Origin of the sequence: Kordiimonas sp. SCSIO 12603, from assembly GCF_024398035.1 — a bacterium.
Classification (GTDB): domain Bacteria; phylum Pseudomonadota; class Alphaproteobacteria; order Sphingomonadales; family Kordiimonadaceae; genus Kordiimonas.
The window spans coordinates 115,344-173,014 of record NZ_CP073748.1; the positions used below are offsets into that span (position 1 = coordinate 115,344).

Below are 57,671 nucleotides of genomic sequence, written 5' to 3' on the forward strand. Positions count from 1 at the left end.
GCAACTATTATTCACTATTTTGAATATGCTCTGGAGATGCCTCAATATGCTGGGTACGCACAAGCAGGATTTATTGGCATTGCGCTGATCGCTATCCCGCTTTGGTCCTGGGCCAACAACTACTTGGGTAAGAAATATACCTGGGTACTTGGTACATTTATCACTTGCTTGGGATTGTTCACACTAGCTTCTATGCCATCCTCACCCGTGCTTGCTGTCACGGCCTATACAGTTACCGGATTTGGTAGCAGTCTCTACGGCATTTCAATCTGGACTATGATTCCAGATACGGTGGAATTCGGAGAGCACCGAACAGGTGTACGACTCGAATCGAGTATTATCGGCATTGTCTCAGCATTCCAAAAACTCACGATAGCTGCTGCATCCTTTGCTTTGGGTATCTTGATGGAATGGGCGTCACCTTCTGTAGAATCCGCTCTAAACCTTGAGAAAATCGCGCTTATCGTAGCAATCATTCCAGCAGCCACAATCATTCTATCAGCTATTATGGCGCAATTTTACCCTGCTTACGAAACTGAGCATCAAAAAATAGCGCAACAACTCACAACCTAATTTTCACACTCAAAACTGATGCATTTTTGCACATTATTTTCTGAAAATATTTTCAGAAACACTTATGTATAATATTTTATCTATAAATTTCAATTACTTAATATTTATGAAATCGCTTTCAGATAATATTTGACAAGTCTATCCCCACTACCTACCGTTTAGACACTTCGCCACCGTATGCCTGAAACAGATATGCGGATGCGAGGAACGGGAGGAAATTATGAAAACAACAAACCTACTGGCTGCAGCAGCGATTGCTACAGCTGGCATCGCGACCCCGTCCCACGGGGTGCAACAGGCTTCAACTGACGCCCCAGAGGAACTCGAAGAGATCATCATTACCGTTGATCGTAGAGCGCAGTCCCTTCAGGATGTGGCCAGCTTGGCACAAGCGTTCAGCCAGGAAGACCTGAAGAAACTAGGGATCGGATCAGAACTAAGAAACCTGACCGTTGCCATTCCGGGAGTTAACATCTCCAACCAGGAAGGTAACATTGAAATCTTTATCCGTGGTGTTGGTACATCCAACAACACTGAGCTTGGTGATCCATCTGCCGCAACACATATCAACGGTGTATATATCCCTCGACCACGCGGGCTTGGCGCTATGTTCTATGATCTGGAACGCGTTGAAGTAAACAAAGGCCCGCAGGGTACAACACGCGGCCGTAACGCCGTAGCAGGCTCGATCAACCTTATCACAAAACGCCCGGTTCTGGGTGAAGTGGAAGGCTATATCGAAGGTGCACTCGGCAATTTCGATTCTCGCGAATTCCAGGGTGCTATCAACCTACCAGTTGGTGATACTTTCGCGGTAAGAGCATCTGCATTCACCGAGTATCACGATTCATACTTCAACAATGCTGGCCTTGATCAGAACCTGACACCAGCCGGTGTTGAAGATGAGGTTGCTTTCCGTCTCTCTGGCCTTTGGGAACCAAATGATCGCCTATCCGTATTCCTGATGGCTGATTATGGTAAAGAAGGTGGTACAGGTTATCCTGGCGCAAACCTATTCACCGCTTTCCAAGCCGGGTTTGATTTCGATGATCTGGATGCTCGCGACACAGTTAACCGCGGCTGGCAAGGTGAACTTGATAGCCAAAACTACGGTTTTCAGGCACAGATCTCATACGAATTTGATGGTGTAACTGTTACTTATTCTGGCAGCCGCCGCATCGTTGATTTTGAACAAATCAACGCACAAACAGATGGTATCGCCTTCCCTGGCCGCGATCTGGCAGCTGTTGATTACGATAACTTCGGTAACGTTTTCTGGGATACAAATTCCAAATCAAGCGTACATGAACTGTTCTTCTCATCTAACGATGAAGATTCTCGCTTACAATTCTCTGGTGGCCTTTTCTACTTCAACGAAGATCAGGATACAGGCTTCTTCTCAACAGCGGACAACGGCTTCTGTTGTTTCTCTGGCGTAGAGTTTACAACAGTAACAGACAGTAATTCTAAAGCTGCTTTTGCAGATATTACATACGCCCTCACTGATAACTTCCGCATCAAGGGTGGCCTGCGCTACACTGATGAAGAGAAATCACGTGTTGGTGTTGGCGGTAACTATGCTCTTATCGCTGGTGGTGATGGCTTCGCTTGTTGCTTTAGTGCACGTTTCTCAACACCTGGTTTTGTACCAGCATTCCTTGATCGCCCGTCGCTTACACCACCGACCAACGGTAACCCTGTTGATCAGGCGCAGTTCCTTCTGGATGGTGTAACAAGCTTTGGCTTCCGCGATACTCTTGATGATCAGCTTCAGGCAATCATCAACGCTGGCGGCAACAATGCAGGTGCATGTCTAGACAGCCCAGTGAACGATGAACGTATCGATAACGGGTTCGTTGTGTGTGGGCCAGATAATACATTCAGCTTCCTTACTGTAACCACTCCTGGCCGCCAGGAAGGTACATTTGAGGCTGATTTCCTCGATTGGCGTGTTGGCTTCGAATATGACTATGGTGAAGATGGCCTTCTATATGGTTCCGTAACTACAGCTCATAAATCTGGTGGCTTTAACGATAGCCTTCCGGGCCCTGATGGCGGTGTTCTAAACGGTATTACTTTCGATAATGAAAAAGTAACATCGTTCGAACTTGGTACGAAGAATGTGTTTGATCTGAACGGTCACCGCGCAATCTTGAATGCTTCCGCTTTCTACTATCTCTATGATGATCTAGTGCTTCCTACGCAGGTATCACTCGGCGGTGAAGGTTCAAACGTTGGCCTTTCACAGCAGAATGTGAACATCTCTGACAGTACAGTTCTTGGTATCGAAGTAGAATCAGCGATTGAACTGGGTAATGGCTTCAACTTTGGTGCAAATCTTCTGTATCTGGATACAGAGATTAAAGACGGTGTTGTTTCTGATTTCCGTGCTCAGGATTTCGGCAACTTCGCTAATACACCAGAAGCTGACCTGTCTGGTAACCGTCTTGCGCTTGCATCGAAGTTCACAGCAATTCTTCGCCTCGGACAAACAATTGATCTTGGCGCTGACAGCTTCGACTGGCTCGTTCTGGCAAACTACCGCTCTAGCTATCACCTAACTCCGTTTAACCAGCAGGACATTCAGTTCCGCGACGGTACAGTAGGTGATGCAGCGAGCCTTGGTTTTGCTGACGAACAAGATGGCTATGTTCAGGTTAACGTAAACGCTGGTTACAGCTTTGAAAACGGCGTTCGTGTTGAAGGTTATATCACTAACCTCTTCAATATTGATGCTTCAACAAAGTCTATCCAGGGTCCGAACCTGAACCTTAGGTTCCTTAACCTTCCAAGAACTGCGGGCGTACGCATCCGCACTTCTTTCTAAAAACTCAGAGACGTGGGCCACTGTATCGAGCGGGGCCGGCCCACCCCCTTAACATCCTCCTCTCACGGATTTAAGGGTTTCCTAGGGAGAGATTTTTATCTCTCCCTTTTTTTATCCGCTTAACAACGACTATCTCAGTGATAGAGTTAAATTTTCAGGGATTAAAAGCATGTTGCAAACACACACACTCTTTAAAGCAGCATCCATCTTGGCACTCAGCGTAGCAGCTTCGGCACACTTGAGTAAAGCAGATGCCACAGTTGATCAAATGCAAGAAATACACCCTGAAGTCTGGCCTAAACTCACTTCGCCAATCAAACATGATCAAGCACTTGAAGACCGTATCAGTGTAATCATGGCGAAAATGTCTATTGAAGATAAAGTAGGCCAAACCATTCAGGGTGAACTTAGGCACCTAACCCCTGAAGACGTAAGAAAATACAGGCTCGGTTCAGTACTAAATGGCGGCGGCTCTCAACCATATGGAAAGAAGATTGCCACACCAGAAGACTGGCTACGCCTTGCAGATGAATTCTACGATGCGTCCATGGACACATCAGAAGGCGGCATTGCCATTCCTATTTTGTGGGGAACAGATGCAGTGCACGGCCATAATAATGTTAAAGGCGCTACTATTTTCCCGCACAATATTGGGTTGGGAGCAGCGCGGAACCCAAATCTTATTCGCCAGATTGGCCATGCTACAGCACGTGAAGTGCGTGTAACAGGGCAGGAATGGTCCTTCGCGCCCACCCTTGCGGTCGTGCGGGATGATCGGTGGGGTCGCACCTATGAAAGCTACTCCGAGCACCCCCAAATTGTTGCAGACTATGCGAAAGCCATGGTGGAAGGCATTCAGGGTGCGGCCAACACTGATACATTCCTTACCGGCGATCATGTGATTGCATCTGCTAAGCATTTCCTTGGAGATGGCGGCACTGATGGCGGCAAAGACCAGGGCGATAATATTGACAATGAAGAAACCCTCCGGGATATCCATGCTGCCGGCTATGTGACAGCACTTGATGCTGGGGTTCAGACTGTAATGGCATCCTTCAGCGGCTGGAACGGCAGGAAAATGCATGGCAGGAAAATGCTGCTTACTGATGTACTGAAGGGCCAAATGGATTTTGACGGTTTCATTGTTGGGGATTGGAACGGCCACGGACAAGTACAGGGCTGCACTAACGAAAACTGCCCTGAGACCTATAACGCTGGCCTTGATATGGTGATGGTGCCGGAAGACTGGAAAGCGCTTTATCATAACACCGTTGCACAAGTGAAAGATGGTACTATTCCGCTGGAACGCCTTGATGATGCAGTGCGCCGTATCCTCAGAGTAAAAATTCGCGCAGGCCTTTTTGATGGTGGCAAACCTTCAAGTCGGGCACTCGCCGCAAAAACCGAAGTTCTTGGGCATGCAGACCACCGCGCCTTAGCACGACAAGCAGTAAGAGAAAGCCTTGTTCTTCTGAAAAATAACGATGGTCTTCTACCTATCAAGCCAAACAGTACAATTCTTGTAACTGGCGACGGAGCAGATAACATCGGTAAGCAATCCGGCGGCTGGACCCTTTCCTGGCAGGGTAACGATAACCAGAACAGCGATTTCCCGGGCGGCACATCCATCTGGGACGGCATTAAAGAAGCAGCTGACAATAACGGTAGTAAAGCTACCTTGAGTGCCGACGGTTCTTATGCCGAAAAGCCTGACGTCGCTATCATAATATTTGGCGAAAACCCTTATGCCGAATTTCAGGGCGACCGGGATTATCTGGCATATGGTTCCAGTAAAAACAACGAGGTTGAGCTGCTCAGGAAATATCAGGCAGCGGGTATTAAAACTGTTGCCGTGTTCCTGAGCGGTCGACCTCTTTATACAACGCCTGAGCTGAATGCTTCAGATGCCTTCGTAGCGGCATGGCTGCCGGGCTCACAAGGCGCAGGCGTTGGTGACGTTATTCTTTCAGGCCAAGACGGAAATCCTTCCCATGATTTCAAGGGAAAACTAAGCTTCTCCTGGCCTGAAAGAGCTGATCAAGGCCCTCTGAACGTGGGTGATGAACACTATGCGCCGCTCTTTGTTTATGGATACGGTCTCTCATATACAGACAGCAAAAACCTCCCTATCCTGGAAGAATTTGCAGTGCCGGAAACGGCTAACAGCGATTACTTCTTCAATGATGGCGTCGTGTCACCGTACAAGCTTTTTGTAACAGCAGAACCAGCTTGGAGCCTGGAGATTGCGAACAATGGTGGTGAGCTTAAAGCTGCGGAACAGATCGCGGTAGAATTGGTAGACCGCAATGTGCAGGAAGATGCACGCCGTATCAGCTTCTCAGGCCAAGCCCAAGCCGCAGCAATGCTCAAAATCTTTGATACACTTGACTTAAGTCGCGAAACCAATGGCGATATGCAGCTTGGCATGACTATTCGGGTAGACAGCAAACCAGAGGGCCCCGTTTATCTGGGCATGGGCTGCGGCAACGAATGTTTTGGCGGCGTTGATATCGCGGAGCGCCTATCAAACTTCACTACTGGAGAATGGGTCAACATCAACGTACCTCTCAAATGTTTCCGCGCTGCAGGTGCTAATATGGAAAAGCTGGAAACACTATGGCGTGTTGGTACCGATAAACCCTTTGCTTTCACTATCAACAAAATAGGGCTTGTACCGCCGCAAGCAGACTTAAGTTGCCCACCTATAATCAAAAAAATAGACGGGATAAAACAAGACTAAAGCACCATAACGGTCAATCGGTCGGGCTGGTTTGCCGGAATTCTCATAGTGTGCGATACTCTATCGGTGTCGCACACAGGGATTAAAGGCCATCAGATGAAACACCGTTCAGCTGCTCAACGTATTTTCGTGATAACGATGATATTGCTTTCCGTGCCACTTGTAGCCATGCAGTTCACAACTGAAGTAAACTGGAATGCGGGTGATTTTATGGTAGCCGCTATTCTCATTGCTGGTGCTCTCTGCACCTATGAATTTATGATCTTGAAATCCAGACAATATTACTACCGTATTGCCGCAGGTTTATCAGCCCTCAGTTTTTTGCTCTTGGTTTGGGTAAACCTTGCTGTTGGGATTATTGGCAATGAAGGTAATCCGGCCAATCTGGTATATTTTGGTATACCTATCGCTGCAGTGGTTGGTGCCTTGATTAGCCGTTTCAAACCTACGGGGATGAGCTACACACTTATTGCCACCGCTCTCTTACAAGCAGCGATAGCTCTTACAGTATATCTGGCAGGCTTGGGGCAGATATTCATTTTATCAGCCGGGTTCATAGCTATTTGGCTGGTAGCCGCATGGTTCTTCAGAAAAGCGGCCACACCAACACCGTCACTCCCCTAATACTCACGCCCCCGAAGAGATGGCAAAACGTGCCCGGTAATCTCTCGGCGTTAATCCCATTACCTTATGGAATATCCGGCGAAATGCGCCCGGGTCCTGGTAACCCACCTGCCACGCGATCTGATCTACACTTTGGCTCGTAAGTTCCATCAATTCTCTCGCTTTCCCGATTCTAAGGTGCTGCAAATACTCAGATGGACTAAAGCCTGTGGCCTGCTGAAAACGGCGTATGAAGGTGCGACCAGACAAGCCGGAAAACTCTGTCATTTCCTTCACTGTAACTGCCTCCGCAAACCCAGACTGGAGCCACTGCTGTACTTTTAGAACTGCACTATCGCCGTGAGACAGAGAAGGCGAAAAAACACTATAAAAACGTTGTTCTCTTTCACCGGGATCAACCAATAAAAATTTCGCCGTTTTGAGCATAATGGCTGGTCCTAAAAACCTATCTACCAGCTTAAGCCCCAAATCAATCCATGCCATAACGCCGCCAGCGGTGATAAGGTCGCCGTCATCCACCAGCATGCGCTCAACATTCAGTTCAACATCAGGGTAGCTGCTTTCAAATTGGTTTGCCAAATCCCAATGGGTGGTAGCTGTACGCCCATCAAGCAAACCTGCTTCAGCAAGCAGGAAAGCACCAGCACATACCGAACACATTAAAACACCGTCGCCATATAACTTCTGAAGATCAGCTTTGAATATACCAGCGGTACTGAGAATATCTCCATGCAAACTTGGCGGCAGGATAAGGGCAGACAAAGGGGCACACTTTTGGGCACACAGTTCGGTCAAAACCTCTATTTTCAGGGGTCTGTGCCCATTAGTGTGCCCAGCCTCGCTATGAAGTCTCTCAGCCGTTTCAAACAGATCCAAAAGCCCATAAACCGCCGCATTTTGTGCCCCGGGATATTTAAAAATACCAATATGAATGTCAGATGATGCCACCATATGGCACATTTAGCATGAAATATGTCACATATGCCAATCCTCAAATCATCTCAGGCTTCTTATTTTAGCTTTCAAGCAATAAGGAGACCCTGAAATGAGCAATCAAGCCCTCATCATTATCGATCTGCAAAATGATTATTATCCCGGCGGAAAATGGGAACTACACGGTATCGAACAAGCTTCTGAAAACGCTGTAAAAATTCTTTCTAATGCTCGGGAAAAGAACCTCCCTGTTTTCCATGTGCATCATGAATTTCTGATGGAAAACCCACCTTTCTTTGCTCCTGGAAGCGAAGGTGCCAACATTCATGAAACGCTGAAGCCAATGGACGGAGAGACAACAGTTCTCAAGCATCAGGTAAATGCTTTCCGCGACACCAATCTTAAAGAACTCCTTGATGAAAAAGGTATTGAAGAAATAACCATTATCGGTGCCATGAGCCACATGTGCATTGATGCCGCCACACGTGCAGCCGCAGATTACGGCTATCAGGTAACAGTGGTTGAAGATGCCTGCGCCTCCCGCGATTTGGAGTTTGAAAACAAGACCGTGAAAGCGGAAGATGTTCACGCAGCCTATATGTCAGCTCTCGGTTTTGCATACGCGAATGTGATCTCCACCAAAACTTATTTAGGTTAATGAGTTAGAGGAAAGGAAACCCCATGCCTGCAACACTTTACCATGCGCCTCTCGCCTGCTCACTAGCTGCTCGTTTCGCAGCCGCTGAAGGTGGCGTACCGCTTGATATTGAATACCTGAACTTGCGCACCAAAGAGCTGGAAACAGGTGGTTCATTTCTTGATATAAACCCGCTTGGGCAAGTTTCTGTGCTCAAGCCAGAAAACAGTGCAATCATCACTGAAACTGCAGCTACGATTTTGTGGATTCAGTCTCAATCAGAAAACACTTCTTTTCGTATAGACCCGTCCCATCCAGACTATTTCCAGATGATACGCTGGCTTGGTTTCTGCGCCACAGAGCTGCACAAACAAATCTTCCGTATCGTTTTTTATGGCGAAGCAACGGATGACGTGAAAGACCGAATCCGAGGTCTGGCCCCGCAGCGATTTGAATTTCTCGACAGGCATCTGGCAGACAAGCCATATTTGCTCGGCGACCATTTCACGGCAGCAGATGCTTATCTTACATGGTTTTTCGTTTTATCGGACCGTGCTCAACTTGACGCTTCAGGCTATAAAAACCTAAGCGCATACAGTGAACGTACATTAAGCCGTCCGCTTATTGCAGAGCTTATCATGAGCGATACTGCAAAAGACGAAGCAATGAATCAGCAAATTCTACCCAAATAGCCAAAAGCAATAACATCTACTTTATGGTGTTATTGCTTATCTCATTGATATTTTAGTTAAAACAAATTTAAATCAATTGCTTCAACAACTTATATAAGTTGTTCCAAAAACTTCCCACATTTTTGCCACAATCTAGGCAAGCACTAAATAATCAATTAGTTGTGATCACATCCTTGTTGACAACTTATTGTTTTATTCGACTAAATCTATCCAAAGTTTAGTCAGTAATAAGTCAAATTCAATCGTGGGGGTTGAGTGTGTTTCGTAGTGAAGCTCTAAATGCACAAAAACAGAAGGTACACGGAGATGTGTTTCTAACGCAGCCCATACCTATCACCACAATTACACTTTTGATTGCTGCTATCGTTACAGTGTTAATGATTTTGTTGTTTACAGGCTCATATGCACGAAGCGAAAGAGTTGCTGGTTATCTCGTCCCTTCAAAAGGCCTTGTTAAAATACAGGCAAGCCAATTTGGTGTTCTCCAAAATCTCTATGTGAAAGAAGGCAATCTAGTTGAAGAAGGGCAAGCCCTTGTAGATATTTTAATTGCCCCTAATGCTGCGGATGGAAGTAGTTTTATTGATCGAGGTCTCGCGGCTGTTCAGCATCAATACACCTTGATTGATACCCAAATCACACTTGAAGAAAACCAGCTGGAATCTGAACTGGCAAAACTGTCATCAGATCAAAAAGAGCTTACGCTCCGCATTCAATCTTTAAACCAGCAATTAGGTATCCAAAGAAAAATCACAGCGTCCGCTGAAGCAGCCTACAAGGATGTTCAGGAAATTCTCGGCAAAGGATACATCAGCAAGGTTGAATCTGAGCGCCGCCATCAAACATGGTTGGCACAACAAGCACAGGAACAGTTACGGGAGCAAGAACTTGTTGAAGCAAATGCCCGCAATGAGCAGCTACAAATCCGTTTAAATCAGGTTTCCACAGAAAGCCAACAACGTATTACCCGTCTGGCAAATCAAAAATCTGAACTCGATAGCCGTAAAGCGGAACTGGAAGGCAGACAAGCCTATACCATCACATCCCCTGTAAAGGGGAAAGTTGTAAGCCTCTCTATTAGGAACGCAGGCAGATCTGTACAGGGTGGCCAACCTCTTCTAGCGATATTACCGGAAGGCAGCACCCTTGAAGCTGAATTGTTCGTGCCCAGCCGCGCAGCAGGCTTTGTAAAAGAAGGGCAGGAAGTTCAGTTACTCTATGATGCCTTCCCCTACCAACGCTTTGGCAGCCATGCTGCAACATTAAAAAGTGTCACGGAAACAATTCTTTCCCCAACGGAAACACTCGCTCCCTTTGAGATTCAAGAACCTGTGTACCGGGTGGTTGCCAATCTGAAATCTGATCAAATTGTAACAGGTGAACAGTCAATCAATTTGCAGGGCGGCATGACCTTACAAGCGAACATCATTCTTGAACGACGAAGTTTCCTTGAATGGCTTCTGGAACCTTTGAAATCAATAGGAACTTCAAACAAGTAAGGAATTTGGTTTCTCTGAAACCAGATAGAGGCGTCAGCCTCATATAACAAAGGCAAAACTGCCTAGTATCAATATTAAGGAGCATAAAAATGAAAATAGAAGAAATGAAAATTGATGAAATGAGCAAAGTAGTTGGTGGTTGCCCTCACGGATTAGTAGATGGCTCTTCATACGCAAATGTTGGCTGTATCACCCCGGAGCAGTTAGCTGACCTTATTGCCGGTTTAGGTAATGCTGATAGCAACCCACCACATGCACCAGACTTTAATACTGATAACATTGGTAGCGGTGGCCCGGGTATCGATAACGTGCTCCCGTAAACTGAGGCTTCCGCTCAACTTGTCAAACAAGTCACGACTACCAATCATTCGTCAGAATGAAGCGGCGGAATGTGGTCTGGTCTCATTTGCTATGGTGGTGGGATATTATGGTTTTGCAACCGATCTCACATCTCGCCATACAACGCCGCAAATATGCGGTAATTACTGAGGCATCAGCCTCACATAACAAAGGCAGTAAATGCCAATTATCAACTTGTGGAGTAATAAACATGAATAAATTTACAGAGTTAAATCAAACAGAACTTGATCTTGTAAATGGTGCAGGCAATGGCTTTTTTGCTACAGAAGAAGACGCCATCAACTGCGAAAATGAAATCCGTAGAATTGCGACCCGCGACCCAAATGATGGCGTGATTATTCCTTTCTTAGGCATCGTCTTTCGCACTCTATAGAAGTCATAAAAACACTTTTCTCATCAGAAAATCAGATAGAGGCATCAGCCTCACATAACAAAGGCAATAATGCCAATTATCAACTTGTGGAGTAATAAACATGACAAAATTTGAAGAACTAAACCTGATTGAACTTGATCTTGTAAATGGTGCAGGCAATGGCCTTTTTGCCTCTGAAGAAGATGCTATTGCATGTGAAGGCGATGAAATTACAAGTGTGGCTGATTTCGGTCCACAAGATAATGTAATTTTGTTCGGCTCTTCTGGCGGTACAGGCTCCAGAATTCCTCGCTAATATCTCAAATACTTCAGGCTAAAATATGCAGTCCACACTCAATCTTTCCGGCAAATCACGCCTTCCGCTTATTCGACAGAATGAAGCGGCTGAGTGTGGGCTTGCATCTTTAGCTATGGTGGCGGGGTATTATGGTTTCAAAACCGACCTCGCCACCTTACGCCGCAGATATGCGGCCGGGCTGCAAGGTATGACCCTGAGGCATATTATTGAAGTGGCAACCAAAATGGAATTTGCCACGCGCCCAATTAAAGTACCGCTGGAGATGATTGATCAGGTAAAATTACCTGCTGTTCTTCATTGGGATATGAACCATTTTGTGGTGCTTAAATCTGTTGGCAAAAACAAAATGGTGGTTCATGACCCTGCTCTGGGTGAACGAACCTATACCACTGAAGAATTTTCTGATCACTTTACAGGGGTTGCGCTTGAACTCACACCGTCAGAAACATTCGAAAAACGGGAAGAAAAAACCACACTTCGCCTGACAGATTTATGGGGCCGTATGTTTGGCCTCAAACGAAACCTCGTTCAGGTTTTCATTCTGTCTGTTGTATTGCAGCTTTTTGTGCTCGCAAGCCCTTTTTATCTGCAAATTGCTGTGGACGAAGTGCTTACCAAATTTGATACAGACCTTCTTTTTGTAATCGCATTAGGGTTCGCTGGCTTCACTCTTATTAATGTACTTACACAAACTCTGCGAGGGTATGTGCTGCTCTATTTCGGCAGCATGATGAGTTACCAGATGGTTGGAAATCTTTTCCGACATCTCCTGAAATTGCCCATTGATTTCTTCGAGAAGCGCCACATTGGCGATATTGTCTCACGTTTTGGTTCCATGGAACCAATTAAGGTCATGCTCACAGAAGGGCTAATTGCCAGCCTGATTGACGGTATGATGGCTCTTACCACACTTGTGCTGATGTTTATCTACAGCCCTATACTGGCTGCAATCGCACTTACTGCATGGGCGCTTTATCTGGTCCTTCGAATGATGTTTTACCGCCCTTTCCGGCAAGCGCAGGAAGATGCCATCATCGCACGAGCAAAAGAACAAACAACCTTTATGGAAACTGTTCGCGGCATGACCAGTTTAAAACTGTTTGGCGGTGAAAGCGAACGTACAGGCATGTGGCAGAACCGTTATGCCGAAGTGATCAATACCAATGCCAAAAGTTCAAAGCTCGGCATCTGGTTTCAGAGCGCAAATTCAGGCATCTTCGGCATTGAACATATCATTCTTATTTATGTGGCCGTGCAGATGGTATTGAGCGCTGATTTTAGCGTAGGAATGATTTTTGCCTTTATGGCGTACAAACGGAACTTCACCGATAAAGCAACAGCGCTTGTTGAAAAAGCCATAGAATACCGCATGCTCAGCCTGCATCTTGAGCGTATCGCAGATATCGCCCATGCGGAACAGGAAGAACAGCCTCTGGACATACCGCAAACCATTGAACAACCACCGCTTACGGGTGAAATCATCCTCCAGAATATTCGTTACCGATACGCTGACAACACACCGGACGTTCTGAAAAACGTGGACCTGCACATTAAAGCTGGAGAATCTGTTGCGATCGCAGGCCCAAGTGGATGCGGAAAAACAACGCTGCTCAAGATTATGACCGGGCTTTTTAAACCAAATGAAGGCCAGGTGCTGCTCGGGGATACATCTCTTTCAGATTATGGGCTTACCAAATACCGCAAACATATTGGTGTGGTTATGCAGGAAGATGATCTTTTTGCAGGGTCTATCTCCGAGAACATCGCTTTTTTCGACCCAGAAACCGATATGGAACGCGTGATAGCAGCTGCGAAAGCCGCCCAGATTCATAATGAAATCATGGCAATGCCTATGAACTATGAAAGCCTTGTAGGGGATATGGGTTCGGCCCTCAGTGGCGGCCAAAAACAGCGTATCATGCTGGCCCGCGCGCTCTACAGACAACCCAAGATCCTGTTTATGGATGAAGGCACCGCACATCTGGATGTAGAAACCGAGCGCATGGTGAACCAATCAATCGCGAACCTCGGTATCACCCGTATCATTATCGCCCACAGGCCTGAGACAATTAAATCTGCCGAGCGGGTGATGGAGATGCGTGATGGACAACTATGTGAGATAGGCCTGCCACCAAAGTTCAGAGAAAACAACACTAATGAAACTGAAAAAAACCACAAAACTGAAGGCATTCACGCACCAGCGTTTTAAAAATAGGATACATTCATGAACGACCAAACACCTATTACAGCTACCGCTTCAGCTGACTTTGATCAAAAAATTCAAACCCTCTTCGGGTACACCAAAATGGATCTGATTATTAAAGGCATGGAACAAGCGTTTATGCAGCAAGCGGTGCAATCTATTAAAAATCAATCCCAGCAAGCTGACCCTGCTGCTCTGGAAGAAACTCTCACAGCCTTTCAACAAGAGTATCAGCTTGAGTTGCCACAACTTACCGAAACAATTGTTGAAGCCTATAAAACAGCCTTCACGGAAGCAGAGGTAGAAGCCGTGAATGTTTTTTACGCCTCTGATGCAGGGCAAAAGTTTCTCGAGGGGGGCCATAAAATTGAGCAACAGCTTCAACCACTTACCCAAGCATGGGCACAACAAGCCGGTAAAAACGCCTTCGAGCGTGCTTTAAACAAAGTGAACTCTGCTTAAGGGATTAAAGAGTTTTGTGAGTATTTCTCACAAAAACCTCTGAATTATCAGGGGATTAAAACAGGGGTTGGCCTAGCCTGAAAAACGAAACCAACCCCAATCCACAACATTAAAATGAAATGGAGTACCTATAATGAATGCAATTACTTTCGATTACAACAATAGCCAAATTCAAGAACTCGACATCAACGAGATTGATTTTGTGATGGGTGCTGGTTGGCTTGGCGACGCAGGCGCCGCAATTGCTACTATTGGTGGTGGAATTGGCTTAGTTAGCGCTTTCCATGGCAATGCTGTAGGTGTAGGTGTTGGAGGCGCAATGATGATTGCTGGCGGTATTTTAATGCTAGCCGACGCAGCCGCTACCCATTTATCAGCTAGTTAATGCTATCAATGGCCAAGCTATAGGTGTGTAAAAACTGGAATTACACCGATGATAGTTGATAGCTAACTTAATGTTAGCTGACACAATAACTACTCGTATCTAAGAGATTAGAGCCTTAACTTACTGCCTTACTCTATTGGTGAGGCAGTATTTATATCAATGATTTTACGGATCAATAAAATGAAACAATATCAGGTCAGATCATCAATTATATTCTCTACAACTGCGATAGTTGGGGCTTTATTGTATAAATATTATGAAGGACTCCAAACTTTGTCGGGTATCGTTTTCATTTTTGGGGCCATTTGGGGCCTGCTAACTTACTATTCAGGTCGGCATCAAAAGGAATAACCATCTATTCGGGTTAAAGCACTCACGACAGGCAACTATTAAGTGCCTAGAAAAACATTTTGAAATAAATCACAGTTTTAACCCACAACTCTATCTATGTACCTGTTTTCATGTTCCTAATAAACATCGAAACGCAATGAACTATATGCAGACCAATGCAATATCTACATATAAGGAAACAGTATGCTTAAACATATCCTAGCACTAGCCTTACTTACTATACCCTCATTTGCTAATGGCCCGGCTGTTTGGAAAACAGCTGATGAAGACACAAACATTCATATTCTTGGTTCTGTTCATGTGCTGAAGCCAGGTACAGTGTGGATGAATGATAACCTGCAAAGTCTTGTATCAGGGGCTGATAAAATCTATCTGGAACTTTCAGCAAAAGACCAATCACCGCAAGTAATGCAGCCGCTTGTTGTTAAATATGGCCTGTTGCCCGAAGGAGATGCCCTGAAAAACCACCTGCCCGAAGATGTTTATTCAAAACTGAAAACGGCCCTTACAGGCCTTGGTATGCAAGAACCACAGTTTGCACGTTTCAAGCCCTGGATGGCAGGCACAATTTACACAGCCTTCAAATTTGCGAAACTTGGTTTTAATCCTGCTGCAGGTGTGGAAGCCAGCATTGTAAGCCTTGCACAAGCTAAAGGCCTAGAGATTGATGGCCTTGAAACAGCTGAATTCCAGCTTTCCATGTTTGATAACATGACAGATGAGCAGGAAGTGAACTTCCTGAAACAAATGTTTGCTGATGAAGATGATCTACAACAAACCATGGAAACAATCACATCTGCCTGGACAACAGGTGACCTTAAAGCCATGGAAACAGTTTTTGATAAATCATTTGATGAATACCCCGAGCTTGAGCAATCTATCCTTTTAGACCGCAATAAAAACTGGGTACCACAGATTGAAGCCATTCTCGAACAGCCTGGCGATTATATGATCATTGTTGGTACTGGTCACCTTGTTGGTGAAGGGTCGGTCATTGATTTGTTAAAGCAAAAAGGCATGCAGGTAGAACGGGTTCAGTAACAAAGCCAAACTCTATAAACACGGTTTGTTTTACCCTTTAGCAATTCAACCAACGCTCCCTGTTCTCTGAAAACAGGGAAGATGGACGAGCTTATGCAATCATCTAATATGAAAGAACATTTCAAAACCGGGTTACACTTAGGTTTCAAGGAAGGGATCTCCTTCGGATTCTATATCGGGTTGGCTATCGTTGGACTCTTTTTGATTAAGAAATATTTCCTGTAATTCATCTATGTGAAGATATTACGAGTATTTCTTTGATAAAACGGACACATCTTTCAAATTAATCAGCTCATATCTATCGATATGCGACATTACAAAGGATCAAGAAAGTGGCATTAAAAAATGATTTGGTTTCCGGTTTTAAAGAAGGTTTTCTGACAACAACTGTGAAATCTTGGCAGGTAACTGTTTTTATAGTCCTCGGGCTGACCTTAACCTCTGCTTATATCTTACTTACCACTCAATAAGTTTTTTCCGCCGGGCAATGTAATGGAAAACTCTGAAATTAAACCGCATCATCTTATCATTGCCCGTGCACTGGGGTTCATACTTTTACTTGGTTTTTCAGTAGGGTATGAATATGGCCACCATATAGGCCAAAGCCTGTTCCAATAACTGTACCGCCATAAATAAAACATCTATTCTGCTTGCATTCCTTTCGCCCCTGTTTTCATATTCCTTTTGGGAACAGGGAAGCTGGAGGGCTATATGCAACCACCTGAGGTGAAAGAAGAAACCACATCAAAAGATATCAGTGGACGATCAAACGATTACTGGAAAGCCAATATCGCCTTACTACTCAAACTATTAGCGATTTGGTTTGTTGTATCCTTCGGTGCTGGCATTCTATTCGTTGATGAACTTAACACCATTGAATTCTTTGGAGTGAAGCTCGGGTTCTGGTTCGCACAGCAAGGTTCCATCTATGTCTTTGTAGCCCTGATTTTCGTCTACACCTCCGCCATGCGCAGGCTTGACCGCAAATACGGTGTTGATGATGAGGGAGATGCCTGATGGATGCTTCAACTCTCACTTATATTTTCGTTGGCATCAGTTTTGCGCTTTATATCGGCATTGCCATCTGGTCCCGCGTAGGTTCCACAAAGGAATTTTATGTGGCGGGCGGCGGTGTGCACCCTGTTGTTAACGGTATGGCCACCGCGGCTGACTGGATGAGCGCTGCCTCTTTCATCTCCATGGCGGGGCTTATTGCCTTCCTTGGATATGATGGCTCCGTTTACCTGATGGGCTGGACGGGTGGTTATGTGCTGCTCGCCCTCCTTCTTGCGCCATACCTGAGGAAGTTTGGCAAATTCACCGTGCCTGATTTCATTGGCGACCGCTACTATAGTGATGCCGCCCGCCTTGTGGCTGTTATCTGCCTTATCTTTATCAGCTTCACCTATGTGGCAGGGCAGATGCGCGGCGTGGGCATTGTGTTCTCTCGCTTCCTTGAAGTGGATATTGATCTCGGCGTGATCATCGGCATGGCTATTGTTTTCATGTATGCTGTGCTCGGCGGCATGAAAGGTATTACCTACACACAAGTGGCCCAATACTGTGTGCTTATTTTCGCCTATACGGTTCCTGCCATCTTCATTTCCATGCTGATCACAGGCAATCCTGTGCCTCAGTTCGGGCTCGGTTCTGAAGTAACAGATGGTTCAGGCTTAACAGTACTCGGCAAACTTGATAGCGTGCTTACAGATTTAGGATTTACCGCCTACACGGCAGGCACCAAATCCACCACCGATATCTTCGCAATTACCGCAGCCTTGATGGTAGGTACTGCGGGCCTACCACATGTAATCGTGCGTTTCTTCACGGTTCCTAAAGTGTCTGATGCCCGAAAATCAGCAGGATGGGCACTGGTATTTATTGCTATTCTCTATACCACTGCACCTGCCGTTGGTGCTTTCGCCCGCATCAATTTCATTAACGAAGTGAATGAAACATCTTACGCGGAAACACCTCAGTGGTTCAAAAACTGGGAAGACTTAGGCCTTGTTGGTTGGACCGATAAAAACGGTGACGGCAATATTCAATACCGCGCAGGCGCACCATTTGACGGCAAACCCACTTTTGATGGCGAAAAACGAGGCCCGAACGGTGAACGTGTTGTAACCAATTCTGCCACCGCAAGCGCTAACGAAGTATATGTTGACCGCGATATCATGGTGCTCGCAAACCCTGAAATTGCCAAACTACCAGACTGGGTGATCGCACTTGTAGCAGCTGGCAGTTTAGCTGCTGCCCTTTCCACCGCGGCAGGCCTTCTTCTAGTGATTTCTTCTGCTGTCAGCCATGATCTGATGAAGAAAACCTTCAAGCCTGAAATTACTGACAAGGAAGAGCTTCTTTATGCTCGCATTGCCGCAGCCTGTGCCATCGGAGTGGCAGGGTATCTGGGCATCAACCCGCCAGGGTTTGTCGCGCAAGTGGTGGCCTTCGCTTTTGGCTTGGCGGCTGCAAGCCTGTTTCCAGCAATCCTCATGGGTATTTTCTCACGCCGGATGAACAAAGAAGGCGCGATTGCTGGCATGTTGGTGGGGCTTCTTTTCACCTTTGCTTATATCGTTTATTTCAAGTTCATCGCGCCAGAGGCAAACACAGCAGCAAACTGGTGGTTTGGTATATCACCTGAAGGTATTGGTTCTCTAGGTATGGTACTGAACTTCCTGGTAGCAACCGCCGTTTCAAAAGCCAGCAGTGCACCACCCGCTGAGGTACAAGAGCTTGTGGATACTATTCGTATTCCTTCAGGCGCTGGTGCTGGGCACAAGCACTAAAAAAACAGAAAGGCGCATGGATAAACAGTCATGCGCCTTTTTCCTATGAACGTTGCTGTCCTTTTTTAGCTTTCACATGACGCCGCACCATTTTACTGAATTGGCGGTCTCTGTGTCGCTGCTCTGATAAGGATGAAGTATTTCTCGCTTCTTCAAGAATAAGCTTTTGGTAATTTTTCAAGCGTCGAGGATCAAGCTCTCCTGCTTCAAGGGCAGCTCTTACAGCACAGCCGGGCTCTTCCACATGTGCACAGTTCCTGAATTTACAGTGCTGGGCGATAGCTTCAATATCATCAAAAACTTCCGCAAGGGATGTGCTTAGGTGTGCAACTTTCACTTCCCGCATACCCGGCACATCAAGGAGTACACCACCAGATGATAAGGGATAGAGCGCGCGGTAACTGGTCGTATGATGCCCTTTTGCATCCTTTTCCCGAATACCACTGGTTTCAGTAAGCTTTTGGCCGGAAAGCGAATTTACAAGTGTTGATTTTCCAACCCCTGATGACCCCACAAGCGCCACCGTGGACCCCTTTGAAACCCAGCTTGCCAGTTTTTGCACATCTTCCACATCAAGGGCATTAACAAGCTCAACCACCAGATCAGGCTTCATCGCCTGTACTCGCCTGCGGTAGCTTTCTGCATCCTCTGCCATATCGGTTTTGGTCATCACCACTACGGGATACACGTCTACCTCATAAGCCAGTGCCAGATACCTTTCGAGGCGAGATTCGTTAAATTCTTCATTGCAGGAAGTAACAATAAACAGCGTATCTACATTTGCGGCAATCAATTGCAGATCAACCTTCGGGCCTGCAGCTACGCGCCTGAAAACACTTTTCCGCTCAAGTAATCTAAGGACCTTTTCACGCTTTGCATCCAGCAACACCCAATCACCAATGGTGGGGCGTTGTTCCGCAGGCAATTGGTACCAATTGCCGCCAAGTGGGATGATCCATTCATTTATTCCATCATTTGCTGTGACCTGCGACCGCTGCACCTCAACAACACGCGCGAGCTTGCCTTGCTCTCTTTCTTCCGCACTCAACTGCTGAAGAAAAAAGGAAGACAGCCCCAAACTGAAAAGGGCACTAAAATCTGCTGGTCCAGAATGTGTCATACTGATTTCATATCTCACCTACTTCCTTTGTTATTACAACATTTTATCACTGACTGGTGAAACAAAGAATAACATCAGGCCAATTAATTTTACCCTACTGAAAAATTACGCCCAGACCTGAAGATTAACCTTCACTTTCGCGAGTGAATTGACTCTTTTTCAATGAGAACATATAGTGAACAAAAGAATCGAACATGAAGGAAAGAACGGTGTTTATCGCCCATAATGATAATACATATGAGGAACACCAAACTGGCAGAACAAGCCCCAATAACAAAATAGAGGCTTTGAAAAAACTACGCCATATGGTGGCGAAAATTGAAGAAGAAGGCAAAACTCCCACATGGGATATGGAAACAGAAAATACCTCTGTCCACGCTACTTCAAAAATTGATTTCAGCGAATTAAGACAAAGCGGTGTTCATGAAATATGGGCACAGAAGCCTGTTGATACAGCAGCAGCAATGGCACTTTTGCTCTCTATTGAGAAAGAAAGTACAGCACCTGTTCTCTGGGTTACCACGCGCCGGTTCTCCTATGATTATGGTGTACCTTATGGCCCTGGTCTGCATGCGCAAGGCATAGCACCGGAACGGTTATTATTTGTGATGTGCCGCGATGAAAAAGAAGCTTTATGGGCAATTGAAGAAGGCCTCAAGGTGAATGCTATCAGTGCTGTTGTTGGTGAAGTAACACAAATGGACCTCACATCCAGCCGGCGTCTTACTATTACAGCGCAAGACCATAACACCCGGTGCCTTCTTTTAATGCGATCAGAACATGCTCCCTCATCAGCGGCTTACACGCGCTGGCAAACTGAAGCGGGAGAAAGCCACCACTCTTTCTTTAATGAGCAAGCGCCAGGGCATGCAGTCCTCGAAGCGTCTCTTACAAAACATCGCGGGGGGAAACGCCCAATCACTCAGACAATGGAATGGTTCCATGCGCCGGATTATCTCTATATGGCTTCCCCTGTGGCCGATCGACCAGTGGCGTCGATCACACCGATTGCACAAGCAGCCGTTTGACAAGCCTTTTGCTCTCACTGCCAGCGAACGACAAACACAAACCTTATATGCTGTTTGCCCTGCCGCCCATAAAATAGGATTACGGATTGGTATGACCTTGGCTGAAGCACGTGCCATTCATCCTGTGCTTCAGGTTGCTCCCTCAACACCGAAAGCTGACCAGCAAAAGCTGGAAGACCTCACCCGTTGGTTCATTCGTTATACCCCTTTGGTAGCGGTGGACGGTGACGATGGCATACTGCTTGATGTTACTGGATGCACCCACCTGTTCGGGGGGGAAGAGGCTATGCTCGACAGTATCAAAACCCGCCTAAGAAACAGTGGTATAAACAGCCAAATTTCTATGGCGGAAAATCGCCGTATGGCTTGGGCCTTTTCTCATTACAAACCCGGAACAATATCTGAAAACCCTATAGAAAGCCGAGCTATACTGAGTAATTTAACCATGGCTGCCCTACAGCTTGATGATGGTATGCAGCAAATGCTTTTTAAGCTGGGGTTGAAAAAAACAGGGCAGCTTTTTGACTTACCTCGAGCATCCTTAATGCAGCGTTTTCGAGGCAAAAACAGCAAGAAGATAGAAGCCTTAATTACAAGAATGGATCAGGCTGAAGGCCGCCGCAATGAGCCCATCATTCCTTTTACATTATTACCTGAATGGCAAGTGCGTATGGCCTTCAGCGAACCACTCCAGCTACAGGAAATGGTTGGTACCGCTATCAAGGAGCTACTACTCGAACTTACTGGTCTTCTCGCTGAAGCGGATAAAGGTGTTATGCGATTAGCTCTCTACGGTTTTCGTGTAGACGGCAGTGTACAGAAACTAATGATTGGCACTAATAAACCAAGCCGAGACCAAAAACACCTGATGCGACTTCTTGAGGAAAAGCTACCTGACCTGGAAGCAGAATTTGGCTTTGATCTTCTGTTGTTAAGCGCAGAGGAAACCGCCCATTTACCGCCTGAACAAACCAGCAGCGCAAAAGCACATGCCGAGCATTCAGTCACTGAATTTCTTGACCGTATTGGTGCCCGCCTTGGCCCTTCTTCTGTCAGGAAAATTAAACACCGCCACAGTTATATTCCTGAACAGGCACAAATCTTTACGTCACTTCAAACCAACGAACTTCATTGGGAAGAATATCTTTCCACCTTACCTATACGCCCTATCAGGCTGCTCTTGCGCCCGGAAGCTATTCACGTGCTCGCTGAAGTACCAGAAGGGGCACCAAAACGGTTCCGTTGGCGCCGGGTTGAACATTTAGTCACAAAAGCCGAGGGGCCAGAGCGCATTGCTCCAGAATGGTGGATAAACTCCGAAGACCCAACACGTGATTATTATCAGGTAGAAGTAAAAAGTGGCGCTCGATTATGGCTTTTCCGTTCAGGCCTTTATGCAATCAAAGGCGTTCGACCTTCTGAAAATCGGAAACAAAGCACCCAGCCCCAGTGGTTTATGCACGGTTTTTTTGCGTGAGTGTGCCATGGCCGAGTATGCAGAATTACAAATTAGCAGCAATTTCAGCTTTCTGCGAGGAGCTTCATTCCCTGAAGAATTGATAATAAGCGCAAAAGCGATAGGCTTATCCGCTGCAGCGATTACCGACCGTAATACAGTGGCAGGTATCGTACGCGCTCATAGTGCAGCCAAAACCCATGATATGACCTATATCCCTGCCTGCAGACTTGATCTTGTGTGTGGCTTATCTCTTCTTGCTTATCCCACAGATAAAGCGGCCTATGCTCGTCTCACAGAACTTCTTACCATCGGTAATCGGCGCGCAGAGAAAGGGTCATGCTATCTTTATCTGAGCGATGTAACTGCTTTCTCAAAAGGCATAATCTTCACATTGCTTCCGGAAACCGTATCCGGCGCACTCCACACCGAATTACCCCTGATCAGGGAGCAACTAAATACAAACCTGTATCTGGCGGCAAGCTATAGCTATCAGGGAAATGATAAACGCCGTATTGCCTGGTTAGCCTACACAGCAGCACAAGCACATGTTCCGCTGGTTGCCACTGGTAATATCTTGTTTCACGCCCCTGAACGCAGGCAAATTGCTGATATAGTAAACTGTATCCGCGAACATAAAACCATTGAAGAAGCAGGTTACCTACTGCAGCAGAATGCTGAACGCTTCCTAAAACCTGCTCATGAGATGGATCGCCTGTTCTCTGACCATCCCGAGGCACTTAAAAATACGATGGCTATTAAAGAAGCCTGTAACTTCAGCCTTGATGAACTGCGCTATAATTACCCCAAAGAAGCAGTTTCAAAAGATGTTACCCCACAGGAACATCTAGAAAGCCTTGTGTGGTCTCGTATCACAGAGCGTTATGAAAATGGAAAGGTTCCAGCTTCTATTAAAAAAACACTAGCTCATGAACTGGCGATTGTTGGCCGTAAGCATTACGCCCCTTACTTCCTCACTGTAAATGATATTGTTGAATATGCTCGCAGCAGAGAAATTCTCTGCCAGGGGCGCGGTTCTGCGGCGAACTCTCTTATCTGTTTTGCACTCCGCATCACTGATGTAAACCCTGAGCAAGTGGATTTACTGTTTGAACGCTTTATCTCTGACGCTCGCTCAGAACCACCCGATATTGATGTAGATTTTGAACATGAACGCCGCGAAGAAGTAATCCAGTATATCTATAAGAAATACGGCAGAGCACACGCTGGCCTTACGGCAACCCTCATTACCTACCGCGCTCGTAGCGCCATTCGCGAGGTAGGAAAAGTTATGGGATTATCAGAAGATATGATCGGAGCCCTGTCCGGCACGGTGTGGGGCTCATACGGCAAGGAAATACCTGATAGCCAAGTGGAAGAAGCAGGGTTTGACCCAAATGACAACCGTCTACGCCAAACTTTAAACCTAGCTCATGAAATTATCGGTTTCCCTAGGCATCTATCCCAACATGTAGGTGGTTTTGTACTCACAGAAACGCCGCTCCATGAAATTGTGCCTATCCAGAACGCAGCTATGCAGGACCGCACTGTTATTGAATGGAATAAAGATGATCTGGATGCGCTTGAAATCCTAAAGGTAGATGTACTGTCGCTTGGGATGCTTACCTGCATCCGAAAATCCTTCCAGATGATCCAAGCATGCCATAACAAATTTTATACACTGGAAAACATCCCAACCGACGACCGGCCAACCTATAAAATGCTGCACAAGGCCGATACCATTGGTGTCTTTCAAGTAGAAAGCCGCGCGCAGATGAGCATGCTACCGCGCCTTCAACCAAATGTGTTCTATGATCTCGTAGTGCAAGTGGCCATTGTGCGTCCCGGGCCCATACAGGGCGATATGGTGCACCCTTACCTCAGGCGGCGCCAAGGGTTGGAGAAAAGGGAATTACCCAAACGTGACCCACGTTTTGGCTCTGCTGATGAGCTTAATGAGGTACTGGAACGCACCTACGGGGTGCCTTTGTTCCAAGAACAAGCCATGCGCATTGCCATTGTAGCAGCAGGCTTCACACCAGAAGAGGCTGACCAACTTCGCCGCTCCATGGCTTCTTTCCGTAACCAAGGGACGATCCATAAATTTCAGGAAAAGTTCATCAACGGTATGACCTCACGCGGGTATGAGCTGGATTTTGCTGAACGTTGTTTTAAGCAAATTGGTGGCTTTGCTGATTACGGCTTCCCTGAAAGTCATGCCGCCGCATTCGCTATGCTCGCTTATGCCTCTGCCTGGCTAAAGTGCCATTTTCCTCATGTATTCGCTTGCGCACTCCTGAATTCCCAGCCTATGGGCTTTTATGCTCCGGCCCAAATTGTAAGAGATGCACGAGAACACGGTGTGAAGGCGTGCGAAGTCGATATCAACATCAGTACATGGGATAACCTTCTAGAACCAGCGCCTGACAACCGCTGGGGGTGGGCACTCAGACTAGGATTTCGGCAAATCAAAGGTATCAGCGAAGATAGCGCCAACACAATTACTGATAACCGTCTGCGTCCTTATACTGATGTAGAAGACCTGCATATGCGCACACGCTTACCTGTCGCCCAAATTGAAAAGCTGGCTGAGGCAGATGCCTTTCGTTCCTGTGGGCTCGACCGCAGACAAGCGCTTTGGCAAGTGCGCGGTTTGATAGACAGCCCAGATCTGCCGCTGTTTTCTCACGCAGACACCAAAGACAAAGGCGTTGAGCCAGAAACTGAACTCCCAACAATGCCGCTTTCAGAACATGTGGTGAATGATTACCAGAGCATGAGGTTATCCCTCAAGGCACACCCGCTTAGTTTTCTGCGCCCCGCTCTTGAACATGAAGGTATTCTACGATGTGCTGATATCACCAAATTAAGGGACGGAACAAAAGCAACTGTCGCAGGCCTTGTGCTGGTACGCCAACGGCCCGGTAGTGCTAAGGGTGTTATTTTCCTTACTGTCGAAGACGAAACTGGAGTGGCTAATGTGGTGGTATGGAAGAAAGTATTTGAAAACCAGCGTGCTACAGTCATGAGCAGCCGCCTACTCATTATCAAAGGTAAACTCCAACACGAAAGCGATGTTACCCATTTGGTTGCCGAAGAGCTCAAGGATGCTTCAGCTGAACTTTTAAAACTCTCTGATGGTCTGGAAAATGATGCAGATGCCAGCTTACAATTACCAGCTTATCGCAGCGGCGGGCATCCAAGGAATGTAAAAGATCTCATACCCCGCAGCCGCGATTTTCATTGACGCTTTTAAGCGACTACAATTTCGAAAAAGCCTGAACGTCCTTTACCATCATTCACTGGATTAACCTGCATTGTTACGGCTTTCTTTTCCGCACTTGTAAGCCCCTGGTATATACCGTCCCTGAGATTTGCTTTCATATCTTGTTCAAAGTAAAGCTGGGACGTAAGCGTACGGTGTCCTTCCGCAAATACCTTGAAATGGATATGACGTGTCCGTCCTGGATACAGCCCCGGCTGCACCGTTAAGAAGCGGTATTTTCCTTCACCGTCACAGCGGGTTTCACCGTACCCTTGAAAGTGCTCATCCTGCGTATCATCAAGCCTCACATGGTGGTAAACACCCAAATGATCGCAGTGCCAAATCTCCACCTTCGCTCCGCTGATATGGTTACCGTGCCTGTCTACCACTCTACCCAGCAGTTCCAGTTGCTCACCAGTCGCACGCTCGATCCCCTCTCCCATCAAGATCAGGTTATTATCAATATCAGCAGGCTTGGTTCGTGGGTAAAACGGCCCTTCCGTTTGAGGCGGTGTAACCGTGCGGGCACCAGCTTGCAGCATCTCTGCTTTACTGGTGACTGCACCAACAACACCAGCAACAGGCAAAGCACCCAAAAGCCCTACCATCCGCCTTCTCGATATGTTTGAGTTTTCCATCTCGCTCTCCATGACAGTATTTTATGTAACAATTATTCTGTCAGGATATTCTGGTGCTACTATCCTATATTATGCGAATGCTATCATAGCCTGGATCAATGTTCTTATTTAGTTGATCAAAGACCTTCACCGTCTCTGGTACAATTAAAAAAGGCCAGCACCCTCTGGGTACTGACCTCTTTTAATGGTTTTGGGATTAGGATTAGTCTCGTCAGGACTATGTCCTTCCTCGTCATTCCGCTGCGTCTTCGACTTGCTCCATATGAACCTGCAATCTACGCTTTGGGCGTATCTTGCAAGGTATCGCAGCCTAAATCCGGTCAACAAAGTTAAAGGGCCGCCCACTAGATGGTGGACGACCCTTTAAATTGGTTGCGGGAGTAGGATTTGAACCTACGACCTTCAGGTTATGAGCCTGATTGATACACACTTAAACATTTGAAATTATTATATATTTTATTTTAATAAGAATTTTTGTGCGTAATTTTGTGTGAGTTTTACGATTCAAAAAATTCGTTTTACAGCCCGTTAACACACACTCTACATTTTCTAAGTACCATCAAGCTTTAATATGACCTCGTCAACTCACAACTAAAATAGCAAGTGCACCAGATTAGTACTCATGAACTTGCTATTTGAAACCGCTTTAAAAGCTAGAATTTAGTTTTAACAAAACTAGAAAACTGCTCTTGTACACCAGATTCAGCAGTTACTTTAAACTCAGGAACGAGAACCTTGTTATCGATGCCTCTGTGCAACTCGTTAAACAGTTTTGCATAATGTTCACTAAACCCAATATGAGGCTGAGTGTATGATTCAACAGACTGCTCATCAGACAGTTCCATAATCTGGATATCTTTATCAAGTTGCTGACCGATCAAACCAGACACTTCTTCAAAGCTCAGAAGTTCCCCGTGTATTTCATCAACAATCTTCCCAGTCCATGAAGGAGCGGCAATCCAATTAACTGCTCTCTTGGCAATATCATCTGTTGAATTAAAGATTGTTTGGCTCTTCTTATTCACCGGCAAAGGAATAATTCCATGCTCATTAATTGGAGCTGTGAACCATAAGAAGTTTTCCATGAAATAACACGCTCTGAGGAATACCGTGTTCGCAGAGATTTTCAACAGTTCTTGCTCAATATGGTGCAATCCTACAATTGGGTCCGTCCCACTAGACAAATGAGCACCATAAGATGGCTGGAAAACAACTCTCGAAATCTGGTTTTCTTCTTTAGCGCTCTTCAACTAACCGTTTATATCTAATATAAAATGTCAGCCAAAGTTGTGATACCTACACATTAAGTAACGATATGTCCGTCAAAAAGCTTAATAGTTCTATGTGCAAATGCTGCATGGTTCGAACTATGCGTAACCATAATGATAGAAGTACCTTCTGCATTCAGAGACTGTAACATTTCCATCACCTCCCGACCATGAACACTATCTAGGTTACCAGTAGGTTCATCAGCAAGAATTATCTTTTGGCCCGCAACAATTGCCCTTGCAACAGCAACTCTCTGTTGCTGCCCTCCCGATAACTGGCTCGGCATATGGTTAGCACGGTGAGCAATACCAAACTTTTCCATAATAGCTTCTGTATGGTCCCTTCGTTCGCCAGCAGGGATATTTTGATAGAGAAGAGCAAGTTCAATATTCGCAGCTACTGTTAGCTCATCGATTAAGTTAAAAGACTGAAAAATAAACCCTATATTTTTCTTGCGAATTTCACTTAATTGCTTTTCAGAATATTTAGCAATATTTACTCCTCTAAAAAAATAATCCCCGCTACTGGGGCTATCAAGCATGCCAATCAAATTAAGAAGCGTGGATTTACCACACCCTGACGGCCCCATAATAGCTAGGAACTCACCATCTGCAATCTCAACATTCACGTTGTTTAGAGCAAGTGTTTCAATCTCATCAGTACGATATATTCGAGATAAATTCCCAAGTTTTAACATTTTATTCCCCCAATGTTTATTTCATGCTTTTCAAATATTTCGGAATTATGAGGGCTAGTCTAAAGATAACCTGTCCATATCCATGTAACTTGAGTAAGGAGAAGTTACAATCTTCTCCCCCACTTCAAGTCCGTCCAAAACTTCAATAAACCGTGAGTTTCTACGCCCTAGGCGTACTGAGCGTCTGTTCGCTTGAGTACCACTCTGATCGACTACAAAAACCCAGCTACCTCCAGTATCATGAATAAATGCTCCGTTAGGCACCAAAGCCGCCTTAGTTTCATCACCTAAAGTTAGTTTAGTTTGAATAGTCTGCCCCCGACGAATTCCCTCCGGCTGCCTACCCGAAAACACCATATCCACTTCAAATTGACCATTATTCACTTGAGGATAAATTTTAGATACCTGTAGCTGGTAAATTTGGTTCCCTCTATCAAACGTTACCGTCTGACCGATATCAACGCGACCAAGGTAAAATTCATCAATATCCGCAGTCAATTTATACTGAACAGGATCATCAATTTGACCTAACCGACCACCACGAATAATGCTTTGACCAACCTCAATATTAAATCCAGATAACTTTCCAGCAACTGGTGCTTTTACAATTAAGGCATCTAGATTTTGCTTCGCAAAGGCTAAATTTTTTTCTAATTGCGCTACTCTATCTTTCAAATATACAAGTTGCTGTTCTTGCATCCTTGCATCTGTAGCTTGGCTTTCTAAAGTTAGATCTCGCAGTTGAATATTATACGCAAGCTCATCCTCCGTCTCATCAAGTTCTCGTTGTGAAATGGTCCCTTTAACAATTAGCTCTCGCCGACGCTCTGCCTGCCGATTTAAACGTTTAATTTGATATTCAAAATCGGCCAAACTGCGTTTATGAGATAAACGGTTTTGCTCTAACTGTAGCTCAATAGTACGCAAATTGTTTAGTTGTTCTGTGACAAGTGCCTCATTTCTGGTTGCCTCTAATTGTAGACTCGTGTTTGAAAGTTCTACCAAAAGTTCCCCTTTTCCAACCAAGACACCATCTTCAACCAAGATATGCTCAACTCTTCCACCTTCAACGGCATCGAGAAAAACTGTTCTGAGTGGAACAACCCGAGTACGCACCGGGATAAAATCTTCAAAAATACCTTCTGTCACTTTAGAAATTACAACTCTACTCTTCTCAACCCTTAAGATACGTCCGTCACCATCCATCTGTATATTATGCCATAGAAAAACGCTTACAATACTCCCTAAAAATACAATTATGATATATTTCTTTAGTTTATTTTTTTTCCTAATAACACGATCCATTCCTGCACCAGACACGTGCTCTGCTGATTGTTTTTCTCCGGCCATTTGAGGAACCTTTTTAAGCTATTTTATCAATTCAAATTAGCGTTTACTTTTACTAATAATAAGTACTCATTCTCTTAGGTAATTTGAGGGGGATGTATTTATGATAGGTGAAACCTTTAAAAACACTAATAGACAACAGAAAACACAAAATATGACAACTATTAATACACTCAAAGGTAGATCATAATCAATCTTTAAAGTGTATTGTTCGAGCCAATACTGAACCATAGGTCTAGAAAGCACTAACGAGACTATAGACGCTATTATTACTGGTAGCAAAATCGGTAACAGTAATATCTGATAAAGCTTAAACCTGTCAGCTCCAAAGACTTTATGAATCGTTACTTTTTTTTCAGAGGTTTGAATTTTGGCCTGGGCCATCGTTAAAAAACCAAACAGTGCAGTAAAAAAACTAACTACGGTAAACCCGCCTAAAGTAAGCAAGACCTCATAATCAAATTGGTAGTTTCGCTTCAATAGATCATCTACACTCTCTATATTCAGCGGTATATCAGGAATAAAAGAGCGCCAAACCGTATTCAGTGCATCAGGTGAAATAACGTCTAAGGCAGTTTTAATATAAATATTACTGTGGTTTCTATCGCCTAATAAATAATAAGCGGGATGGACTTCCTCTCTCGCACCATAAAAATTAAAATCTTCAACAACTCCAACTATCTTTGCAATGGCTCTTCCTTGTTGTGTCCCAGTCTCAATATCTATTGGTGCCCGAATAGCATCGTTAGGAGTTTTGAAACCAAGTAACTTAGTAGCTGAAGCATTCAAAATAATGTGCACTGCCTCACTATTTTGATAGTCATCATTTGCAGCCCATGTTTCATCAATAGTTAAAAAGTTTACTCCTAAAATTTTAAAAAAGTCTACAGACACGCTTTCTCTAGTCAAAGTAACAGTACTCGCTTTTCCTGCAGTCAGTCGAAATGCAGAACTCGCCGCTATATCTCGATACCCTGGTGTGTTTTGAGCCGATGCAACTTCCAAAACGTCCGGTAACTTCATTAGTTCGTTTCTAAAACTTGATCCTAAAGTGTTACTCGGATTTTCTATGACAAATAGGTTTTCACTTGAAAAACCAGCACTCTTTGTTACCGACATTTTAACTTGAAAGAATACGATCGATGTAAATATAAGTAAGAAAACAGCTGCGAGAACTTGTAAGAAAACCAAAACATATTGGACGCGAGTAAGTTGCCTAGAGCCAGCGATATGTGAAGAACTTTTCAAGCTATCCGTTAAGTTTAATCGCTGTATCAAATAAACAGGAAAGATTGACGCCAACAACGTTAGTAGTAAAAAAGCACTTGCAATTGCACCTATACTTTTATACCCGACAAATAGCTCTCTAATATCTATCCCAAATCTTGCGCTAAAACTTGGTGCCATAAATTCTACAATTAACAATGATCCAACTACTGCACCTAAAACAATCATTAGGTTCTCTATTACCATTTGAAAACTTAAATTACTCTTAGAAGCCCCAAGCGCTCTTCTAATTGCTAATTCTCTATTTCTCTCTACCGTATTGCCGTAAGAGAACGTTCCAAGATTAATGACAAGAATTGCCAATAAAATAACTACAACAAACATCAATACTTGAAAGAGTAATATAGGCTTTGGCGCTTCTCCTCTATCAAAACCAGAATCTACCATGTGAGTTTTTATCTCATCTAGCTGAACTAAATGGAAAGACAAAAATTCACTAGTTGGTGTATCCCCAAACCAACCTGAAGCAAACGTATTAACTAAATCTGGTAACGAAATGATAAACTGTTCGACATTGAATTCTGAGGATACTTTCATAAAAGTCTGTAATCCAAAACTCGTCCAGCTATCAAAGATAAATTCTTCTTCAGGAAAGCGATTTCTTTCCAGTGGTAAGACTGATGAAAAACGAAATTGACTATTTACCGGTAGGTCTCTAAAAACACCTGCTATACGGTAAACCTCTTTTACGCCATTTTCACTTTGTCTTATTTCAATTGATTGTCCAACTATATCTGTCTTGCCAAAGAGCACCATAGCGCGGGACACATTTATATATATATCTGAAGGATCAAATCGCTCCTTCCAGTTGCCTGCAACAAAATAAAGAGGGAAAACAGAGGGAAAGTCTTCATCAACAAATGTCAACTCTAGTTTTGTAAACGCCTCATTGAAAACAGCATGTCCAGAACGACTAAGCACTCTAGTCAAGTTAAGCTCCGGGAAATTATATTCGAGTGTTTTTTTTAAAATACCTGGTGATTGGGCAGAATGCTGATCTACTTGAGAGGGTATATAAAACTTAGTGTCGATACGAAAAATATTCTTACGGTCAGTGATCCAGCTTTCAGAATAAAGCTGAGCATTGAGATAACCTAATATAATCAAAACAGCTGATAACCCTGCAATAGTTGCAGCAAATACAAAACGATAAGACCTGTCTTTTCTCACCCTATGGAAAAACACTTTGAAGTCAGGTTTAATAAACATTTACGATATCTTCCTATTATTAGAGGTATATCGAGTTAGATGACCTTTCTTTAAACTGAATACTTCATCAGCCCTATTTACTATCCCAGGGCGATGAGCGACCGACAATATAGAAATATTGAGCATTTTGAGATTATCGATCACTTTAGCTTCAGTTGCTTCATCCAGATTTGAGGAAAATTCATCTAATATCAGCAGTTTGGGTTTAGAATATAGTGCTCGAGCTAATAAAATGCGTTGTATTTGACCAGCTGAAAAACCAGTGCCACCTTCGTTTACTATCGTGTCATAACCCATAGGCCAACTTTCTATGTCAGCATGTATTTCAGCTAATTTAGCAACTTCAATAATACGCTTTGAATCACTATTAGTCTCAAAAAAGGAGATGTTTTCGGATATTGAGCCCATCAATAATTGTTCATTTTGTCCCACTACACCAATTGACTTTCGAAACTGACGTAAATTGTTCTGAGTAAGTTCAATACCATTAACGAAAACAGTTCCAGAATCAGGCGTAAGGATTCCTGTTAGCAATTTTAGCAACGTAGACTTGCCCTCACCAGATTTGCCCTTGATAACCACAAACTTATCTGCTTCGGTCGATAGAGATACAGATTCTAAAACAGAGGGTAAATTATCAGCATAAGAAAAACAGACATCCTGACAGGTTATGCTGACACCAAGCTCCAAGGAAAAGTTAGTTTCTTCATATTCTACTGAATTGGACGATGAACTTTCATCCAACTCCGCTCCTAATACATCTGACAAACGATCCACATGAACCTGTAGATTATCCAATTCAGCAAATTCATGAAATCCATTCTGAATTCTGGCTGTCAGGAAACCAAACCATGCTACGTAGGCAACAAAATAGCCTACAGAAATCCCGTTTGCAACTAATTGAGATGCCGCGCATATAATCAAAAGCATCCACCCGCCATTCAGGATTAATTCTAATACACCCGTGCTTTTTCCTTTATAGCGCAGAAGTTTTTCATACTCTTCTTCAACGTTAAATCTAATGGCTTTCCATGCGGTTAGCCGTATACTCTCAGCCGAAAAAAGCCTTATCGATCTAACAGATTTAATACTTTCAACAAAAAACGCGTTTTCAATTGCTTCACTATGAAGCACACCCGCTAATCTAGACTTTATTCCTTGCTGAAATTTATATGCTACAATCGAATATGTAGAAAATATTGCAAAGAGAATTAACCCTAACTCCAGATTTAAACTGAGGAGTACAAACAACCCAACAAGCACAGCAATTCCATCGATCAAGCTCGTTATCAGGCTTTCACTAAATGCTGTTGTAATCTCATGGACCGAACGATACATAGTTGCTAGAGAGCCACTAGATCTGTGTTCGAAAAAGTCCAACTTCAATTTAATAAGGCGTTTGAATATCTTTTCAGAAATATGCTGTGAAACCTTTCTTCTTAGTTCTACAGCAACCCCAACCCTTGTAAAAGCTACAAAAAAACCTACCAGAATAAGAGCAAAAAATAATGTGCTTAGTCTTACATCAATTGATGCACTGACATTAGGTAATAGCTTATCCAACAGAATTTGAACAAAAAACGGTAATGATATCGCTACGGCATTCAATAATAGCGTCAGCAGGAATAATGGTGTTAGTAACGGCAATAGTTCGTTAAATTGAGGTAAGACATCCAGTAAATTGAAATTTTTAGTTTTTTCAAAAACAATATTTTGGTTATTGGCCTCCTCCACTTCAAGGGCAACACCTGTAAACTGATCGGAAACTTCTTTATATGTTAACTCTCTACGACCAATTAATGGATCTAATATTACAAATGAGTTGTTCTTGCATTTCTCCAGAACAACAAAATGATCAAAATTCCAGTGGAGAATACATGGTAACACTAACTCTTCTAGGTCTTCCATATCTACTCTGAATGGAGAGCTCTCAAAGCCGAGTGTATCAAAAGCAGACATTAAGTCTGAGATAACGTTACCTCGCAAAGATATACCAAATATACGCCGAATATCTTGTAAGGAATAATCTCTACCATGGTGATTAAGTATCATCGTGATACACACAAAACCACATTCGGCAGCAGCACTTTGCCGAATTGGTTTTATTTTTTTACTAATGTTACCAAAATTTACAGACACAAGCAGCCTTCAAATATCCAGCAATCTATTGGAAATTGAATATTAACAATAGAATTGAAGCAGTTAACCCCGTTAATAAACTAAGCACACTAAAGTTCACGCTCCGGCTACGGTGAACTCTTCGCCACTGAGTTTTATATCTATATTTTAACGCTTCCGCGCGAAAGAATGAGTTCGACATAACAAAACTCTAAGTAGGAATACCCCATGTCACTTTGCTCACATCCACCTCTTGCGGGAGTTCATACTTTCTATATAAATCTAATAGATCTTTCTCCAATGGATGCCATAAAGCATTTGCCTGGTCCGTGAGTCTAAAAGAATTCTCAATCAACGTACTCACAAGTTGCCAATTCGCAGGCGCCAGATCTTTCATTCTTTCTAACACCACTTGTTCGTATTCAGATTTCTTTTCGAGCATCTCATCAAAGAAAAGGAAAACATTGGCAAAGGCATGAAATCCAACCAATATCCTCTCAATTGAACGTTCTCTTTTCATCAGAGGGGAATAAAAACTTGCATCTTCCCCTTCACGTACAAAATCAATCATCAATGCCGCTAAATGATAATATTGATGGGAACATTCATGAACCAATTGTTCAGCAAGATCTGTAACGCCGATTGGTGACGTAGCTAGTATTGCTCCAGGTCGCGAAGGAAGGCTTTTACTCACTAAATTGCAATTTTGGACAGGCGCGACCAATCCGACATGGTGCAACAATCTTTTGGTCCAGTTTCGATAATCCTTTGAAGAGTTAGAGATACAATTGAATGCTTCTTGCAATCTAGATAATGCAGCAGGTGCATCAGCATAGGAGAGAGCTTGCTCACTATAGTACAGCAATTCAGGATCTATTTCATATCCAGTTGAAACATATATTTTCTTTTCATCTATAATAACAAATTTATCGTCAGGGATTTCAGGACATGTCCAAAGAGAGCCTTTTTTCTCAAAATCATAATTATAGTCGGCACTACGTAGATTTAGTGTGCCATCACCTGCCTTAAGCAGCAATTTTCCATGACAATTCATTCTATATTTATTGAAATAAAGTGTATCTTGAATTGGTAACTCTATTTCCATTTCTCCAGAATACCCATGTGAAACTAAAACAAGGAAAAACTGGGTACACGCGGATAAAATGGAAGGCTCTTCTCTTCGCAAAAGTTTGTTTACATGCCCAAACTCAGGCGACCATCCCTTAGTTCCAATAGAATCTACTAACTCGGATACCAAGGGGTCTGCCAAATATGCAAATTCATAAGTTGTCTTACTGATTGCTTCCTGCAATCTTTCATAAATTGCACCTACATAAATACTACATAAATCTGCAAAAACCTGATCGTCGTTAGCGAGAGAAGCTCTACTAAATGGTAAAAGTAAGTTAATATCTACAGATGTCATCTGTACATCCTCAACAATTTTAAGAAACACTGTTAAATAGAAACCGACATAGTCAATCTCTGGTCCACTTCCTCGACGTCTATTACGTGAGTTACATATTCATAAAGTCGTTCAAACGTATCTTTGCGCGCAGAACAATATGTCGTTGGGGAGGAAAATTTCCTATCTACAGAATACCGGTGTTCTGCCAAGCCCCCTCTACAAATTCCAAGCCACTTACATTCTTTGCACTCTACAGGGGCGTCCGAAACACCTTTTGCAAGATCAGCCCATACTTCATGCTCCCTAAAATCTCTAAGCTTAGAAGAGGAAACATTAAATCCTGTATAGCGATAATTTTCGCTTAACGGAGTTAAAGCATCATCGGGGCACACGTCGCCATTACTCCGGATTGTAATAGCATCTTTAACATCTTTAAGAGCTCTTACCCTATACCTTGCTCCATCATTCGATAACATTGCAGCTAATGGTTCTGAGAATGCTCTAATATTTACGTCGCCATTATCATCCTCTAGCCACTGAGACATAGCCTGAGAATAAAACTCAGCAACCTTCTGTGTACGTTCTAAATCAAAGTCTACCCAACTCTGCTGTGGTGCAAGGAAGTCCAAGGACTTAAACCCAAGATCATGCACCATATGCTTATAGATTTCCCCACCATCACTTTCAGGGTTGATAACGACCAACCCGCCGGCACCAGGAAGCTTCCCACTTTTTCTTGCTTCCGTAATGTAGTTTAGCCCTTTAACTACCGCATCATAAGTACCTTTATTTTTTTTATCGATTCGATAGATATCATTGATATCACGCGGGCCATCCAAACTGATACCAACACCTACATCATAAATTGAGAACAAATCTATCCAACCTTCATCAATTAAGACTGCGTTAGTCTGGACAGCTAATTCAAGCGCACACAAAGGGCTAATATACTCGTTTAATATCTGGCAAATTTCTTCAAATCGCTTTTTCCCTATCATCAAAGGCTCACCCCCATGCAGAGAAATGTCGATTTGTTCTAAATCATAATCTTTTGCCGCTTGCGCTAGATATTTTGCTACATCACGAACAGTACTCATAGCAATGTAACTAGGGTCCTTTTTGTAGCTTTCATCACCGGCAAAGAAAAAATAACAATACTTACACTTTAAATTGCAAACCTCTGCCACCTTTAAAACAACAAACAGCTTACCTTTGCTATAATTCTGATCGTACATATACCTCCCCCAGCTTTATTAAAAATATAGACTAAGCTACATCATCCCCACCAAACACTCCTGTCCCTTTTTGAACACTATATTTTCGAGCGATTTCACAAATCCAACTGAAATCGTCAGCACCAAAAGGAAGACAAAAAACTCACAAAAGCGCTGGCGATAAATATCACCAGCACAAGTTTTTATTAACCGCGACCTGTTCTATTCCAACTGCTGTGACCGGCACCACCAGCAACAGCTTTTAGGTGCGACTTCATTAATTTGGTCAATTCTTTTTTCTTTTCAGTTTTACTTGACATTTCATTCTCCTATATATTTTCTCTTGATGAGAGTAGTATTAATGCACATCAAAGATAGTACTTCAACAACAATATACGATTTTAAAATTAAATATTCTACTTATGGGCGTTTTTCGGGAGGAGCTCTAATGAACCGACAAATCAATGTATTTGATGGTGCTAGACAATTTATGTTGCGCTGGGATTATTTTAAAACTCAAAAAGCACCCTCAGCACACGGGAGGCTAAAACTATCAACTAGAAGATCTCTAGCAGGAAATCTGAACCAAGAAGGAACCTCATACGCTTCCAGAAGCACCATGTTTTTCCCTAGCCAAGACGGCTTTTGGGACGCGGTTGAAGAAGGAGTAAAGCCTCTTGTGTTAAGCTTGGCTATTCATCACGACTTTATAACCTATACAAGCTGTGAAGGGCATCTCTACGCACAATCAAATGAAGACCCTGATGAAAGACATATAGGCATTATACCTAGATCTACTGAGGAATATCAAAGGTGCCTGAATTTACTAACCGATAGCTGTATAGATCATAACACTAAAAACGATAATTCGTCGACTTCAGCTAGAGTACTGGAGCATACCTTAATTGACTACGAAGAAAGGCTACCCGTCATAGATCTTATTCTAGAAAAAAAAGAAACAGCTAGTTGGGAAACATATTTTGATGAACTCGATTATTCGACAAAGACTTTAGCTGACTTTATTGACGCGAATTGTAAAAAAACCTAGCAAAACCCAAGACCATGACGGCTTAACTTTAACCACAAAGCAATGATCCAAAAGTATCAAATAGCCTGTTATTTGTATGATAGTTTTAGCACCTTTACTCTTAAAAAGTTGGTTTTTGATACTTTTGAAGTATTCCGATACAGTATGATTAAGAAATATCCTTTTGTTTAACTAAATAACCACCTTTCCGTCCCAACCCAAAAAGATGCCAAACGCAGGTTTCAAATGTATGATTGAGATGAAATATTCCTTCAAGACACAACATACGTATTCGCTCAAAGTATTTTATCCAATCGGCAATTAACTATGCAACTTATTAATCATACAGATTAACATTACCGAGTTGAAACTATATGTAAGTTATTTCTATTTACAGTACACCTTGAGCCCCTCGTGGGCGAATGGTCAAGTATGGTTAGGTGGCTGATATTCGGTTTTACCGAGTGTCAGTTTAAACACCCTAACCACCTGCTTGCCTGCGAACATAACGTTAGTTAAACAACAAACATAAAGAGTATTTATACAATCATATGTATTTGCAATGCAGTTAAATATGTTGTTACCTCACACATAGATAAGTCGAGACACTATGTGATTGGGGGATACACATGCTCGTACGTAATAGGGACTATCACACTCTGTCCGAAGAAGGTGTCTTTCTAGGCAATGATACTCCCGACAATACCGAAAAATTAAACGAACCAATTTGGTTCACTGGCGAAGGCTCTCTTGTCACTGTAGCGCCGCCAGGTGCGGGCAAAGGCCAGGCGCAAATTATCCCGAACTTGCTTCTCTATAATGGTCCAGCAATCGTGCTGGATATTAAAGGGGAGAACTATGACCTGACCCATGAATGGAGAAGGGACAACGTAGGACCAATCTATAAGTTCGCACCTTTTGAAAAAGACAGCCACCGCTATAACCCGCTTGATCTCATAGACCATAAAGATACGGCTAAGATATGGGACGATGCCAAACTGATAGCGACCATGCTAACGGTGCAATCCAGCAAGCCGGATTTCTGGGAAAATCGCGCGCAGGATATGCTTGCAGCTATTATCGCGCATGTTAAAACCCATTGCCGTGCCAGTGAACAAAACATGCAAACAGTACTGGATATGCTTTACCCCACAGAGAGCACATTGCAGTATATTGCGACGTCCATGCAGAACTCGCCGATCAAAGCGCTAGAACGCACCGGCAATATTCTAGAAACAATGCCTGAAAAGCAAAGAGAAGGCATCTTTGATAGTGCACGGCGGCATGTGGACATTTGGCAATCTGATCGTGTTAAAGATATCACATGCTCTACAGATTGGCTTCCACAGGACTTTTGGAAGCCACCCTACCCGACACTCTACATCTGTATCCCTGTAGGTCAGGTAAGTACCTACGCCTCTGTTTTAAGGGTCTTGATCGGCCAACATATTAAAGGACTAATCGATCATGCCCCCTCCAGAGAAGAGCGAGAGCAATTGAAGATACCACCTGCCTTGCTGTTAATTGATGAGATGCCGCAGCTTGGTTACATGCAGCCTATAGAATATTCAGTGGAAGTGGGGCGCAGTTATGGACTGCGTACATGGATGTTCATTCAAAGCTTAGGTCAGCTTCGTAAAGCCTATCCTGACGCGGATGGGCTTATGGAGATGTGCTATATCCAATCCTATATGAACCCAGAATTTGATACCGCAAAGCGCCTGTCTGATCGCCTTGGATCGACCGAGAGTTTATTGCGCGGCGGAAAACAAAAGATTGCTGAGCCTCAGGAGCTTATGGGGCCTGAATACGCAGATAAAATCATCACATTCGCACGCGGGGAAAAGCCTGCAAAGCTTACTAAACAGTTTGCCTTTGAACACCCACAGCTATCAGAGCAGATGGGCAAAACACGCACATAGGGGGATTAGATGAACGACATACATTCAAAATCGTCAAATGAACCAGAAGCAACTGGTGTCATGAGCCACCTCAAGCGCTCTGGTAAAGCATTTAAAGCATATCTCAGTAGAAAAGCTTTTGAGCATGCTGAACGCAATCGAAAGAGAGAAGCAGAATTAGAAGCAAGGCGTAAAGCAGAACAGAAAAAGCTTGCGCGCGAACAAGCGGAAGCAAAAGCGCAGCTGCAGACCCAAAGAGAACTCCGGCATAAACAACTGCTTGAAACACTATCAGATGATTTCAGTCAGCTAGAACATGACATGAGTGAAACGCTCAAGTTTATCGGCTCAAAAATGATCGGGCAGTACGTAATGCGGTTTCATGGTAAACTTGAGGGACACTCACTCAATCTAAATCAAAATGAAAGAGAGGTAAAAGCAGTCTTTACCGAAGGCGTTGGGTTATGCCTTCGCAGAACGGTTGCTGATATAAGCGAGCGGGAAGCGGGGGTTTTAAAACTCCTGAGCCTCATGAATACTTTAGACCTCATATCAGATAAATATTTTGGCTTTTGCCAATTATGCATTGTTTACAATGATGGCAAAACCAAACTACGGCGCAAGGCCGACGCTCCTACCACAAGACGTAGTGATGCTGCTATTTTTAAGCTGGTTGAAGTCTGGTTGGAACAAGAATCTGAAACACCGTACACAGCAGTAAATGAAGGGATTGCTACTCTCGGCAATATTAGGCAGGAAGTTAATGATCCTGAGTTAAGAGCTATTATTGAGAAAGAGCTCACTGGCGCACAAGGTTGGCTGCGTACTAATAGCTTGTAAATAAGATTACATAGCTGCCAGTACATAACTTATGTGAGAGCACTTACGGTTAGTGCCCCCAAGCAATATAACTGATGCCATCAATCTCTACTTCAGTGACATCACCACTGATTACTAAGTCACGGGCAAAGGCTTCAGTATCGAAGTAGCAGCGCAAGTTCTCAGGTATTTCGTCCAGCATACCAGTTTCTTCAATGAACTGTTCCGCATATTCCTGTGCTGAACCTTCGAACAAGCATACATCATCCATATGGTCTAGCACTTCATCTATGCTGCAATTTAGATCTTCAGCCAGATAGAGTGCTTTTATAAAATCATCACCAAATAGGCCTTCAAAGTCGTCAAACCATTGTTTGAGGTTAGCTTGATTGACGCATAGTGCTTCAAAGAGTTTGTAGTTGTCACCATCAATGAATTGGATTTCATATTCTTCAACAGGACTGCCATGCGCATTTGTGTGGTTCGCGGCTTTCTCAGCATATTCATCATATGTTTTAAAATAAAAACCAGTAGCGCTGATGTCATACGGTGTTGCGTGATAGATGTTTGTCATTGCCTTTTTCCTTGCTTTGTTTGCAAGGGGGCTCTTGGCCACTAAGACAAAACAGCAACTGTCTTCTCGGTTTGGTGCGGAAGATCAGTTGAAGGGGTGGCTGTGGCTAATAAAAGGGCTCACTCAAAGCAAGAGAAAGGCGGCAAATTTATACCATAATTTATGCGCAACCATGGTGTGTATCTGATACAATTATTAAATTAGTTACTGTCTGCTTTCGAGCCAAAGCGGACTCAATATTAAATTTGAAAGTAAATATGTTTATCCGAGAAATCACAAGAAGGCGGTTTGATGCATTGTGTTATGCAAAGATGCCTACTCTTCGATATATAGCTTGTGAGGTTGCATGGTATGAAGCAATTGATGGAAAGCTACTTTGCACAATTACCAAGGATCTTACTGACGGCGATTATGGGTTTGTTATTTTAGGTCGAGATTCTCGACGACTATTTCGGGCAATCTCTCTATGTAAGAATTTTTATCCTTCACCAGCTGACACATACCCGCACCTTTTAGAGGCTCTCGAGCAGTTCGCCGAAGATGGTAAAGACATTTACCCTCAAGGTGATGAAGTCATCCCGCCGAACGAGATTTTCGATAGGGTCGTCGATGAAGACAAGATACACCCGTATTTTAAAATTCTTAGGGATGAGCCTCATCAAGAGGCTGCACGCAATATAATTAAAGAAATTGCCTATTCATTCATTGATGTTGATGGTCATTATATCAAGGAGTTTCAGGGGCGAAATTTTGACGCACGTCTGTGGGAATTATTTTTGCATACATATTTTTACCATGCAGGATTTGAACGTCAGACTGAATATGATGTACCCGATTATTTGTTGAATAAACTGGGGTATCAGGTGGCTGTGGAAGCGGTTACTGTCGGTGCAAATGAAGCTTTTGATCAAGATTTTCCTCTTGATGGTGTTGCGACCATTGAACTCAATCAGAACTATGCACCTATAAAGTTTGGCAGTGCATTATGGAGTAAGGTCACTCGAAAAAATCCATACTGGGAAATGGAACAGGTAAAGGGAAAGCCCTTTATTCTGGCGGTTCATGATTATCATCGTCCGGCAGGCAACGGTAATCTTGGCTCTATGACATATACCAAGGCTGGCTTAGGGGCCTACTTGTACGGGCAACGTGATGTTGTCGTTGTGAAAGATGGGAAAATAGCCGGTCCTAAAATAATTGAAGGCCCGAACGGTCCTGAACCGGAGATTGAACAGATAATAGAACATTGCTTTGAAGGAAAGACTATTCCATCCAACTTTTTCTCACTACCTGAAGCAAAACATGTGTCTGCTGTGATTTTTTCAAATGGGGCTACGCTTACAACCTTCAATCGGATGGGCAAACTGGCAGGATTAGGTAGCCAAGATATTAAGATGATCCGTAAAGGAATGTGCGCAAGCGAACATGGGCCAATTCCATTTTCAGTTGACGTTGATGACCCAAACTATGAAGAGGCTTGGGGAGACACCATTGTAATGTACCATAATCCCAATGCTTCTATACCAGTCAATCCAGAAACATTTCCTGATATCGCTCATGTTCATATCAATCCTGAAGATGGTCATCCTTATGAATTTGCGCCCGCTGGGCACATTTCAACGTCCGTAACTTTCACAATTAGACCAGTAGATGGTGATACTTATGATGAAGCAATGGAACAGGGTCAGTCTATTGAATGAGTAACGCCGACAAAAAACTCAGAAGTTACTCAGAACATTTCAGCCTCCCGAAATCAGGATTTATGTTCTGATTAGTTAGCCAACTATTCAACTTGTGAATATCAATATATAGGCGCTTTTCACCTTTCTTAATTACTGCTTCTTCAAGGCCGTTCCAGTGACGTCTTCTCAGCCAATGTTCTAACTGTGGCGCTTTAATGAAACCAACTTCTAATATTTGCTCTTTGGTACGAAGATTACGAAAATCAGATACCTCATCCTTGTCCAAGGATAACCATATATTGAAGCGGTCAATATCGATCCATATTCTACCGTCTATCTGTACCACCGCTGAAGAGAGCATATTGGTGTCTCGATGAAACAACCAATCCCGGATTGTTCCCGCCTTAAAAGCTGGTGCTTGCATGACCAAGTCATCCACGCCAATTAAATTTTCAAAGTTTATCTTTTTGATACGTCTTACCCACCATCATAAATTGTACACAGTTCGTATATGCAATTATGATAATCAGGTAACTGACACCTTCTCAAAGCGTGACGGAGCCTCTTTCTCAGTAAGTACCGTAAAGGACAGTTTGTTTAGTAAACCACGTAGATGTTCGTTTGAAAGATGCTGGTATCTTTCCGAGGACTTCATCGATTTGTGATGCAAGGCATCCATAATCTCTTTCTGTCCCGCCCCCATCATACTCAAGTAACTGGCTGTCGTATGCCGCAAGTCGTGCCAACGAAAGTCTTGAAGACCAGCATCACGTATGGCGTGGTAAATCCTTCTCTTGAAATCAAAAGGCTTAGTCCCGTCTGTATTATGAAACACAAGAGGCGAGTCATAGCGACGTTCTTCATAAAGAATTTTCAGCACCTCAAATGCTTCTTTTGAGATAGGTTTGAGGCGAGGCGACTTATCGTTCTTGGTGCTTTTGAGGTGAAGCACCGCTCTGTTCATATCCACGATTACTATAGGATGTTCGATTAAGTTATTTTCCTCCCAAACTAGATTGTTGGCCTCAGACACGCGTAGTCCTGTACCTAGCTGGATCACAAAAAGATAGTATGCCCAAAGTGGCTTGTTATCTTTGATCTGCGGTTTGTTAACCTGATCTAACAGTGCATCAATAAGACGAGGTAGTTCGTAAGCCCTCGGAAATTTCATCCTAGCTTGCTGCTGCTCCTTTTTGTTCAACTCATCCCAGTGCCAAGCTTCCTCCTCACCTGGCCATAAATGAAAATGGTCCGATAAAAAGCGGTCACGTTCATTGTTAACCTCTAACTTTTTTATCTTTTGGACAGGGTTACTTGAAGCCCACTCCCATTCATTGATGGCAACATTGTAGAGAACGCCAAGCTGATCCATGTAGTGTTGGACAGTCTGCGGCGCTCTAACTCGAATAGAACCATCAGGATTACGTTTAGGGGCTGGCTTTCCCGGTTTTGAATGACTGTAGAAGGCGGGTTCTTTCATCAGAAGGTTTCTTAGGCGCAGCAGTTCTTCAGAGCGCAATGTATCCATAAATCTGTCACCTAGATGCTCAACCCACCATGTCAGCAGATACTTCACCCTGTGATATGTGCGCTCAGGCATTCGTTCTTCAAGATAACGTTCAACACACTCTGAAAGGGTGTATTGCTTGTGTGTTTTTATACCTGCTATAATTTTTTCAGATTGATGTTCCTGATCTCGCGCCCATAGTTTTGCATGAGACAATGCTCTAAACGATTTGGAATAAGGCTTTGCCCCTTTGATTTTTATTTCAGCTTTGTATCGAACTTCGCCCTTCGATGTATAATACTTCCTGAAATATGCCATTCATAACACCCTCCTGTCAGTTTTCAAATTAGTGGATTATGTGGTCGACCTTTAGCGACCAAACTGTCCATTTCACTGTTTTGATTCTATGCGGAAATAATGCGGAACGGTATTCAAAAATGTAACCGTTTACTCAGTATACAAAACTTTTTTTCGGTAAGTACGTCAGGAATTAAACGATTGAAAATTAAAGACTTTCTCCATACCTGTATGGAGAAAACGAATTTCCCTGGAGCTCTTCAAATCCTTTCGGGCGCGCCATTTTAAAAAATATTTTTCCCTAATAATTCAAAGAGTTCCTGAGATCAGAAATTCAAGTTCACACTCCATGCGGAATATATGCGGCCGGAGCTTTTTTTACCTCACTTTTTTGCATCTTTTTTAAGCAATACGAGCCTTAAAAACACACTGCCATCAGTGCTCGTTTTTTCTCAAATCCATAACCCTCCATAGGCGCAATGAAGCGCTGATAGGAGGAAAACCCATGAAACTATTTTTAACACTCTTTTGGACCAGCGGTGCGGCCGTCAGCGTAATGTTTATTACCAACATAAGCGCTCTAGCGTTTCCAACATTCCAGCTTCTTATCTGGTTTGCCTGTGCTGTCATTGTTGGTGGATTGCTCACTGCCTTCTGCTATGAAGTAAAACGCTTTGTAGAGAAGTTTAGAGGTAACACTCTGGCCTCAGCTCGCTTCGGAACCGCTAGCGAACTGAACCAAGGTGGTCTTAACAAAAAGGAAGGCCTGATCGTTGCCAAGGTTGGCAGCAAACTTTTACGCTTTAACAAACCCGGGCATCTAATCACCATATCCAAAACCAGAGGCGGTAAAGGTGTAAGCAGCGTCATACCCAATTTGCTTGATCATAAAGGCTCGGTCTTCTGTGTTGATATCAAAGGTGAGAACTTCGCCATTACAGCCAAACGCCGCGCGGAGTTTAGCACTGTGTTTAATCTTGCCCCGTTCGAGGCACGCTCTCACTGTTATAACCCGTTAGACTTCATTCGCCTTGGCGCTGATGAAATTGATGATGCATCTCTAATTGCAAATTTGATTGTAGTTCCAGGTGAAGTCTCGGTTGATAGCTTCTGGGACAAAGAAGCCAGAAGCCTGATTACTGGCCTTATCCTCTATGTGGTTCGCCATAGACCTAAAGAGAAGCAGAACCTCGCTGAAGTTCGTAGGCTGCTAACGCTCGGCGAAACGGATCTCGACGAAGTTCTAGATCTGATGATGCACTCACCTCATGACTGGATCAAACGTGCAGCCACGGCCTTCAGTCAAAAAGCAGAAAAAGAACGTAGCGCCGTTATCTCCACCGCCCAAAGCCACACCAAGGTATTTGATAGCCAAAGACTGACGGATATCACCAGCCACAGTGACTTCAGGTTGGAAGACATCAAGAAGGAAGTCATCAGCCTGTACCTGAATATCCCACCGCATCAGATAGCGGTTTACAAACCATACCTGCGTTTGATGGTTGGCCTTACTCAAGCTGCCATGACCCGCAGTGAGTTTAAACCAGCAAAGCCTGTCTTGTTCCTGCTAGATGAGTTTCCAGCTTTAGGCAAAATGCCCATAAACGGTTTTGCTTATCTTGCTGGCTATGGTGTTAGTCTATGGGTGTTCACCCAGAGCATAGGCCAGCTACAAGCTATCTACGGCAAGCAAGCAGATGCTATTCTATCCAACTGCGCCGTAACGCAAGTATGGTCCGTAGCGCCTGCTGATTTTAAGACGGCGGACCATATATCTCGCACCCTTGGCGATACTATGGTGACGACCTACAGCGAAACACGCTCACAGCGCCATATGTTTGCAGCCCATAGAAGCTATAGCGATAACCGTAATCAACGTACCCGTAAGCTGTTAACGCCTGATGAGATACTCTGTCTGCCGGAAAGCATGACACTACTATTTATCTCTGGAATGCGACCATTCCTTGTAAATCGTGCAATCTACTATAAAGATAAAGCTTTCAAGGGAATGTTTGGCAGTTGGGGAGCTGAATAATGGCACGACCTAAGAAGATTGAAAAACAGCCACGACCAATAAGACTTTACACCTATGTATCTGGTGAAGAAAAAGCCCAGATACAGGAAGCGGCTGATATGGCAGATTTACGCATATCCGTATTCTTGAGAAAGCTAGCCCTCGCTCAACAGATACGCCCCGCCAAAAGCCGTCAGAGTCAGGAGCTTATCCAAGCACTGAGCAAGTTAGGCGCTGATCTCAATAGAGTTGGTAACAACATCAATCAGCTCGCTCATGCGGCCAATATGGAGAAGTTTCCTAAAGAGCATGTGCTGCTGGACGCTAAGACTGCGCTTGATGGTGTGCTGGGTGAAATAACCACGGCTATCAAAGAGGCTTAAGGTGTTCCATGAACAAGCAATGGATACAGAATACACACGAGCCTCAATCAAGTAGACAGGCGTTAATAGTAATGCCCTCGGGGGCTCCCCGATGATAGCCAATGAGATAGCGTTTGGGGAAAGCTTTCAGGCTAACATTCACTATAACCTGTATGGCAATAAAGCTGAACCCAACCCTCATAAATGCGCGTGGCATGTATCGAAGAACATGTTCACTGATGATCTGGATGCTGCTGGCAAGATAATGGAGGCCACGGCTTCAGCTAGTCGAGCATCTAAACCAGCTTATCATTTCTCAATTGATTGGGACCGCTCTGAAGAGAGATTTCTTAATCAGGAGAAGTGTATTGAAGCTGCTGACAAGGTTCTTGAGAAGATTGGCCTCGCTGAGCATCAAGCGCTCTACTTTTGGCATGTGGATGCCAACCATCCTCATATGCATGTTGTGGTTAACCGTGTGAGTGATCACACCGGTAAAGCCTGGGATATGTGGAAGTCGAAAGAGAACCTTGAACGCGCCACACATGAAGTTGCTAAGGAAATGCAATTCCTTGAGGTTCCCGGCAAACACAATGAAATGGGGTATGAGCGCGACAAGAACAAAGATGCTAATCGCAGTCGCAGTGAGCGAGCTACAGAAGCAGAGCTGAAGCCTTGGTCAAAAGAAAAGATACCCGGCATTAAAACCAAGATTGGTAATGCTTTTTATCACTCTGAAAGCTGGGATGAGTTAGCTGACACTTTAGCAGATTTTGGGTACGAACTGCGCACCAAGGGCCAGGGTTTGATCATTACTGATGGTCATAATTACACCCAACTCTCCAAAATGGGCAAGCAAGTACGCCTAAAATCACTGGAAGAAAAGTTCGGCGAAACGTTTGCTGAACACACTGGCAAAAACCCGCTTAATCCAGTGGATGAACACAGCCCCGAAACATCCCTTGAGGAACTTCCTGACGAAATAGACCGTGAGCTAAAACGCCAAGTTGACCGACTGGAGAAACAACAAACACAAAACCAAGACATAGAAGGTCGAGGTTCAACGGACATTAGGGTCATACAGCTTATCAATGTGTTGGACAACATTGATCGCTTTGAGGGCTTGTGGAACCAGAAGCAAACCGCTGCAGAGATGATGATGGCCGACAAGAAGGTGAAACAACAGCATTCTCTATTGGAAAAAGCCAAAGGCTTATTGGAGATTCACAAACAGGCTGGAATTGACCTGATATTCAGCTCTTACAAAAAGCCGGTCGAGGATAAGAGCTTGAACACCGTCAAAAAGATTGATGAGGCTCTGAAGAACATAGGAAAATACAGGCCGAAAAAATCAGGAATAGCTACACCGAAAACTATTCTCAAACAACGACGAACCGAACACCTCATTAAGGTACTTAAATGGCGTAGAAAGAAGATAGAAAAGGAACAAAGACGCGCCAAACGTCATAACAAGGAACGCAAACGCGAGCTTAAGGCGAAAAACAAACAGCAGTTTGACCGCAAGCAGATTTATCGCATCTGCAAGCTGCGTGAGGCCAGTGACCGCGTCACCAAACGCAAGATCGAACTGAGCGATGCACAGACAAAACTACGTCAGAGCGTCAAAGCGAACGAACGCAACATAGCCACCAAACAACATCTGAAAGACTGTAGGCGCTCTCTGATCAGAAACATGCCCAAAGAGGCAATTATGAACGCTGATGTTTCTTGGGAAGAAAAAAAGCGCCTATTCAATGTTTGGTATGCCGAACGTGATCTGGAACGCGCCAAAGAGCGTGATCGCCAGTTTGAGCAAGACCGCGATATTGAACTGGATGATTAAACAAACAGTAGGAGGAAAACCAATGGTTAAAAAGAGACATCTAAATGCTGAGGAATTGAGAATTTATGAGGAATTTGAAGCCGAGTATAAAGAAGATATCAAAGTTGCAAAGGCTCGCCTGAAAGAATTAGAACAAGACCCAGAATACGATGGCAGTATCTACGTCCAACATGACTGTGATGGTATGGAGGGGAGTGATGGAACCTTGCATGCACTCAATGAGATGCTAGTTGAAGATGGCTTCATGCCAAGCATTAGCCCGTTTGATGTAAAACACAAAAGTAAAGATAGGTTTTCATTTGTGTTAATGCGTGAGGATGGAATTGATCCGATAGCATTCCACGCAAGGGAAGAAAACATTGAACGTATGAGTATGGCACGACAGAAAGAGCTAATTGCTGAATATGAAGCTGCTGAGCAGCGTTTCAGCCTCGTAGAAAGCCTGCTGGATAAACCCTATCTTGAAGACAGTCATACCGATTGTGAGAAGATTAGGAAACAATCTCATGACGAAATGATCACACTGGGGCACCAAATCATCATTGAAGAAAACAAATTCAACGAAAAAAGACCTGGTGTCAAAAGGGACTATTTTGGTGATCGCGCAAAAGAAGAACAAAGACACGAGGAAACAATTCAGAAGAGCATGGCTGCGTTGGACAAAGAAACAGAACAGAATGAAGAACTAGAACTAACCGCTGAAGAAGTGATACATTCTGATCTGTCTTGGGAAGAAAAAAAGGAACTGTTTGCCAAGCTTCATGCAGAGACTAAAGCCAAGGAAAAAGAGCAAGGACTGGCAAAAGATAAAGATGAGCTTGAAATGTAGCAGTTTATACTATTGACGCTCCATGCAACAGTATTGTACATAGTGTTGCATCAATATAACCTATTGTTTTAATTAGTTAATTTAAGAAATTCCTGAACATATCTTGCAGGTATCGTCATTCTGTAATCATTGGTATTTTGATAAGTTCTACGCTTTAGCTCTAACTTGTCATGAGTACTAAAGCCAAAGTCACTATATTTACGTCCATTGCTGGACGGTGCGGAAATTGTAAAAAGAAGCCCGTTATGTGCTGCTTCTTCCATCATTTCCAAGGTAAGCTCAGCGTGAACATATTCAGTTCTGTAACCAGCTTCGTTTTCGTACTCGCCACCACTGTATGTAGAGTTAATCTTGTTACCTAATGCATCAACCACAGTGTCATATTTACGGGCCTTATCATCCCTATACTCCACACTTGCAAAGAACCTGTAGAAAATCACTTCACCCTTGAGGTTCTTCTGTGCAGACAAGCCACCATGAGCATCTAGGGAATAAACTATCTGAGGGCCACGAATATACTCACCTTCAGGCTTGGCTATACGCTTGGAAACCTCTGAGTATGTTGCTGAATCCATGTCGTGAAATCTCTCGACAGGATAGCTGAAGTTTGCATTGTTACAGGCAGCAAGCATTGCTACTGCGAGTATTGATGATGTTTTGAGCAGTTTCATTGGTTTTCCTATCTTGCGTAAGTCCAGCCAGAAGATGTTTTTGTAATCCGTACATTTTGCTGGCGGCGTGTTTCTGGATAAGGGCCTCGCGCTGGAACAACTTCAATAAAGCTGCATTCCCAAATACCGTCCCCGGTATCGGAACAGCGAAAGTTTTCCATGTTCACAGGACTTAAATTGAGACCAGAGGAACGAGCGAGCATAATAACTGCCGCTTTACCTGGCTCAGACGAACTAGATTGTTCACATGCAGATAGTGAAAATGCGGCCAATAACAGACCAAATAACCTGAACTTCATAAAAACCCCCGTGGATAAGGATTAGAGACATATGAGGCCCATACCTCATGCAACACTATGTACAAGAGTGTTGCATCAGCACCTCGTGGGGGTGAGGTTAATTACGGGGTTAAATTGCTGTTTTAGAGGTGGTTTTCTGTACAAAACATCAGGGAGCAGCAAGAATGGTTTATGAAGAACACATATTCACTCTACAACGCGCAAGGTAAACGGCTTTATCTTACCCTTGATGAACGTAAAGCCTTCTTTGAAGCATCCAAGCACCGGCCTGATAAGGTTAGAACCCTCTGCCAGCTTTTATATTATACCGGATGCCGTGTTAGCGAGGCGCTGAATTTAACTGCTGACCGAGTAGACATGGCAGGTGGTGAGATTGTTATTCAATCTCTCAAGAAACGCAGCACCACACCTCATTACAGACCCATTCCTGTACCTATGGCGTTTTTGGAAGAGTTGGCCATTGTGCATGGCTTAAAGAGCGATACTGACCACAAACTATGGAGTTGGTCTCGCTCGCACACTTGGCGACTGATTAAAGCAACAATGGATCAAGCTAACATCAATACCCAGATGCCATATGGAACTTGTAAAGGGCTAAGGCACTCGTTTGGAATACATGCTGTTACCCACAACGTACCGCTCAATATTGTGCAATCAATGCTAGGCCATGCGAACATGTCCACCACAGCTATCTATGTCGATGCTGTGGGGGACGAAAGGCGAGAATTGGTTAGTAGGATGTGGAGTCAATAAAACCGATTTGTGGAAAGATGCTATTCCAGAACCGATGCTTCATATATTTTAAGTTCACAGTTCATCCCTTTGGCGAGTTTATCACCAAGGGTTTTAAAGTTATCTGGTACAACTATGAATGCAACATCATCTGAACTGAATTTGAATATCGGATAGCTTGTTTTATTCCGCATGTAAAAGCAACTCATCCCAGGTTCATGAGGTTTATTACTCCCTGCAAAAGGCAGTGAGTTGAAAGTTAACCTCCATTCACGCTGATAGTAGGTTACATATTCTGAATCATCCTCGTTTCGATATGAGTATTCCTGAAGAAAGCCTGTCACCTGCTGAAGTGCAACTGTTTCATCTTCCTTAAATGAATAGTCGCCAAAGGCTTCTTTCCACTCCCTATCCTTTTCTAAATCTTCCATTCGAGACAGAAGCTCAGTTAACTTTTTAATGCGATCAAAATGTTGTTTGGTTGTGTAGAGTGCGGGGTTTGCTCCATACTCGATCATACTTTTCTTATTGAAGCCTATACCAAAACGTCCAAATATCGCACAATGCTCCTTAGCAAACCTCAATGGAATGTCCGTGAAACAAACCATAGCTGACTCTTTTTTGAACTGATCGCTTACATAATTGGGGCAATAGCTTAGTCGTAGAATCTTTTCTTGGCAGATCGAAGTCAATGCTTGCATCGCACTCTCATCATTTTGCGCTCGACCTGTCCAGTGCACTAGTTCATTACTAACATAGTTACGCGACTTCATATTTCACCCATCATTTGCTCGTGTCTCAGCTTCATTACAAGTATTGAAACATTCAATTTTCGTGTCAAACTGTAAGAGGTTTTCTTTTACGCACATTCACGAGGCTATCTTTCAGATGTGCGGCATAGTGTTTTTTAATCATCTCAACACTGGTGCGGCAGTTCTTAGCTACTTGGTAAATGTCGCCTCCCTCCAGCAGCCGGAAGCATATAAGCTTTGGGCCTTCTAGGTTTTCCAACTACGATCAAACCTCAGCTTTTGGATATTAGCTCCAGTTTGTACGGAAGACGTGGGACTAAGTTAAAATACTAACTGCCATCTATTTCCATTCATTCCGCTCACGCTCCTGCGCACCAGTTTTTATTACGGCGATATCAATATCGTGTTCATTAATATCCGAAGATTTTCTAAAAACCACCTTGCTCTTGTATATACCAAGATCAAACAACGGCTTTAATCCTTTACCATCTACAGAAACAACTCCTGGCGCTAAATAATAAGTTTTATAACGCCTATAAAACTCTTTAAACATCTCCAGGTTATTGGCGCCTGGCGGAGGATTCATTCGATTAATCCTACTTATCGTCATCAGTAAATCACCGTCAAATTCATATCCTGCTGCCTTGTAACGCTCAATTGCCGTTTCAGGATCAGAACTCACATGTACAGAGTAACCGTCTTCTTCTCCATCTATAGGGCCTTCTATGATAGATATTCTGATTTCTTCGAACTCGTCATTTTGGCCATACCGCTCGTGCCAACCTTTAAATATTTTTCGAGCAGCCTTCTCATTTTGAAAAGCTAAACCCATAATTGGTGGTGCATCAGGATGGATGGCGTAAAATGTCCCACTCCATTTCGCATCATTCCAAAGTTCAACATCGATAGGACTGGTTAAATACATTGTAGGGTCTGTTTTAACTGGTTTATTTTCTAGTGGTCTGCGTTTACCTAAAACTGGCTTTTTTATTTTTGGCTGGTTTGTTAAACGCCTATATAACTCTTCATAGCCGTCATCCGTACTCACTTCATAACTGGTAACACCTTGAAGCGGTGTCGGTATGAATTTTCGATTGTCCTTATGCAGAACAACGGGAATGAAGCGCGTGTTGATCGACCCTTCATTATAAAAGTGTTGGTAAATTAAATTACCTTCCCATCGGACACCAAGCCCTGCGCCTTCAACTTCTTCGCCCATCACCCGTTTGTAATAAGTCTCGGTACAAATCAGTATTACGTATTTAGCATCCCGAATCTTTTTATCCATCCAACGTGGCCAGCCTTCAGCGGGAGATTCTTCATACTGGTCCAATACACAATCCACGCCCTCGGATCGAAGTTTGTTTGACAACTCTAATACTGCCTCGACGTGATCCACGGAATCGTGACTATAACTAATAAAAACTTCTTCACTTACTTCCATGATCATCCTCGGAAATTATCTTTTATTATATGTACTTAATACTTATTCATCTACGAGAATAGGTCAACTTCAATTCAAAAGGATGCCTTCTTTTTACGCACATCCACAAGGCTAGCATCAATCATATCTTTGAGGTGCACGGCATAGTGCTTTTCAATTATTTCCACACTGATGCGGCAGTTTTTGGCTACTTGGTAGATGTTAAACACTGTGATAAACGACGGGAATTGGTTACTCGGATGTAGAATCTTTGCGGGGCTTGAAATTATAAAAAACCACACCTACAATATTAGTTGAATATTAAGTTACATCTGATCGTTAACTCATGTTTTTGATCATTTATTATGTTTTACAAATCCGGCCGTTGGTCGTGGTGTTGGGAATTTCCCCTGTGCACCTCGGCAGAATCAGGGGTTGGAGATATACAATGCTTACAGCTTTTTATATTGTAAGTGCATGGATTTTAGTGGGTGTCGCTTGCGGTATCTATGTCCACTTCAAGCGATGATTTTTTTACCTCTTTTTTCTTAGTTTCATGAGAAAGAAGAGGTACTCCTTTTTTCATATTTTTTAACAAAGCTTTTTGTTCCTTAAATTCTTGGTTCTTCTTCGCTCTTTCAAAAGCTCTTGTTTGCTGTTTATTTAACTTATCCATACGTAAATCATGACTCGATTGATCAATCTTTTCTGATACCCCTCCGACCCAATTATTAAGTAAACGCGTTGGCCACACAATAACCGCACTTAAGCTTCCAAAAAATAACTTCAACAGTTCCGCTATAGACGAAAGAATTTCACCAGCTGTATCAAAAAGAGCAAACAACGCTGCCTTGAACCCTTCAATAATAGGGCTATTGACAACAGACTCCTTTAACACCTCTCTTAACCATTTTTTCATCTCTGAAATTTTCATACCTGTAAAAGGCTTGGCCAGTATTAGACACATGTAATAAGCGATAAAAAGCAGAAAAATCGCAATCAAAACAGCTAATAAGCTTGATAGGAATGAAAATAAAACCTCTTTACTCAAGAGCCATTCTAAAAAATCGAACATAAAGCCTAATGGGCCTTCTTTCATTTCTTCAAAAGACATCTTTTCCCCTACAAATGAAATTTTGTTAAATTATTACTCAAAAACCCTTAATACACACCAAGATACAACTATAAATAACGATGTCGCAATTTAAAAATAGTATTGCCGATAATTTTGAATACAACAGCCCAAGAATAAGCATGAGCTCAGTAGTTAGAATTTTAATATGCTATTAAATTTTCTTCTTCCTGACATTGACGAGACTAGCATCGATCATATCTTTGAGGTGCGCAGCATAGTGTTTCTCAATCATCTCAACGCTGGTGCGGCAGTTCTTAGCCACTTGATAGATGTCGGCTCCTTCGAGTAGCCGGAAGCATATATAACTATGACGCAAGCTGTAGGCCGTGCGGGCTTTCCCGCTACGATCAAACTTCAGCTTTTCTGCGTGTAGGATGCCGTTCAGCATCTTCTTAAAGTCTGAGGGGAACAAACGATCCGTTTGTTCAGGATTATTACGGTCCAGCATACGCTCATATGGGCGCACCGCCCCCGGCATGCTTTTACAAAACCCGATACCGCGCTTCCCGCGTACTTCTATCTCTAAGATAGTCTCGCCTGTAGCTTCGTCGTCTACAATCTCTATGTCTCTATATTCAAGACGTTTAGCTTCATCAGGGCGAAGGCCAGTGTTCGCCATGATCAGTACATAGTCGTGCAGTTGTTCCGCATACCATTTATAGCGAGGGTTCTTAGGATTAGCTGCATTACGCCGTGTGGCTTCATAAAACTGTTTATATTCTTTTTGCGTGAACCAGGGGCGGTGTTCCACCTTGCTCTGGCGTCTGTAAGGGTCAGACAGGTCTGGAATAAAATCTATCCAACCATGACGCTGTGCTGTCTTCAACACCATGCTCATGGTTACTATCTCATTATGGATTGTATTACGGGCTGGATGCTTCCAGGGCTTGGGCTCAAGCTTGTCATAGTCAAAGTGATCATCATCCCAATTCTTGGGCTTGGTCATACGGTGAACGCGATACTCTTGTCCTACACCCGATGTAATCTCCTTGAGAGGTTTACTCCCTAAGAAAGGCAGTAGATGCAGGCGAAGCCTGTCTTTATGTCCTTGAACCCACTTAGGGCTTCTACGGCCGTTGGTAATAACCTCATATTCAATCTCGAACTTCTTAGCGGCATCACGGAAGGTTTTGCCGGAAGCAAGCTCTCCATGACGTTTCTTATTACGAAGTTCCAAGTACCAGTCTTCTGCAACCTCTTTGGCAGCAGAAAGACTTTTCTGTTTAGTAGACTTACGGCGCTCTTTACCTGCAAGGTACGTAGACGCGTGCCAGGCACCGCCTTCTATGCGGCGGTATAATCTAACTTTGTCACCTAGAATCCGGTGTATTTCCATGATGCATTCCCCAAAATGCGTATGAAAGATGCGTGTGTGCTTTTGTGTGATACTTGTGCGAGCCTAACAGCAGGAGATTCTTGCTGTCAAATTTCACGCTGCGGACAACAAAAAACCCTTACAGAACAATGTTCTATAAGGGTTTAATTGGTTGCGGGAGTAGGATTTGAACCTACGACCTTCAGGTTATGAGCCTGACGAGCTACCGGGCTGCTCCATCCCGCGTCAATTATGTTTGTCACCCGTCCGAAGTATCGCTTAGCGATGTCATTCTCCGATGTGACGCGGCTCAAGGCTGTTATTTTCAGCTGAACCACTTAATACAACAAAACCGGCACATGGCCGGTTTGCTGTTTTTTGATATTGATGAAGATGTTTATGTCTTTACTCTTTAGTAGATCTGGCGGCGACCTACTCTTCCGCGGCTTAAGCCGAAGTACCATCGGCGCGAAGCCCTTTCACTTCCGAGTTCGAGATGGGATCGGGTGGGACAGGCTTGCTATAACCACCAGATCAACGAAAGAGTAAAGATTTTTGCGTTTTATGCATGCTTGAGAATGATCAATTGTATTTAAAAGTTTTGTTCTCTGTCTATGGAGAGGCTCTGAAGCCTATCGAGCAATTAGTATCAGTTAGCTTCACACATTACTGCGCTTCCACACCTGACCTATCAACGTGGTGGTCTTCCACGGCTCTCAGAGAGACCTTATCTTGAAGGGGGCTTCCCGCTTAGATGCTTTCAGCGGTTATCCCGTCCGAACATAGCTACCCTGCAATGCAGCTGGCGCTACAACAGGTCCACCAGAGGTTCGTCCACCCCGGTCCTCTCGTACTAGGGGCAGCTCTTCTCAAGTCTCTTGCGCCCACGGCAGATAGGGACCGAACTGTCTCACGACGTTCTAAACCCAGCTCACGTACCTCTTTAATTGGCGAACAGCCAAACCCTTGGGACCTGCTCCAGCCCCAGGATGAGATGAGCCGACATCGAGGTGCCAAACACTGCCGTCGATATGAGCTCTTGGGCAGTATCAGCCTGTTATCCCCGGCGTACCTTTTATCCGTTGAGCGATGGCCCTTCCACACAGAACCACCGGATCACTATGACCTACTTTCGTATCTGTTCGACCTGTCAGTCTCACAGTCAGGCAGGCTTATGCCATTGCACTCAACGATCGATTTCCAACCGATCTGAGCCTACCTTCGCGCGCCTCCGTTACCATTTGGGAGGCGACCGCCCCAGTCAAACTACCCGCCACAGTGGGTCCTAGATCCAGGTTCATGGATCGTAGTTAGATATCAGAGACAACAAGGGTGGTATTTCAAGGGTGGCTCCACAAGAACTGGCGTCCCTGCTTCAAAGCCTCCCACCTATGCTACACATGTTATCCCTAATACCACACTGAAGCTGTAGTAAAGGTGCACGGGGTCTTTCCGTCTAACCGCGGGTACTCCGCATCTTCACGGAGAATTCAATTTCGCTGAGTCTGTGCTGGAGACAGTGGGGAAGTCGTTACGCCATTCGTGCAGGTCGGAACTTACCCGACAAGGAATTTCGCTACCTTAGGACCGTTATAGTTACGGCCGCCGTTTACCGGGGCTTCAATTCGCAGCTCTCACTACTC

Annotated in this window: 48 protein-coding genes, 1 tRNA gene, 2 rRNA genes and 1 pseudogene (2 of these 52 cut by a window edge); 29 read left to right on the forward strand and 23 right to left on the reverse strand. The window is 43.8% G+C overall.

The window, feature by feature from the left end; all coding sequences use genetic code 11:
* The 4 genes from KFE96_RS00435 to KFE96_RS00450 all read left to right on the forward strand — a co-directional run.
* On the forward strand, positions 1–573 hold the end of the coding sequence (locus KFE96_RS00435; RefSeq protein ID WP_255834047.1) for an MFS transporter. 756 nt of this gene lie to the left of the window's left edge; 573 of the gene's 1,329 nt are visible here — the last part of the coding sequence; its start codon lies beyond the left edge, outside the window; it ends in the stop codon at positions 571–573.
* Positions 574–793: 220 nt separating this feature from the next.
* A complete protein-coding gene (locus KFE96_RS00440) occupies positions 794–3,400 on the forward strand; it encodes a TonB-dependent receptor (protein ID WP_255834048.1) in 2,607 nt (868 codons plus the stop codon).
* Positions 3,401–3,569: 169 nt separating this feature from the next.
* Positions 3,570–6,140 (forward strand): exo 1,3/1,4-beta-D-glucan glucohydrolase, encoded by a 2,571-nt coding sequence (locus KFE96_RS00445; RefSeq protein ID WP_255834049.1) that lies wholly within the window; start codon positions 3,570–3,572, stop codon positions 6,138–6,140.
* A gap of 96 nt (positions 6,141–6,236) precedes the next feature.
* Positions 6,237–6,764, forward strand: coding sequence for a hypothetical protein (locus KFE96_RS00450; RefSeq protein ID WP_255834050.1), 528 nt, complete (start codon positions 6,237–6,239; stop codon positions 6,762–6,764).
* A gap of 3 nt (positions 6,765–6,767) precedes the next feature.
* Here the strand turns inward: KFE96_RS00450 and KFE96_RS00455 are convergent, their stop codons facing one another.
* Positions 6,768–7,526: a GlxA family transcriptional regulator gene (locus KFE96_RS00455; RefSeq protein WP_255834051.1), complete on the reverse strand. Its 759-nt coding sequence runs from the start codon at positions 7,524–7,526 to the stop codon at positions 6,768–6,770.
* Positions 7,527–7,809: 283 nt separating this feature from the next.
* On the opposite strand from KFE96_RS00455, the gene KFE96_RS00460 reads away from it, so the two are divergent.
* The 13 genes from KFE96_RS00460 (at position 7,810) to KFE96_RS00515 (ending at position 18,790) form a co-directional block, all read left to right on the forward strand.
* Positions 7,810–8,355: a cysteine hydrolase family protein gene (locus KFE96_RS00460; protein WP_255834052.1), complete on the forward strand. Its 546-nt coding sequence runs from the start codon at positions 7,810–7,812 to the stop codon at positions 8,353–8,355.
* 23 nt (positions 8,356–8,378) lie between these two features.
* The gene (locus tag KFE96_RS00465) at positions 8,379–9,026 is read left to right on the forward strand and encodes a glutathione S-transferase C-terminal domain-containing protein (protein ID WP_255834053.1); all 648 of its coding nucleotides are present in this window, start codon (positions 8,379–8,381) and stop codon (positions 9,024–9,026) included.
* Positions 9,027–9,283: 257 nt separating this feature from the next.
* Positions 9,284–10,525 (forward strand): HlyD family efflux transporter periplasmic adaptor subunit, encoded by a 1,242-nt coding sequence (locus KFE96_RS00470; protein WP_255834054.1) that lies wholly within the window; start codon positions 9,284–9,286, stop codon positions 10,523–10,525.
* An 89-nt stretch (positions 10,526–10,614) separates the two neighbouring features.
* Positions 10,615–10,845 (forward strand): hypothetical protein, encoded by a 231-nt coding sequence (locus KFE96_RS00475; protein WP_255834055.1) that lies wholly within the window; start codon positions 10,615–10,617, stop codon positions 10,843–10,845.
* Entirely contained in the window at positions 10,778–11,014 is a 237-nt protein-coding gene (locus KFE96_RS18225; protein WP_370650526.1) for a cysteine peptidase family C39 domain-containing protein, read from the forward strand. The genes KFE96_RS00475 and KFE96_RS18225 overlap by 68 nt, the downstream gene beginning before the upstream one ends.
* A 61-nt stretch (positions 11,015–11,075) precedes the next feature.
* A complete protein-coding gene (locus KFE96_RS00480) occupies positions 11,076–11,258 on the forward strand; it encodes a hypothetical protein (protein ID WP_255834056.1) in 183 nt (60 codons plus the stop codon).
* Between the two features lie 100 nt (positions 11,259–11,358).
* Positions 11,359–11,553 (forward strand): hypothetical protein, encoded by a 195-nt coding sequence (locus KFE96_RS00485; RefSeq protein ID WP_255834057.1) that lies wholly within the window; start codon positions 11,359–11,361, stop codon positions 11,551–11,553.
* A 25-nt stretch (positions 11,554–11,578) separates the two neighbouring features.
* Entirely contained in the window at positions 11,579–13,765 is a 2,187-nt protein-coding gene (locus KFE96_RS00490; RefSeq protein WP_255834058.1) for a peptidase domain-containing ABC transporter, read from the forward strand.
* A gap of 15 nt (positions 13,766–13,780) precedes the next feature.
* A complete protein-coding gene (locus KFE96_RS00495; protein WP_255834059.1) occupies positions 13,781–14,221 on the forward strand; it encodes a DUF2059 domain-containing protein in 441 nt (146 codons plus the stop codon).
* Between the two features lie 133 nt (positions 14,222–14,354).
* The gene (locus KFE96_RS00500) at positions 14,355–14,606 is read left to right on the forward strand and encodes a hypothetical protein (protein WP_255834060.1); all 252 of its coding nucleotides are present in this window, start codon (positions 14,355–14,357) and stop codon (positions 14,604–14,606) included.
* Positions 14,607–15,140: 534 nt separating this feature from the next.
* Positions 15,141–15,998: a TraB/GumN family protein gene (locus tag KFE96_RS00505; protein WP_255834061.1), complete on the forward strand. Its 858-nt coding sequence runs from the start codon at positions 15,141–15,143 to the stop codon at positions 15,996–15,998.
* A 711-nt stretch (positions 15,999–16,709) separates the two neighbouring features.
* A complete protein-coding gene (locus KFE96_RS00510) occupies positions 16,710–17,015 on the forward strand; it encodes a DUF4212 domain-containing protein (RefSeq protein WP_255834062.1) in 306 nt (101 codons plus the stop codon).
* Positions 17,015–18,790 carry a sodium:solute symporter family protein gene (locus KFE96_RS00515; RefSeq protein ID WP_255834063.1) on the forward strand — a complete coding sequence of 592 codons (1,776 nt, stop codon included), beginning with the start codon at positions 17,015–17,017 and terminating at the stop codon, positions 18,788–18,790. Before KFE96_RS00510 ends, KFE96_RS00515 begins: the two co-directional genes overlap by 1 nt.
* Positions 18,791–18,833: 43 nt before the next feature.
* Here the strand turns inward: KFE96_RS00515 and rsgA are convergent, their stop codons facing one another.
* Positions 18,834–19,910 (reverse strand): ribosome small subunit-dependent GTPase A, encoded by a 1,077-nt coding sequence (rsgA, locus tag KFE96_RS00520; protein WP_255834064.1) that lies wholly within the window; start codon positions 19,908–19,910, stop codon positions 18,834–18,836.
* Positions 19,911–20,104: 194 nt separating this feature from the next.
* On the opposite strand from rsgA, the gene KFE96_RS00525 reads away from it, so the two are divergent.
* From KFE96_RS00525 to KFE96_RS00535, 3 genes are read left to right on the forward strand one after another with little or no spacing between them, the layout of a single operon-like run.
* A complete protein-coding gene (locus KFE96_RS00525) occupies positions 20,105–20,938 on the forward strand; it encodes an ImuA family protein (protein ID WP_255834065.1) in 834 nt (277 codons plus the stop codon).
* Positions 20,853–22,415 (forward strand): DNA polymerase Y family protein, encoded by a 1,563-nt coding sequence (locus KFE96_RS00530; RefSeq protein WP_255834066.1) that lies wholly within the window; start codon positions 20,853–20,855, stop codon positions 22,413–22,415. The genes KFE96_RS00525 and KFE96_RS00530 overlap by 86 nt, the downstream gene beginning before the upstream one ends.
* A 7-nt stretch (positions 22,416–22,422) precedes the next feature.
* Positions 22,423–25,641, forward strand: coding sequence for an error-prone DNA polymerase (locus KFE96_RS00535; RefSeq protein ID WP_255834067.1), 3,219 nt, complete (start codon positions 22,423–22,425; stop codon positions 25,639–25,641).
* Positions 25,642–25,646: 5 nt separating this feature from the next.
* Here the strand turns inward: KFE96_RS00535 and KFE96_RS00540 are convergent, their stop codons facing one another.
* From KFE96_RS00540 to KFE96_RS00575, 8 genes are all read right to left on the reverse strand, one after another.
* Positions 25,647–26,297: a hypothetical protein gene (locus tag KFE96_RS00540; protein ID WP_255834068.1), complete on the reverse strand. Its 651-nt coding sequence runs from the start codon at positions 26,295–26,297 to the stop codon at positions 25,647–25,649.
* A 653-nt stretch (positions 26,298–26,950) separates the two neighbouring features.
* Positions 26,951–27,547 carry an NmrA family NAD(P)-binding protein gene (locus KFE96_RS00545; RefSeq protein ID WP_370650527.1) on the reverse strand — a complete coding sequence of 199 codons (597 nt, stop codon included), beginning with the start codon at positions 27,545–27,547 and terminating at the stop codon, positions 26,951–26,953.
* A 53-nt stretch (positions 27,548–27,600) separates the two neighbouring features.
* Positions 27,601–28,263, reverse strand: a complete 663-nt coding sequence (locus KFE96_RS00550; protein WP_255834070.1) for an ABC transporter ATP-binding protein — start codon at positions 28,261–28,263, stop codon at positions 27,601–27,603.
* Between the two features lie 54 nt (positions 28,264–28,317).
* Entirely contained in the window at positions 28,318–29,613 is a 1,296-nt protein-coding gene (locus KFE96_RS00555) for an efflux RND transporter periplasmic adaptor subunit (RefSeq protein WP_255834071.1), read from the reverse strand.
* Positions 29,614–29,679: 66 nt separating this feature from the next.
* On the reverse strand, positions 29,680–32,106 hold the full coding sequence (locus KFE96_RS00560; RefSeq protein WP_255834072.1) for an ABC transporter permease: 2,427 nt from the start codon (positions 32,104–32,106) through the stop codon (positions 29,680–29,682).
* Complete coding sequence (locus KFE96_RS00565) at positions 32,107–34,245, reverse strand: peptidase domain-containing ABC transporter (protein ID WP_255834073.1); 2,139 nt, start codon at positions 34,243–34,245, stop codon at positions 32,107–32,109.
* Positions 34,246–34,435: 190 nt separating this feature from the next.
* Positions 34,436–35,650, reverse strand: a complete 1,215-nt coding sequence (locus tag KFE96_RS00570) for an HEXXH motif-containing putative peptide modification protein (RefSeq protein WP_255834074.1) — start codon at positions 35,648–35,650, stop codon at positions 34,436–34,438.
* A 32-nt stretch (positions 35,651–35,682) separates the two neighbouring features.
* Positions 35,683–36,867, reverse strand: a complete 1,185-nt coding sequence (locus KFE96_RS00575) for a radical SAM/SPASM domain-containing protein (RefSeq protein ID WP_255834075.1) — start codon at positions 36,865–36,867, stop codon at positions 35,683–35,685.
* 427 nt (positions 36,868–37,294) lie between these two features.
* Here KFE96_RS00575 and KFE96_RS00580 point away from each other — a divergent pair, with 427 nt between their 5' ends.
* The 3 genes from KFE96_RS00580 to KFE96_RS00590 all read left to right on the forward strand — a co-directional run bounded on the left by KFE96_RS00580 (position 37,295) and on the right by KFE96_RS00590 (position 40,614).
* Positions 37,295–37,894, forward strand: a complete 600-nt coding sequence (locus tag KFE96_RS00580) for a hypothetical protein (protein WP_255834076.1) — start codon at positions 37,295–37,297, stop codon at positions 37,892–37,894.
* A 608-nt stretch (positions 37,895–38,502) separates the two neighbouring features.
* Positions 38,503–39,795 (forward strand): type IV secretory system conjugative DNA transfer family protein, encoded by a 1,293-nt coding sequence (locus KFE96_RS00585; RefSeq protein ID WP_255834077.1) that lies wholly within the window; start codon positions 38,503–38,505, stop codon positions 39,793–39,795.
* 9 nt (positions 39,796–39,804) lie between these two features.
* On the forward strand, positions 39,805–40,614 hold the full coding sequence (locus KFE96_RS00590) for a cell envelope integrity protein TolA (protein WP_255834078.1): 810 nt from the start codon (positions 39,805–39,807) through the stop codon (positions 40,612–40,614).
* A 49-nt stretch (positions 40,615–40,663) separates the two neighbouring features.
* On the opposite strand, the gene KFE96_RS00595 is transcribed toward KFE96_RS00590, so the two are convergent.
* Positions 40,664–41,167, reverse strand: a complete 504-nt coding sequence (locus tag KFE96_RS00595) for an antirestriction protein ArdA (RefSeq protein ID WP_255834079.1) — start codon at positions 41,165–41,167, stop codon at positions 40,664–40,666.
* A gap of 257 nt (positions 41,168–41,424) precedes the next feature.
* Here KFE96_RS00595 and KFE96_RS00600 point away from each other — a divergent pair, with 257 nt between their 5' ends.
* The gene (locus KFE96_RS00600) at positions 41,425–42,867 is read left to right on the forward strand and encodes a hypothetical protein (RefSeq protein WP_255834080.1); all 1,443 of its coding nucleotides are present in this window, start codon (positions 41,425–41,427) and stop codon (positions 42,865–42,867) included.
* A 25-nt stretch (positions 42,868–42,892) separates the two neighbouring features.
* Here the strand turns inward: KFE96_RS00600 and KFE96_RS00605 are convergent, their stop codons facing one another.
* Together KFE96_RS00605 and KFE96_RS00610 are read right to left on the reverse strand one after the other, a co-directional pair.
* Positions 42,893–43,273 carry a hypothetical protein gene (locus KFE96_RS00605; protein ID WP_255834081.1) on the reverse strand — a complete coding sequence of 127 codons (381 nt, stop codon included), beginning with the start codon at positions 43,271–43,273 and terminating at the stop codon, positions 42,893–42,895.
* A 102-nt stretch (positions 43,274–43,375) separates the two neighbouring features.
* Positions 43,376–44,674: a site-specific integrase gene (locus KFE96_RS00610; RefSeq protein WP_255834082.1), complete on the reverse strand. Its 1,299-nt coding sequence runs from the start codon at positions 44,672–44,674 to the stop codon at positions 43,376–43,378.
* A 484-nt stretch (positions 44,675–45,158) separates the two neighbouring features.
* Between KFE96_RS00610 and KFE96_RS00615 the strand changes: the two genes are divergently transcribed.
* From KFE96_RS00615 to KFE96_RS00630, 4 genes are all read left to right on the forward strand, one after another.
* A complete protein-coding gene (locus KFE96_RS00615) occupies positions 45,159–46,688 on the forward strand; it encodes a type IV secretory system conjugative DNA transfer family protein (RefSeq protein WP_255834083.1) in 1,530 nt (509 codons plus the stop codon).
* A complete protein-coding gene (gene mobC, locus KFE96_RS00620; RefSeq protein ID WP_255834084.1) occupies positions 46,688–47,050 on the forward strand; it encodes a plasmid mobilization relaxosome protein MobC in 363 nt (120 codons plus the stop codon). The genes KFE96_RS00615 and mobC overlap by 1 nt, the downstream gene beginning before the upstream one ends.
* A gap of 91 nt (positions 47,051–47,141) precedes the next feature.
* Complete coding sequence (locus KFE96_RS00625; protein WP_255834085.1) at positions 47,142–48,872, forward strand: relaxase/mobilization nuclease domain-containing protein; 1,731 nt, start codon at positions 47,142–47,144, stop codon at positions 48,870–48,872.
* 22 nt (positions 48,873–48,894) lie between these two features.
* Positions 48,895–49,701 carry a hypothetical protein gene (locus KFE96_RS00630; protein ID WP_255834086.1) on the forward strand — a complete coding sequence of 269 codons (807 nt, stop codon included), beginning with the start codon at positions 48,895–48,897 and terminating at the stop codon, positions 49,699–49,701.
* A 68-nt stretch (positions 49,702–49,769) separates the two neighbouring features.
* Here KFE96_RS00630 and KFE96_RS00635 read toward each other — a convergent pair whose 3' ends face one another.
* Together KFE96_RS00635 and KFE96_RS00640 are read right to left on the reverse strand one after the other, a co-directional pair.
* Complete coding sequence (locus KFE96_RS00635; protein ID WP_255834087.1) at positions 49,770–50,372, reverse strand: hypothetical protein; 603 nt, start codon at positions 50,370–50,372, stop codon at positions 49,770–49,772.
* A gap of 8 nt (positions 50,373–50,380) precedes the next feature.
* Positions 50,381–50,671: a hypothetical protein gene (locus KFE96_RS00640; RefSeq protein WP_255834088.1), complete on the reverse strand. Its 291-nt coding sequence runs from the start codon at positions 50,669–50,671 to the stop codon at positions 50,381–50,383.
* 171 nt (positions 50,672–50,842) lie between these two features.
* On the opposite strand from KFE96_RS00640, the gene KFE96_RS00645 reads away from it, so the two are divergent.
* Positions 50,843–51,424 carry a tyrosine-type recombinase/integrase gene (locus KFE96_RS00645; RefSeq protein ID WP_255834089.1) on the forward strand — a complete coding sequence of 194 codons (582 nt, stop codon included), beginning with the start codon at positions 50,843–50,845 and terminating at the stop codon, positions 51,422–51,424.
* Positions 51,425–51,444: 20 nt separating this feature from the next.
* Here KFE96_RS00645 and KFE96_RS00650 read toward each other — a convergent pair whose 3' ends face one another.
* From KFE96_RS00650 to KFE96_RS00680, 8 genes and pseudogenes are all read right to left on the reverse strand, one after another.
* Positions 51,445–52,176, reverse strand: coding sequence for an abortive infection system antitoxin AbiGi family protein (locus tag KFE96_RS00650; RefSeq protein ID WP_255834090.1), 732 nt, complete (start codon positions 52,174–52,176; stop codon positions 51,445–51,447).
* Positions 52,177–52,240: 64 nt separating this feature from the next.
* Positions 52,241–52,387 (reverse strand): annotated as a pseudogene (locus KFE96_RS18230) (site-specific integrase); the annotation flags it as partial.
* Between the two features lie 108 nt (positions 52,388–52,495).
* Positions 52,496–53,599 carry a toll/interleukin-1 receptor domain-containing protein gene (locus KFE96_RS00655; protein ID WP_255834091.1) on the reverse strand — a complete coding sequence of 368 codons (1,104 nt, stop codon included), beginning with the start codon at positions 53,597–53,599 and terminating at the stop codon, positions 52,496–52,498.
* 463 nt (positions 53,600–54,062) lie between these two features.
* Positions 54,063–54,692: a hypothetical protein gene (locus KFE96_RS00660; RefSeq protein ID WP_255834092.1), complete on the reverse strand. Its 630-nt coding sequence runs from the start codon at positions 54,690–54,692 to the stop codon at positions 54,063–54,065.
* A 172-nt stretch (positions 54,693–54,864) separates the two neighbouring features.
* Positions 54,865–56,049: a hypothetical protein gene (locus KFE96_RS00665; protein WP_255834093.1), complete on the reverse strand. Its 1,185-nt coding sequence runs from the start codon at positions 56,047–56,049 to the stop codon at positions 54,865–54,867.
* 148 nt (positions 56,050–56,197) lie between these two features.
* Positions 56,198–56,274, reverse strand: a tRNA-Met gene (locus KFE96_RS00670).
* A gap of 173 nt (positions 56,275–56,447) precedes the next feature.
* Positions 56,448–56,562 (reverse strand): 5S ribosomal RNA (rrf, locus tag KFE96_RS00675).
* Positions 56,563–56,650: 88 nt separating this feature from the next.
* A 23S ribosomal RNA gene (locus KFE96_RS00680) occupies positions 56,651–57,671 on the reverse strand (it continues 1,726 nt past the right edge of the window).

Bases quoted from the DNA above. Each gene is read 5' to 3' on its own strand.
- KFE96_RS00615 (WP_255834083.1), top strand. From the start codon at position 45,159: ATGAAACTATTTTTAACACTCTTTTGGACCAGCGGTGCGGCCGTCAGC.
- KFE96_RS00475 (WP_255834055.1), top strand. From the start codon at position 10,615: ATGAAAATAGAAGAAATGAAAATTGATGAAATGAGCAAAGTAGTTGGT.
- KFE96_RS00480 (WP_255834056.1), top strand. From the start codon at position 11,076: ATGAATAAATTTACAGAGTTAAATCAAACAGAACTTGATCTTGTAAAT.
- KFE96_RS00600 (WP_255834080.1), top strand. From the start codon at position 41,425: ATGTTTATCCGAGAAATCACAAGAAGGCGGTTTGATGCATTGTGTTAT.
- KFE96_RS00510 (WP_255834062.1), top strand. From the start codon at position 16,710: ATGCAACCACCTGAGGTGAAAGAAGAAACCACATCAAAAGATATCAGT.
- KFE96_RS00450 (WP_255834050.1), top strand. From the start codon at position 6,237: ATGAAACACCGTTCAGCTGCTCAACGTATTTTCGTGATAACGATGATA.
- KFE96_RS00515 (WP_255834063.1), top strand. From the start codon at position 17,015: ATGGATGCTTCAACTCTCACTTATATTTTCGTTGGCATCAGTTTTGCG.
- KFE96_RS00500 (WP_255834060.1), top strand. From the start codon at position 14,355: ATGAATGCAATTACTTTCGATTACAACAATAGCCAAATTCAAGAACTC.
- KFE96_RS00605 (WP_255834081.1), bottom strand. From the start codon at position 43,273: ATGCAAGCACCAGCTTTTAAGGCGGGAACAATCCGGGATTGGTTGTTT.
- KFE96_RS00495 (WP_255834059.1), top strand. From the start codon at position 13,781: ATGAACGACCAAACACCTATTACAGCTACCGCTTCAGCTGACTTTGAT.
- KFE96_RS00660 (WP_255834092.1), bottom strand. From the start codon at position 54,692: ATGTCTTTTGAAGAAATGAAAGAAGGCCCATTAGGCTTTATGTTCGAT.
- KFE96_RS00595 (WP_255834079.1), bottom strand. From the start codon at position 41,167: ATGACAAACATCTATCACGCAACACCGTATGACATCAGCGCTACTGGT.
- KFE96_RS00465 (WP_255834053.1), top strand. From the start codon at position 8,379: ATGCCTGCAACACTTTACCATGCGCCTCTCGCCTGCTCACTAGCTGCT.
- KFE96_RS00535 (WP_255834067.1), top strand. From the start codon at position 22,423: ATGGCCGAGTATGCAGAATTACAAATTAGCAGCAATTTCAGCTTTCTG.
- KFE96_RS00575 (WP_255834075.1), bottom strand. From the start codon at position 36,867: ATGTACGATCAGAATTATAGCAAAGGTAAGCTGTTTGTTGTTTTAAAG.
- KFE96_RS00505 (WP_255834061.1), top strand. From the start codon at position 15,141: ATGCTTAAACATATCCTAGCACTAGCCTTACTTACTATACCCTCATTT.
- KFE96_RS00440 (WP_255834048.1), top strand. From the start codon at position 794: ATGAAAACAACAAACCTACTGGCTGCAGCAGCGATTGCTACAGCTGGC.
- KFE96_RS00635 (WP_255834087.1), bottom strand. From the start codon at position 50,372: ATGAAACTGCTCAAAACATCATCAATACTCGCAGTAGCAATGCTTGCT.
- KFE96_RS00460 (WP_255834052.1), top strand. From the start codon at position 7,810: ATGAGCAATCAAGCCCTCATCATTATCGATCTGCAAAATGATTATTAT.
- KFE96_RS00640 (WP_255834088.1), bottom strand. From the start codon at position 50,671: ATGAAGTTCAGGTTATTTGGTCTGTTATTGGCCGCATTTTCACTATCT.
- KFE96_RS18225 (WP_370650526.1), top strand. From the start codon at position 10,778: ATGCACCAGACTTTAATACTGATAACATTGGTAGCGGTGGCCCGGGTA.
- rsgA (WP_255834064.1), bottom strand. From the start codon at position 19,910: ATGACACATTCTGGACCAGCAGATTTTAGTGCCCTTTTCAGTTTGGGG.
- KFE96_RS00580 (WP_255834076.1), top strand. From the start codon at position 37,295: ATGAACCGACAAATCAATGTATTTGATGGTGCTAGACAATTTATGTTG.
- KFE96_RS00550 (WP_255834070.1), bottom strand. From the start codon at position 28,263: ATGTTAAAACTTGGGAATTTATCTCGAATATATCGTACTGATGAGATT.
- KFE96_RS00655 (WP_255834091.1), bottom strand. From the start codon at position 53,599: ATGGAAGTAAGTGAAGAAGTTTTTATTAGTTATAGTCACGATTCCGTG.
- KFE96_RS00625 (WP_255834085.1), top strand. From the start codon at position 47,142: ATGATAGCCAATGAGATAGCGTTTGGGGAAAGCTTTCAGGCTAACATT.
- KFE96_RS00650 (WP_255834090.1), bottom strand. From the start codon at position 52,176: ATGAAGTCGCGTAACTATGTTAGTAATGAACTAGTGCACTGGACAGGT.
- KFE96_RS00585 (WP_255834077.1), top strand. From the start codon at position 38,503: ATGCTCGTACGTAATAGGGACTATCACACTCTGTCCGAAGAAGGTGTC.
- KFE96_RS00540 (WP_255834068.1), bottom strand. From the start codon at position 26,297: ATGGAAAACTCAAACATATCGAGAAGGCGGATGGTAGGGCTTTTGGGT.
- KFE96_RS00645 (WP_255834089.1), top strand. From the start codon at position 50,843: ATGAAGAACACATATTCACTCTACAACGCGCAAGGTAAACGGCTTTAT.
- KFE96_RS00490 (WP_255834058.1), top strand. From the start codon at position 11,579: ATGCAGTCCACACTCAATCTTTCCGGCAAATCACGCCTTCCGCTTATT.
- KFE96_RS00570 (WP_255834074.1), bottom strand. From the start codon at position 35,650: ATGACATCTGTAGATATTAACTTACTTTTACCATTTAGTAGAGCTTCT.
- KFE96_RS00530 (WP_255834066.1), top strand. From the start codon at position 20,853: ATGCGCCGGATTATCTCTATATGGCTTCCCCTGTGGCCGATCGACCAG.
- KFE96_RS00665 (WP_255834093.1), bottom strand. From the start codon at position 56,049: ATGGAAATACACCGGATTCTAGGTGACAAAGTTAGATTATACCGCCGC.
- KFE96_RS00485 (WP_255834057.1), top strand. From the start codon at position 11,359: ATGACAAAATTTGAAGAACTAAACCTGATTGAACTTGATCTTGTAAAT.
- KFE96_RS00555 (WP_255834071.1), bottom strand. From the start codon at position 29,613: ATGGCCGGAGAAAAACAATCAGCAGAGCACGTGTCTGGTGCAGGAATG.
- mobC (WP_255834084.1), top strand. From the start codon at position 46,688: ATGGCACGACCTAAGAAGATTGAAAAACAGCCACGACCAATAAGACTT.
- KFE96_RS00445 (WP_255834049.1), top strand. From the start codon at position 3,570: ATGTTGCAAACACACACACTCTTTAAAGCAGCATCCATCTTGGCACTC.
- KFE96_RS00610 (WP_255834082.1), bottom strand. From the start codon at position 44,674: ATGGCATATTTCAGGAAGTATTATACATCGAAGGGCGAAGTTCGATAC.
- KFE96_RS00630 (WP_255834086.1), top strand. From the start codon at position 48,895: ATGGTTAAAAAGAGACATCTAAATGCTGAGGAATTGAGAATTTATGAG.
- KFE96_RS00560 (WP_255834072.1), bottom strand. From the start codon at position 32,106: ATGTTTATTAAACCTGACTTCAAAGTGTTTTTCCATAGGGTGAGAAAA.
- KFE96_RS00525 (WP_255834065.1), top strand. From the start codon at position 20,105: ATGAAGGAAAGAACGGTGTTTATCGCCCATAATGATAATACATATGAG.
- KFE96_RS00590 (WP_255834078.1), top strand. From the start codon at position 39,805: ATGAACGACATACATTCAAAATCGTCAAATGAACCAGAAGCAACTGGT.